Origin of the sequence: Silvania sp. (assembly GCF_051656365.1) — a bacterium.
In the GTDB taxonomy this organism is placed as follows: Bacteria; Pseudomonadota; Gammaproteobacteria; order Enterobacterales; family Enterobacteriaceae; genus Enterobacter; species Enterobacter hatchlandensis.
This window is the reverse complement of record NZ_JBOGBT010000066.1, coordinates 56645-112169: the sequence shown is the minus strand read 5'-3', so window position 1 is coordinate 112169 and position 55525 is coordinate 56645. Positions and strand designations below refer to the sequence as shown.

Annotated in this window: 59 protein-coding genes, 1 tRNA gene and 1 pseudogene (2 of these 61 cut by a window edge); 30 read left to right on the top strand and 31 right to left on the bottom strand. The window is 55.3% G+C overall.

Features of this window, described 5'->3' with window-relative positions; translation table 11 throughout:
* The 3 genes from fbaA to epd form a co-directional block, all read right to left on the bottom strand.
* On the bottom strand, positions 1 to 996 hold the 5' portion of the coding sequence (fbaA, locus tag ACRDD5_RS13405) for a class II fructose-bisphosphate aldolase (protein ID WP_064327302.1). It extends 84 nt beyond the left edge of the window; the window shows 996 of its 1080 coding nt (coding positions 1-996); the start codon lies at positions 994 to 996; its stop codon lies off the left edge, out of view.
* Between the two features lie 89 nt (positions 997 to 1085).
* Positions 1086 to 2249 carry a phosphoglycerate kinase gene (pgk, locus tag ACRDD5_RS13400; protein WP_438677038.1) on the bottom strand — a complete coding sequence of 388 codons (1164 nt, stop codon included), beginning with the start codon at positions 2247 to 2249 and terminating at the stop codon, positions 1086 to 1088.
* A gap of 48 nt (positions 2250 to 2297) precedes the next feature.
* A complete protein-coding gene (gene epd / locus ACRDD5_RS13395) occupies positions 2298 to 3317 on the bottom strand; it encodes an erythrose-4-phosphate dehydrogenase (protein WP_271284609.1) in 1020 nt (339 codons plus the stop codon).
* A gap of 376 nt (positions 3318 to 3693) precedes the next feature.
* Between epd and ACRDD5_RS13390 the strand changes: the two genes are divergently transcribed.
* The 5 genes from ACRDD5_RS13390 to ACRDD5_RS13370 are packed head-to-tail and all read left to right on the top strand — an operon-like array spanning position 3694 to position 6774.
* Complete coding sequence (locus ACRDD5_RS13390; RefSeq protein WP_438677037.1) at positions 3694 to 4119, top strand: PPC domain-containing DNA-binding protein; 426 nt, start codon at positions 3694 to 3696, stop codon at positions 4117 to 4119.
* 26 nt (positions 4120 to 4145) lie between these two features.
* Positions 4146 to 4724, top strand: a complete 579-nt coding sequence (locus ACRDD5_RS13385) for an ECF transporter S component (protein ID WP_438677036.1) — start codon at positions 4146 to 4148, stop codon at positions 4722 to 4724.
* Positions 4725 to 5432: an energy-coupling factor transporter transmembrane component T gene (locus tag ACRDD5_RS13380; protein WP_438677035.1), complete on the top strand. Its 708-nt coding sequence runs from the start codon at positions 4725 to 4727 to the stop codon at positions 5430 to 5432. It abuts the gene before it with no gap.
* Positions 5420 to 6097: an ABC transporter ATP-binding protein gene (locus tag ACRDD5_RS13375; protein WP_438677034.1), complete on the top strand. Its 678-nt coding sequence runs from the start codon at positions 5420 to 5422 to the stop codon at positions 6095 to 6097. The genes ACRDD5_RS13380 and ACRDD5_RS13375 overlap by 13 nt, the downstream gene beginning before the upstream one ends.
* Positions 6091 to 6774 (top strand): ABC transporter ATP-binding protein, encoded by a 684-nt coding sequence (locus ACRDD5_RS13370; protein WP_438677033.1) that lies wholly within the window; start codon positions 6091 to 6093, stop codon positions 6772 to 6774. The genes ACRDD5_RS13375 and ACRDD5_RS13370 overlap by 7 nt, the downstream gene beginning before the upstream one ends.
* Here the strand turns inward: ACRDD5_RS13370 and ACRDD5_RS13365 are convergent.
* The 7 genes and pseudogenes from ACRDD5_RS13365 to tkt form a co-directional block, all read right to left on the bottom strand.
* Complete coding sequence (locus ACRDD5_RS13365; protein WP_438677032.1) at positions 6731 to 7441, bottom strand: nucleoside/nucleotide kinase family protein; 711 nt, start codon at positions 7439 to 7441, stop codon at positions 6731 to 6733. The two genes, ACRDD5_RS13370 and ACRDD5_RS13365, sit on opposite strands and share 44 nt — an antisense overlap.
* Entirely contained in the window at positions 7438 to 7947 is a 510-nt protein-coding gene (locus ACRDD5_RS13360; protein WP_438677031.1) for an MltR family transcriptional regulator, read from the bottom strand. The genes ACRDD5_RS13365 and ACRDD5_RS13360 overlap by 4 nt, the downstream gene beginning before the upstream one ends.
* 18 nt (positions 7948 to 7965) lie before the next feature.
* Positions 7966 to 8934: a class II fructose-bisphosphatase gene (glpX, locus tag ACRDD5_RS13355; RefSeq protein ID WP_438677030.1), complete on the bottom strand. Its 969-nt coding sequence runs from the start codon at positions 8932 to 8934 to the stop codon at positions 7966 to 7968.
* Positions 8931 to 10208: a zinc-binding dehydrogenase gene (locus ACRDD5_RS13350; protein ID WP_438677029.1), complete on the bottom strand. Its 1278-nt coding sequence runs from the start codon at positions 10206 to 10208 to the stop codon at positions 8931 to 8933. Before ACRDD5_RS13350 ends, glpX begins: the two co-directional genes overlap by 4 nt.
* Positions 10209 to 10230: 22 nt before the next feature.
* Positions 10231 to 11610: a PTS mannitol transporter subunit IICB gene (locus ACRDD5_RS13345; protein WP_438677028.1), complete on the bottom strand. Its 1380-nt coding sequence runs from the start codon at positions 11608 to 11610 to the stop codon at positions 10231 to 10233.
* A gap of 27 nt (positions 11611 to 11637) precedes the next feature.
* Positions 11638 to 12080: pseudogene (gene cmtB / locus ACRDD5_RS13340) on the bottom strand (PTS mannitol transporter subunit IIA).
* Positions 12081 to 12395: 315 nt separating this feature from the next.
* Positions 12396 to 14387 carry a transketolase gene (gene tkt / locus ACRDD5_RS13335; protein WP_438677027.1) on the bottom strand — a complete coding sequence of 664 codons (1992 nt, stop codon included), beginning with the start codon at positions 14385 to 14387 and terminating at the stop codon, positions 12396 to 12398.
* A 279-nt stretch (positions 14388 to 14666) separates the two neighbouring features.
* Here tkt and ACRDD5_RS13330 point away from each other — a divergent pair, with 279 nt between their 5' ends.
* On the top strand, positions 14667 to 15425 hold the full coding sequence (locus tag ACRDD5_RS13330) for a M48 family metallopeptidase (RefSeq protein WP_438677026.1): 759 nt from the start codon (positions 14667 to 14669) through the stop codon (positions 15423 to 15425).
* 50 nt (positions 15426 to 15475) lie between these two features.
* Here ACRDD5_RS13330 and speB read toward each other — a convergent pair whose 3' ends face one another.
* The 4 genes from speB to ACRDD5_RS13310 all read right to left on the bottom strand — a co-directional run bounded on the left by speB (position 15476) and on the right by ACRDD5_RS13310 (position 18944).
* Positions 15476 to 16396, bottom strand: coding sequence for an agmatinase (speB, locus tag ACRDD5_RS13325; RefSeq protein ID WP_025757725.1), 921 nt, complete (start codon positions 16394 to 16396; stop codon positions 15476 to 15478).
* 191 nt (positions 16397 to 16587) lie between these two features.
* Positions 16588 to 18564, bottom strand: coding sequence for a biosynthetic arginine decarboxylase (gene speA, locus ACRDD5_RS13320; RefSeq protein WP_271284601.1), 1977 nt, complete (start codon positions 18562 to 18564; stop codon positions 16588 to 16590).
* A gap of 8 nt (positions 18565 to 18572) precedes the next feature.
* The gene (gene yqgB / locus ACRDD5_RS13315; RefSeq protein ID WP_336264866.1) at positions 18573 to 18704 is read right to left on the bottom strand and encodes an acid stress response protein YqgB; all 132 of its coding nucleotides are present in this window, start codon (positions 18702 to 18704) and stop codon (positions 18573 to 18575) included.
* A gap of 87 nt (positions 18705 to 18791) precedes the next feature.
* Positions 18792 to 18944: a hypothetical protein gene (locus ACRDD5_RS13310; RefSeq protein ID WP_418939626.1), complete on the bottom strand. Its 153-nt coding sequence runs from the start codon at positions 18942 to 18944 to the stop codon at positions 18792 to 18794.
* A 419-nt stretch (positions 18945 to 19363) separates the two neighbouring features.
* Between ACRDD5_RS13310 and metK the strand changes: the two genes are divergently transcribed.
* From metK to ruvX, 8 genes are all read left to right on the top strand, one after another.
* Complete coding sequence (gene metK, locus ACRDD5_RS13305; protein WP_271284600.1) at positions 19364 to 20518, top strand: methionine adenosyltransferase; 1155 nt, start codon at positions 19364 to 19366, stop codon at positions 20516 to 20518.
* A 210-nt stretch (positions 20519 to 20728) separates the two neighbouring features.
* Positions 20729 to 22126: a galactose/proton symporter gene (gene galP, locus ACRDD5_RS13300; protein WP_271284599.1), complete on the top strand. Its 1398-nt coding sequence runs from the start codon at positions 20729 to 20731 to the stop codon at positions 22124 to 22126.
* Between the two features lie 72 nt (positions 22127 to 22198).
* Positions 22199 to 22696 carry a SprT family zinc-dependent metalloprotease gene (locus tag ACRDD5_RS13295; protein ID WP_438677025.1) on the top strand — a complete coding sequence of 166 codons (498 nt, stop codon included), beginning with the start codon at positions 22199 to 22201 and terminating at the stop codon, positions 22694 to 22696.
* 94 nt (positions 22697 to 22790) lie between these two features.
* Entirely contained in the window at positions 22791 to 23498 is a 708-nt protein-coding gene (gene endA, locus ACRDD5_RS13290) for a deoxyribonuclease I (protein ID WP_438677024.1), read from the top strand.
* An 88-nt stretch (positions 23499 to 23586) separates the two neighbouring features.
* Complete coding sequence (gene rsmE / locus ACRDD5_RS13285) at positions 23587 to 24318, top strand: 16S rRNA (uracil(1498)-N(3))-methyltransferase (protein WP_271284596.1); 732 nt, start codon at positions 23587 to 23589, stop codon at positions 24316 to 24318.
* 19 nt (positions 24319 to 24337) lie between these two features.
* Positions 24338 to 25285 carry a glutathione synthase gene (gene gshB, locus ACRDD5_RS13280; protein ID WP_271284595.1) on the top strand — a complete coding sequence of 316 codons (948 nt, stop codon included), beginning with the start codon at positions 24338 to 24340 and terminating at the stop codon, positions 25283 to 25285.
* Positions 25286 to 25372: 87 nt separating this feature from the next.
* Complete coding sequence (locus ACRDD5_RS13275; RefSeq protein ID WP_271284594.1) at positions 25373 to 25933, top strand: YqgE/AlgH family protein; 561 nt, start codon at positions 25373 to 25375, stop codon at positions 25931 to 25933.
* Entirely contained in the window at positions 25933 to 26349 is a 417-nt protein-coding gene (gene ruvX / locus ACRDD5_RS13270) for a Holliday junction resolvase RuvX (protein WP_438677023.1), read from the top strand. Before ACRDD5_RS13275 ends, ruvX begins: the two co-directional genes overlap by 1 nt.
* A gap of 25 nt (positions 26350 to 26374) precedes the next feature.
* On the opposite strand, the gene ACRDD5_RS13265 is transcribed toward ruvX, so the two are convergent.
* Both ACRDD5_RS13265 and ACRDD5_RS13260 read right to left on the bottom strand, forming a co-directional pair.
* Positions 26375 to 27067, bottom strand: coding sequence for an IclR family transcriptional regulator domain-containing protein (locus ACRDD5_RS13265; RefSeq protein WP_271284592.1), 693 nt, complete (start codon positions 27065 to 27067; stop codon positions 26375 to 26377).
* 73 nt (positions 27068 to 27140) lie between these two features.
* A complete protein-coding gene (locus ACRDD5_RS13260) occupies positions 27141 to 28124 on the bottom strand; it encodes a type IV pilus twitching motility protein PilT (RefSeq protein WP_438677022.1) in 984 nt (327 codons plus the stop codon).
* A gap of 17 nt (positions 28125 to 28141) precedes the next feature.
* On the opposite strand from ACRDD5_RS13260, the gene ACRDD5_RS13255 reads away from it, so the two are divergent.
* The 6 genes from ACRDD5_RS13255 (at position 28142) to ACRDD5_RS13230 (ending at position 31894) form a co-directional block, all read left to right on the top strand.
* Positions 28142 to 28843 carry a YggS family pyridoxal phosphate-dependent enzyme gene (locus ACRDD5_RS13255; RefSeq protein WP_438677021.1) on the top strand — a complete coding sequence of 234 codons (702 nt, stop codon included), beginning with the start codon at positions 28142 to 28144 and terminating at the stop codon, positions 28841 to 28843.
* A 30-nt stretch (positions 28844 to 28873) separates the two neighbouring features.
* A complete protein-coding gene (locus tag ACRDD5_RS13250) occupies positions 28874 to 29440 on the top strand; it encodes a YggT family protein (RefSeq protein ID WP_271284589.1) in 567 nt (188 codons plus the stop codon).
* Positions 29437 to 29733, top strand: a complete 297-nt coding sequence (gene yggU, locus ACRDD5_RS13245; RefSeq protein WP_438677020.1) for a DUF167 family protein YggU — start codon at positions 29437 to 29439, stop codon at positions 29731 to 29733. Before ACRDD5_RS13250 ends, yggU begins: the two co-directional genes overlap by 4 nt.
* Positions 29734 to 29736: 3 nt before the next feature.
* Complete coding sequence (locus tag ACRDD5_RS13240; RefSeq protein WP_271284587.1) at positions 29737 to 30330, top strand: XTP/dITP diphosphatase; 594 nt, start codon at positions 29737 to 29739, stop codon at positions 30328 to 30330.
* A complete protein-coding gene (gene hemW, locus ACRDD5_RS13235) occupies positions 30323 to 31465 on the top strand; it encodes a radical SAM family heme chaperone HemW (protein WP_438677019.1) in 1143 nt (380 codons plus the stop codon). The genes ACRDD5_RS13240 and hemW overlap by 8 nt, the downstream gene beginning before the upstream one ends.
* A 63-nt stretch (positions 31466 to 31528) precedes the next feature.
* Positions 31529 to 31894 carry an endonuclease domain-containing protein gene (locus tag ACRDD5_RS13230; protein ID WP_438677018.1) on the top strand — a complete coding sequence of 122 codons (366 nt, stop codon included), beginning with the start codon at positions 31529 to 31531 and terminating at the stop codon, positions 31892 to 31894.
* A gap of 61 nt (positions 31895 to 31955) precedes the next feature.
* Here the strand turns inward: ACRDD5_RS13230 and ACRDD5_RS13225 are convergent, their stop codons facing one another.
* Genes ACRDD5_RS13225 through trmB form a run of 3 tightly spaced genes read right to left on the bottom strand, consistent with a single transcriptional unit; the run spans position 31956 to position 33773 of the window.
* Positions 31956 to 32675, bottom strand: coding sequence for a DUF2884 domain-containing protein (locus ACRDD5_RS13225; RefSeq protein WP_438677017.1), 720 nt, complete (start codon positions 32673 to 32675; stop codon positions 31956 to 31958).
* 52 nt (positions 32676 to 32727) lie between these two features.
* Positions 32728 to 33054, bottom strand: a complete 327-nt coding sequence (locus tag ACRDD5_RS13220; RefSeq protein WP_438677016.1) for a YggL family protein — start codon at positions 33052 to 33054, stop codon at positions 32728 to 32730.
* Complete coding sequence (gene trmB / locus ACRDD5_RS13215) at positions 33054 to 33773, bottom strand: tRNA (guanosine(46)-N7)-methyltransferase TrmB (RefSeq protein ID WP_271284582.1); 720 nt, start codon at positions 33771 to 33773, stop codon at positions 33054 to 33056. Before trmB ends, ACRDD5_RS13220 begins: the two co-directional genes overlap by 1 nt.
* 144 nt (positions 33774 to 33917) lie before the next feature.
* Between trmB and mutY the strand changes: the two genes are divergently transcribed.
* The 4 genes from mutY (at position 33918) to ACRDD5_RS13195 (ending at position 37932) form a co-directional block, all read left to right on the top strand.
* Entirely contained in the window at positions 33918 to 34970 is a 1053-nt protein-coding gene (mutY, locus tag ACRDD5_RS13210; protein ID WP_438677015.1) for an A/G-specific adenine glycosylase, read from the top strand.
* Between the two features lie 26 nt (positions 34971 to 34996).
* Positions 34997 to 35269 (top strand): oxidative damage protection protein, encoded by a 273-nt coding sequence (locus tag ACRDD5_RS13205; RefSeq protein ID WP_271284580.1) that lies wholly within the window; start codon positions 34997 to 34999, stop codon positions 35267 to 35269.
* Positions 35270 to 35370: 101 nt separating this feature from the next.
* Positions 35371 to 36450 carry a membrane-bound lytic murein transglycosylase MltC gene (mltC, locus tag ACRDD5_RS13200; protein ID WP_271284634.1) on the top strand — a complete coding sequence of 360 codons (1080 nt, stop codon included), beginning with the start codon at positions 35371 to 35373 and terminating at the stop codon, positions 36448 to 36450.
* Positions 36451 to 36675: 225 nt separating this feature from the next.
* Positions 36676 to 37932 carry a nucleoside permease gene (locus tag ACRDD5_RS13195; RefSeq protein WP_271284579.1) on the top strand — a complete coding sequence of 419 codons (1257 nt, stop codon included), beginning with the start codon at positions 36676 to 36678 and terminating at the stop codon, positions 37930 to 37932.
* A 39-nt stretch (positions 37933 to 37971) separates the two neighbouring features.
* Here the strand turns inward: ACRDD5_RS13195 and ACRDD5_RS13190 are convergent, their stop codons facing one another.
* Positions 37972 to 40107: an ornithine decarboxylase gene (locus ACRDD5_RS13190; RefSeq protein ID WP_438677014.1), complete on the bottom strand. Its 2136-nt coding sequence runs from the start codon at positions 40105 to 40107 to the stop codon at positions 37972 to 37974.
* Positions 40108 to 40505: 398 nt separating this feature from the next.
* On the opposite strand from ACRDD5_RS13190, the gene ACRDD5_RS13185 reads away from it, so the two are divergent.
* Positions 40506 to 41216, top strand: coding sequence for a DUF554 domain-containing protein (locus tag ACRDD5_RS13185; protein WP_438677013.1), 711 nt, complete (start codon positions 40506 to 40508; stop codon positions 41214 to 41216).
* A 95-nt stretch (positions 41217 to 41311) separates the two neighbouring features.
* A tRNA-Phe gene (locus ACRDD5_RS13180) sits at positions 41312 to 41387 on the top strand.
* A 62-nt stretch (positions 41388 to 41449) separates the two neighbouring features.
* Here the strand turns inward: ACRDD5_RS13180 and ACRDD5_RS13175 are convergent.
* The 5 genes from ACRDD5_RS13175 to ACRDD5_RS13155 all read right to left on the bottom strand — a co-directional run bounded on the left by ACRDD5_RS13175 (position 41450) and on the right by ACRDD5_RS13155 (position 44771).
* Positions 41450 to 42790, bottom strand: coding sequence for a type II toxin-antitoxin system HipA family toxin (locus tag ACRDD5_RS13175; protein WP_438677012.1), 1341 nt, complete (start codon positions 42788 to 42790; stop codon positions 41450 to 41452).
* A complete protein-coding gene (locus tag ACRDD5_RS13170) occupies positions 42780 to 43196 on the bottom strand; it encodes a helix-turn-helix domain-containing protein (RefSeq protein ID WP_271284575.1) in 417 nt (138 codons plus the stop codon). The genes ACRDD5_RS13175 and ACRDD5_RS13170 overlap by 11 nt, the downstream gene beginning before the upstream one ends.
* Positions 43197 to 43240: 44 nt before the next feature.
* Positions 43241 to 43429 carry a hypothetical protein gene (locus ACRDD5_RS13165; protein WP_271284574.1) on the bottom strand — a complete coding sequence of 63 codons (189 nt, stop codon included), beginning with the start codon at positions 43427 to 43429 and terminating at the stop codon, positions 43241 to 43243.
* Positions 43430 to 43485: 56 nt separating this feature from the next.
* Positions 43486 to 43827, bottom strand: coding sequence for a DUF1971 domain-containing protein (locus tag ACRDD5_RS13160; protein ID WP_438677011.1), 342 nt, complete (start codon positions 43825 to 43827; stop codon positions 43486 to 43488).
* Positions 43828 to 43931: 104 nt separating this feature from the next.
* Positions 43932 to 44771, bottom strand: coding sequence for an alpha/beta hydrolase (locus ACRDD5_RS13155; RefSeq protein WP_438677010.1), 840 nt, complete (start codon positions 44769 to 44771; stop codon positions 43932 to 43934).
* A 190-nt stretch (positions 44772 to 44961) separates the two neighbouring features.
* Here ACRDD5_RS13155 and ACRDD5_RS13150 point away from each other — a divergent pair, with 190 nt between their 5' ends.
* The 4 genes from ACRDD5_RS13150 (at position 44962) to wzz(fepE) (ending at position 50742) form a co-directional block, all read left to right on the top strand.
* A complete protein-coding gene (locus ACRDD5_RS13150; RefSeq protein WP_438677009.1) occupies positions 44962 to 47580 on the top strand; it encodes an autotransporter domain-containing protein in 2619 nt (872 codons plus the stop codon).
* A gap of 118 nt (positions 47581 to 47698) precedes the next feature.
* The gene (locus ACRDD5_RS13145) at positions 47699 to 48313 is read left to right on the top strand and encodes a DUF2238 domain-containing protein (protein WP_438677008.1); all 615 of its coding nucleotides are present in this window, start codon (positions 47699 to 47701) and stop codon (positions 48311 to 48313) included.
* Positions 48314 to 48559: 246 nt separating this feature from the next.
* The gene (locus ACRDD5_RS13140; RefSeq protein WP_438677007.1) at positions 48560 to 49234 is read left to right on the top strand and encodes a LuxR C-terminal-related transcriptional regulator; all 675 of its coding nucleotides are present in this window, start codon (positions 48560 to 48562) and stop codon (positions 49232 to 49234) included.
* A gap of 392 nt (positions 49235 to 49626) precedes the next feature.
* On the top strand, positions 49627 to 50742 hold the full coding sequence (gene wzz(fepE) / locus ACRDD5_RS13135) for an LPS O-antigen length regulator Wzz(fepE) (protein ID WP_438677006.1): 1116 nt from the start codon (positions 49627 to 49629) through the stop codon (positions 50740 to 50742).
* Positions 50743 to 50847: 105 nt separating this feature from the next.
* On the opposite strand, the gene cobT is transcribed toward wzz(fepE), so the two are convergent.
* From cobT to ACRDD5_RS13105, 6 genes are all read right to left on the bottom strand, one after another.
* Positions 50848 to 51897 (bottom strand): nicotinate-nucleotide--dimethylbenzimidazole phosphoribosyltransferase, encoded by a 1050-nt coding sequence (cobT, locus tag ACRDD5_RS13130; protein WP_438677005.1) that lies wholly within the window; start codon positions 51895 to 51897, stop codon positions 50848 to 50850.
* Positions 51898 to 51908: 11 nt separating this feature from the next.
* Complete coding sequence (locus ACRDD5_RS13125) at positions 51909 to 52508, bottom strand: adenosylcobalamin/alpha-ribazole phosphatase (RefSeq protein ID WP_438677004.1); 600 nt, start codon at positions 52506 to 52508, stop codon at positions 51909 to 51911.
* A gap of 3 nt (positions 52509 to 52511) precedes the next feature.
* A complete protein-coding gene (gene cobS / locus ACRDD5_RS13120; protein WP_438677003.1) occupies positions 52512 to 53270 on the bottom strand; it encodes an adenosylcobinamide-GDP ribazoletransferase in 759 nt (252 codons plus the stop codon).
* Entirely contained in the window at positions 53267 to 53812 is a 546-nt protein-coding gene (cobU, locus tag ACRDD5_RS13115) for a bifunctional adenosylcobinamide kinase/adenosylcobinamide-phosphate guanylyltransferase (RefSeq protein ID WP_438677002.1), read from the bottom strand. The genes cobS and cobU overlap by 4 nt, the downstream gene beginning before the upstream one ends.
* Positions 53809 to 55332: a cobyric acid synthase gene (locus ACRDD5_RS13110; RefSeq protein ID WP_438677001.1), complete on the bottom strand. Its 1524-nt coding sequence runs from the start codon at positions 55330 to 55332 to the stop codon at positions 53809 to 53811. The genes cobU and ACRDD5_RS13110 overlap by 4 nt, the downstream gene beginning before the upstream one ends.
* Before the next feature lie 66 nt (positions 55333 to 55398).
* On the bottom strand, positions 55399 to 55525 hold the final stretch of the coding sequence (locus tag ACRDD5_RS13105; RefSeq protein WP_438677000.1) for an ABC transporter ATP-binding protein. Its footprint extends 851 nt past the window's final position; only the last 127 of its 978 coding nucleotides appear in the window; its start codon lies off the right edge, out of view; its stop codon occupies positions 55399 to 55401.

Genomic DNA, 55525 nt, shown 5'->3' with positions numbered 1-55525 from the left:
GCGCGGATCGTAGTATTTCTTGTTCGGCTGGTCTTCGCCTTTCGGGTTGCCCAGCTGGCCCTGCAGGTAAGCTTCGTTGGCTTTGTAGTAGCCCAGAATACCGTCCCATGTTGCCCACTGGGTATCGGTATCGATGTTCATTTTGATAACACCGTAGCTTACAGAGTCTTTGATTTCCTGAGCAGAAGAACCGGAACCGCCGTGGAAGACGAAGTTCAGGCTGTTGTGCGGCAGGTTATGTTTCTTGGAAACATAGTCCTGAGAGTCGCGCAGGATAGTTGGGGTCAGTACCACGTTGCCTGGCTTGTACACACCGTGTACGTTACCGAAGGAAGCTGCGATAGTGAAACGTGGGCTGATTTTGCTCAGCTCGGTGTAAGCGTAATCAACGTCTTCTGGCTGAGTGTACAGGGCAGAAGCGTCCATGTGGCTGTTGTCCACGCCGTCTTCTTCACCACCGGTGCAACCCAGTTCGATTTCCAGAGTCATGTCCATTTTGGACATGCGCGCCAGATATTTAGAGCAGATCTCGATGTTCTCTTCCAGAGACTCTTCAGACAGGTCGATCATGTGAGAAGAGAACAGTGGCTTACCGGTAGCCGCGAAGTGTTTTTCACCCGCGTCCAGCAGACCGTCGATCCACGGCAGCAGTTTCTTCGCGCAGTGGTCAGTGTGCAGGATAACCGGAACACCGTAGTGCTCAGCCATCTGGTGAACGTGATGTGCGCCAGAGATTGCGCCCAGGATTGCTGCACCCTGAGGAACGTCAGTTTTCACGCCTTTACCCGCGATGAACGCCGCGCCGCCGTTAGAGAACTGTACGATAACGGGTGCTTTAACTTTGGCTGCGGTTTCCAGAACGGCGTTGATGGAGTCGGTACCCACGCAGTTAACGGCTGGCAGAGCAAAGTTGTTTTCTTTAGCTACCTGGAACACTTTCTGAACGTCATCACCGGTGATCACGCCAGGTTTTACGAAATCAAAAATTTTAGACATGTTACGAGTCCTGTATCTTCGGCCTTGGAAAGGGGCGTGCTCTTAAAAGCGCGCTGAAAATTGGGCAGGTTTCCCTGCCCTGAAATGGCTTACTTCTTAGCGCGCTCTTCGAGCATCGCTACTGCCGGCAGAACTTTGCCTTCCACGAATTCGAGGAATGCGCCGCCGCCAGTGGAGATGTAGGAGATCTTGTCGGAAATACCGAACAGATCGATAGCTGCCAGGGTGTCACCGCCGCCAGCGATAGAGAAGGCTTCGCTGTCTGCAATCGCGTTAGCCACGATTTCAGTACCTTTGCGGAAGTTAGGGAATTCGAACACGCCAACCGGACCGTTCCACAGAATGGTTTTTGCGTCTTTCAGGATGGCAGCCAGTTTCTCTGCAGAAACGTCGCCCAGGTCAAGAATCTGCTCTTCATCTTTGATGTCAGCAACAGATTTCAGCTCTGCGGTTGCGGTTTCAGAAAACTCTGTTGCCACGCGAACGTCAGTCGGAACCGGGATATCGCAAGTGGTCAGCAGGCGTTTTGCTTCGTCAACCAGGTCAGCTTCGTACAGGGATTTGCCCACGTTGTGGCCCTGAGCGGCAACGAAGGTGTTGGCAATACCACCACCGACGATCAGCTGGTCAGCAATTTTAGACAGGGAATCCAGAACGGTCAGTTTGGTAGAAACTTTAGAACCACCAACGATAGCCACCATTGGACGAGCAGGCTCTTTCAGCGCTTTACCCAGTGCTTCCAGTTCGTCAGCCAGCAGTGGACCTGCGCAAGCAACGTCTGCGAATTTACCGATACCGTGAGTAGAAGCCTGTGCACGGTGAGCCGTACCGAAGGCGTCCATGACAAACACGTCGCACAGTGCAGCGTATTTTTTGGACAGGGCTTCGTCGTCTTTCTTCTCGCCTTTGTTAAAGCGAACGTTTTCCAGAACAACCAGTTCACCCGCAGCGACTTCAACGCCGTCCAGGTAGTCTTTAACCAGACGTACCGGGCTGGACAGTTTGTCTTTCAGGTAATTAACAACCGGCAACAGAGAGAATTCTTCGTTGTACTCGCCTTCGGTCGGACGACCCAGGTGGGAGGTGACCATCACTTTTGCACCCTGCTTGAGCGCCAGTTCGATGGTTGGCAGAGAGGCACGGATACGCGCATCGCTGGTGACTTTCCCATCTTTAACCGGTACGTTCAGATCTGCACGGATGAAAACGCGTTTACCTGCCAGATCCAGATCGGTCATCTTAATTACAGACATGGTGAATCCTCTCATTGATTCTAAAGTTTTGCAGACGCACGACGCGTCTTACCTGAAACCTTGTGCAGCCATTGCTAACGTGGTGTCGAGCATCCGGTTAGCAAAGCCCCATTCGTTGTCGCACCAGACCAGCGTTTTGATCAGGTGCGCCCCACTCACGCGCGTTTGCGTGCCATCAACAATGGCGCTGTGCGGATCGTGGTTAAAATCTATTGAGACCAACGGTAATTCCGTATAGTCAACTATACCATGAAATGCTTGCTGCGCCGCTTTTTGCAGCAACAGGTTGACCTCGCAGGCTTTTACCGGTTTCTTCACGGTAACGCTGAGGTCGATTGCCGTGACGTTGATGGTCGGGACACGCACGGCAATGGCTTCAAAACGGTCATGAAACTGGGGGAAAATTCGGGTAATGCCGGCCGCCAGTTTGGTATCCACCGGGATGATCGACTGACTCGCTGCACGCGTGCGTCGCAGGTCCGGATGGTATGCGTCAATGACCTGCTGATCGTGCATCGCGGAATGGATCGTAGTAACCGTACCCGACTCAATGCCATAGGCATCGTCCAGCAGTTTGATGACCGGAATAATACAGTTGGTCGTGCAAGAGGCGTTGGAGACAATGCGGTGTTCCGCGTGCAGCTCATGGTGATTGACGCCGTAAACCACAGTGGCGTCGAGATCGTGGCTGCCAGGATGTGAAAAGAGCACTTTCCTCGCGCCAGCCGCCAGATGGGCCTCGCCGTGTTCGCGATTGCCGTAGACGCCGGTGCAGTCGAGAACCACATCCACACCCAGTTCACGCCAGGGTAGTGCCTCGATCGTCGGTTCATGCAGGATGCGAATCACGTCGTCGCCAACGAGCAGTTGCTCTCTTTCCTGACGAACATCCCAGGCAAAGCGTCCATGGCTGGTGTCATATTTCAATAAATGCGCCATGCCCGTAGCATCCGCCAGTTCATTGATTGCCACCACGGTGATTTCCGCACGACGCCCGGATTCATACAAAGCACGAACCACGTTGCGTCCGATGCGACCGAAGCCATTTATCGCTACGCGTACGGTCATAAGTCTCCTGCAAGGCTTTCCCTGATTTTAGGTGGCTGACAGAGTAATCCAGCAGCGCGCCGAGGGGAATCCTCGCCTGTCACAAACTCCAACTGATTGGTCAATTGTCGAACATTTAATCGACTGAAACGCTTCAGCTAGAATAGGCGAAACCAGGAATAAAGGGAATGACTGTCCAGACCAATAAGCCAGCTATATGACGCACGTCACATTTCACAGCTGATTATCACGGATTTTATTCCATATTCCAGAATCGCGCATAAGCGTAGCAATATCTTTTCGTTGCCGCGGCGTAAATCCTGATTTATATCAGAAAGCCGATCAGCCCGCGTGGATATCATCTGCGCCACGTCCGAGTCTCGGAGTCCTGCAACGTATGACTATGCTTCATTTTTCTTCCTCCGCAGCGCGGTTTTATGCGCTTCGTCTGCTTCCCGGCCAGGAAGTCTTTACCGGATTACACACCTTTGTGCAGCAGCACCAGCTCCGCGCCGCCTGGATTGCCGGATGTACCGGGAGCCTGACAGACGTTGCCCTGCGCTACGCCGGACAGGACGCCACCACGCAGTTGACGGGCACGTTCGAGGTGATCTCACTCAATGGCACACTTGAGCTGACCGGCGAACATCTGCACCTCAGCGTCTCTGACCCGCAAGGGGCAATGCTGGGTGGGCACATGATGCCAGGCTGCACCGTGCGCACCACCCTTGAGCTGGTGATTGGCGAGCTGGATGCGCTGGCGTTTAGCCGCCAGCCCTGCGCCCTTTCCGGCTATGACGAACTGCATATCTCATCCCGTTAATCGACAACACAATAAGAGGTGCTCTAATGGCGCGTCGCCCGTTTTCCAGTCAGTCTTTAGTTCTGATCGTGATCGCTATTGCCATCAATATGGTGGGGGGACAGCTGATTAGCATGCTCAAACTCCCTATTTTTCTCGACTCCATCGGCACCTTAATCAGCGCGGTGCTGCTCGGCCCGGTGATTGGCATGCTAACCGGGCTGCTGACCAATTTGCTCTGGGGACTGTTAACCGATCCGATTGCCGCCGCCTTTGCGCCAGTGGCGATGGTGATCGGCCTGGTTGCCGGTTGGCTGGCGCGCGCGGGCTGGTTCCGTACCCTGCCAAAAGTGGTCGTCAGCGGGGTCATTATTACTCTGGCGGTCACGGTGGTTGCGGTGCCGTTACGCACCGCGCTCTTTGGTGGCGTAACCGGCAGCGGTGCCGATCTGTTTGTCGCCTGGATGCATTCCGTCGGCCAGGGCCTGGTGGAGTCTGTCGCCATTACCGTGCTGGGCGCCAATCTGGTCGATAAGATCCTGACGGCGGTACTGGTCTGGATGTTGCTGCGCCAGCTGCCATTGCGCACTACTCGCCAGTTCCCGACGATGTCAGCAGTGCGCTAAATGCACCCGTTTACGTCGTTAACGCTATGGGCGCTGGCCGCAAGCAGCACATTATTGCTGCCTGCCCAGACCCTGTTGCCGGTTTACAGTGCGGCCACTTTCCTTTGCCTGCTGGTGCAGAAACCGACGCGTCAACGGGCAAAATACGTTGCCTGGCTGATGCTCTCTCTGGGCACGGGGCTGTGGCTGGTGCATGGCGGCTGGCTGACGGAGTGGATCAGCGGCCAGCCTCGCGATCCGCAGCGTTGGGCGCATGCCATCACCCTGTGGCTACGCATTCTGGCGATTGTGTCGACGTCGCAGCTGTGGATGGCGTATGTGCCGGTGCAGCGATTTATCCGGGCGCTCTTCGCCTCGCGCCTGCCGCCGGGGATGGCTTACCTGTTTGCCGGCCCGCTGCTGGTGGTCGAACAGCTTAAGCGCCAGCTGGCCATTATTTATGAAGCCCAACGCGCCCGCGGCGTGCCGCTGGATGAAGCCTGGCATCAGCGCCTGCGCGCAATGCCTGCGCTGATTGTGCCGCTCACCCATAATGCACTGAACGATTTAGCCGTTCGCGGCGCGGCGCTGGATATGCGCGGCTTTCGCCTGCATCGCAGACGCACCACGCTGTGGGCACCACAGGACAGCGTCTTACAACGTATGGCGCGCTACGGCATGCTCCTGCTGATAGTCGCGGAGACAGGGGTCTGGATATGGTTACGCTAGAACAGTTTCGCTATCTTCCTACTCACGCCACGCGCACGCCTTCCTGCTTTGATTTCAACTATTCCGAACCGGGGATGGTGGCGATTTTTGGCGATAACGGCAGCGGGAAAAGTACCCTCGCCCAACTGATGGCCGGCTGGTATCCGGATTTTCTTCCCGGTGATATTGAGGGCAAAGGCATCCTGCTGGGTAACCCTGTCGGCCAGTTGACGCTGGTGGAGCAATCCCCCGCCATCCAGCTGGTGCAGCAATCGCCCTATCTGCAGCTTTCCGGCTGTACGTTCAGCGTGGAGGAGGAAGTGGCTTTTGGCCCGGAAAACCTGTGCCTGGACGAGGCAGAAATCCTGCGCCGTATTGATGCCGTGCTCACGCTGACAGACTGTCTGCCGCTGCGCCATCGCCATCCCGGCACGCTGTCCGGCGGCGAAACCCAGCGCGTGGTGATCGCCAGCGCGCTCGCCATGATACCTGAGCTGTTAATCCTCGATGAAGCGTTCAGTCGACTGACGGCGCAGGCCACCGACCAGCTGCTGGAACGGCTGGCACACTGGGCGCAAGAGCACCGTTCGCTGATTGTGCTTTTCGAGCGCAATCCCTCTCCCTTTATCAACCACTGCCAGCAGGCGTGGCAGCTGCGCGACGGAGCGCTATTTCCCCTATGTTAACTCTGGACCAGGTCACCTATCGCTGGCCGAACGCGGCTGATGACTGCCTGCGCGAGATCTCGCTTGAACTGAGAGCGGGCGAATGGCTGGCGTTAACGGGCGATAACGGCGCGGGGAAATCCACGCTGCTGCGCATTATGGCGGGACTGCTCTCCCCTTCTTCCGGCGCGGTGGCCTTCAAAGGTGAACCGATCGCACGGCTTAAAAACCGTCAGCGCGCTCGTCACTTTGGTGTGCTGTTTCAGGAGGCGGAAAACCAGATCTTCCACAGCAACGTCACCGAAGAAATAGCATTCGGTTTGAAGCTGCAAAAGTTACCTGCAGAAGACATTGCACGCCGTACCCAGGCCGCACTGCAGCTCTGCCAGTTAGAGGACGTTGCCGACGCGCATCCGCTGGATCTGCACACCGCGCAGCGGCGGATGGTGGCGGTCGCCAGTCTGGAAGCGATGGCGCCGGAGGTTATGCTGCTGGACGAACCCAGCCGGGATTTTGATACGCACTGGCTGGCGGTATTTGAACACTGGCTGGCGGTCTGTCGTGGGCGAGGAACCAGCGTGGTTGCGATCAGTCATGACGCTGCCTTTACACAGCGTCATTTCGCGCGCGTGGTGCACTTACACAACCGAACGCTCACACAAGCCGATACTCACCTTCCGGTGTCATCTCCAGCATAAGGTCGGCAGGCAGGCTGTTCTCTAAAACCTGCTGCACATTCGGGCCGTCGGTGCGTGCATAAGACGCTTCCGCATCGGCTTGCGATAAGCCTCCCGCCCGTTTCCGATCGATCAGTCGCGTCCGCAGCGCACTGGCCGGGGCGCAGATGAATAACGAATAATCGCAGAACGGTGTTAACGCGCTCCACCTTTCGTCATCCCGCAGTAACCAGTTTCCTTCCACAATCACGACTGGCGCCGTTATCGTAACGGCATCTTCAACCGGATCGTGCTTTTGCCGATCATACTGTGGCCAGCTCCCCTTCCCCTCTTTCACCTGTTGCAGATTTTGCGCAAGTTTTTCAACATCAAAGGTTTCCGGCGCACCTTTATAAGGGCGCAGGTTGTGCGCATCCAGCCAGCTGTTGTAGTGATGAAAACCATCCATTGGCAGGGTCTGAATCTCCGGCAGGTCAGGATCCTGGCGGGAGAGAAATTCCCAGAAGGTCGTCAGGGTGGACTTTCCTGTGCCTGGCGGGGCGCTGAGAAAAACAATTGTGCGTCGTTCAGGATGAGCAGAATGAATGTCAGCCAGCTTTTGCAATATGGGCTTGTGAACCTTCTCTATTTCATCATCCGGATAATACGCTTCAACGTGCAGTCCATTGACCATCAGTCCAATATTCACGGCGTTAATTCCTTATAAATTGTCGCTACCGCCAGCGTCATTGCCGTCTTCACCATTCCGGCAAAGCGCACCTCCGACCACGCGGCAAAGTCAGCAAATTTCATCGACTCTAGCGCGCCATATAAGGTGGCATTCCGGGTAATGCTGTTCACGTTGCTGATAAAATCCCAGGTAATCTCATCGGCAAAACCGGGGATCTGATCCTGTTCTTTTAGATACTGATAAAACTGGGAAAAATGGGTGATATCCGCGTAGAGCCATTTATCCATTTTCCCCAGCGCATAAATCAGGCGTAAAGCAACGTCGATATCGTCAAGCGGCCCGCTCTGTGCCAGTAACGGCTTCACTGCATATTCCAAAATCTCTTCATCGTTATCGACAAACAACGACGGCAGAAAACGCTTAATGCCCAACGACAAAATGTCATGTGCCGTGGTCATAAATGAGAGTAAGTTGCTTTGAGCGTCCAGTTGCTCAAGCACATCATCTTCTGTCAGCTTCGTCATTCGTTTCTCGAGAAATCATCAGGAATGCAGGGAGTCTATTATATTACACGTTCGATCTGCGCCGCCGATCAGTAAAGTTTGCGTACGCACACCCTTCGCTGCCTGTTGGATCCCATTGACGAGATCGCCCCCCGTTACGCCGGTCGCACTGAAGAGGATGTCCTCCCCTCTCACCAGTTCAACAAGTGAGTAGACGCGATTAACCTCCACGCCCATCTCCACACAGCGTTGATGCTCTTGCATAGCGATCAGCCGGTTTTCTGCGCTATCCCCTTTCGCTTCGCAAAAATCGATGAGTGCCGCCTGCATATCGCCGCCCAGCGCTTTTACCGCACACGCCGAGATCACCCCTTCCGGCGCGCCGCCAATGGTGTACATCAGGTCGTAAGGATTCTCCTGCAAACAGGTCAGCACACTGGCGGCTACATCGCCATCGGGAAGGGCAAAAACCTTAACACCAAGCTGGGTCGCCTCGGCAATGGCCTTCTGCAATCGCGGTTTATCCAGCGTTACCATACGAAGCCGATCAAGAGGCTTACCCAGCGCCTGCGCCACATTGCGCAGGTTATCTGCCAGAGGTAATGCCAGGTCAATAGCGCCCACTGCCGAGCGATTAACAACCAGTTTTTTCATATACATATCAGGCGCGTGCAGCAGGCTTCCCCGTGGAGCAAATGCCATCACCGCCAGGGCATTGCTTTGCCCCATCGCCACCATCCGGGTGCCTTCAATAGGATCGACCGCGATGTCCACCTCTGGCCCAGCGCCGTTTCCGACCTCCTCCCCAATCCATAACATCGGTGCATGATCGATCTCCCCTTCACCGATGACGATCCGCCCACGGATAGCAATCTCATTTAACGCAGTGCGCATCGCGCTGACAGCCAGTCCGTCGATTTTGTTCTTATCACCGCACCCGGTCTGCGGCCAGGCAGCCAGCGCTGCCTGCTCCGTTACGCTAAATAGCGGCCATGCCAGAGACTTCATGCCGCCGCCTCCCCGATGTCTACCCCGAATTGTGCCAGCAGATAGCGTTCCGCCTTCTCGTTCCAGATGCCCTGCGTCTGCGCAACCAGATGCGCCAGCTCTCTGAATAACGGATCGGTTTTTCCTTTTTCGGCGAAATCACTAATTGCCGTCAGGGGCATCGTCACGCCGTTATAGATCAGCTTTTTGCCACCGGGAATGTCCGGCAAATTAAGAACGGTATCCGGTACTGCATCAAGCCCACCAATATGGGTCACCATAAATGACGGCTGAAGTTGCCCGGTTGCGCTCAGCGCAATCGCCTCTTTCATATCATCCGTTGAGCCGCCGGATGTTCCCACCACATGGGTGCTGTTGTAATGCACGTTGTAAAAATTAAACGGCACCTTAAATTGGTTATCCGTTGGCCCGGCAAAGAAGTTCAGACAGCCATCTTCCGCCAGAAGCTCGTCAGCCATCTCAATCACTGCCGGAACGGCGGCATAGACAAAGACATCATCAAATCCGGCATCGTTGGTTAATGCCCGCAGCTCAGCGGCAGGACTGCTTATCCCCGATGTGTTTACATAGATAAGCTCAATGCCTTTCTGTGCCGCCAGCTCAACGGGCAACAATGTCCTGGCCTGCGCCAGGCGTGTTTCATCAATATCCACCACCACCACGCGTGCAGGCTGGAGTCCACCATTAATGGCATAATCAATCGCGCCTATCCCCATCGGTCCTGCGCAGGCTAAAAGCGCAATATTGCCGCCGGGTTTAACCCCCATCCGGTGTTCATAAACATAGGGGGTCGTATGGTAATTGGCATTATAAGCGCCAATGATGCAGCACATCGGTTCCGCCAGCGATGCCGCCGCAAAATAGGAGCCGTGATAGGGTAAAACACACCCGAGATTGATGGCGATCTCCGGGATAATCATATATGTTGCGTTACCACCGAAACATTCGTAGCTATATCCAGCCGAATAACCACTTGGTAATCCCATCGCGGGTTGTAAAACAAAGCGCTGCCCTTTTTTATATTTCCCGGTCAAATTTTTGCCAACCTCGACGATAATCCCGGCACATTCGTGGCCAGTAATTACGGGATGGTTTTCTAAATCGTCGGGGACACGTTTATGCTCACTGCCTAATGCGGCAGCTTTCCAGGTGGATAAACATACGCTATCGGAAATAACGCTGACCAGCAGTTCATTTTCAGTAATATCAGGCAATTCAAACTCACGGATACGAACATCCCGCTTGCCATATATTGCAGCAACTTTCGTTTTCATTTTCGCTCCAGAAACAAGAATGCTAGTTAACGGTCAGTTGTTTAAACAAATCGTCAAGGAGTGGGTCACCAATATAGTTTTTTATTAATACTAAAGGTTTATCACTGACGCGTTTAACGCGCCCTTCCAGGCTGGCATGGGTGACAATAATATCTGCATCATCAGGAACATTTTCGATAGCATAATGCGTAACATTAATTGTATGCCCTGCTTTTTCCAGGCGTTTACGGAATGTTGTCGCCCCCATTGCACTGGAGCCCATTCCGGCATCACAAACAAAGGCAATGCGTTTTACCCTGCGCAAGGAAAGTTTCCCTTCCTGCTTCATTTCCTTTACGGCTTGTGCTGAATCATTAAAGGTATCTTCAGTTTCGGTTTCGCTATTCTTTTCCATTTTCAGGATGACAGACGTAATAGCAAAGGTCACCAGAGTTCCCGCCGTCACACCTGCAATGGTGGCGAGGAAAGAGCCTTTTGGCGTCAATGCCAGGTAGGCGAAAATAGACCCCGGGCTTGGACCCGCAACCAACCCGCCACCTAACAGATTAAATACCCATGTCCCGCTCATGCCGCCAGCAATCATGGCGATGAGCGTTAACGGTTTCATCAGCACATAGGGGAAGTAGAGCTCATGGATCCCGCCCAGGAAGTGGATAATCATCGCGCCTGGTGCAGACCTTTTTGCCATCCCTTTGCCAAATACCGCAAAACCCAGCAACAGGCCTAAACCAGGACCCGGGTTAGAGGCCACCATAAAGAAAATGGATTTGCCGGTCTCGGAGGCTTGTTGCATCCCCAGCGGATAGTAAACGCCCTGATCGATAGCGTTGTTCAGAAAGAGTATTTTCGCCGGCTCATTGATCAATGACAGCAGCGGCAGATACCCTGCCTGTACCAGCGATTCAATACACTCCTTCACAAAATTGTTGGCAATGAGAACGGCCGGTCCAATCACTTCAAAGCCCAGCAGGCACAGAAGCATACCGGCAATGCCGAGCGAGAAATTATTAATCACCATCTCAAAACCAGCGGGGATGCGCTTGTCCAGCAGGCGATCGATGTGTTTGATGACCAGACCGCCGAGCGGCCCCATGATCATGGAGCCGAGGAACATCGGGATATCTGCGCCAATAATCACGCCGATAGTGCCAATTCCCCCCATCACCGCCCCACGCTTGCCCCCCACCAGATGCCCGCCGGTAGAACCAATCATTACCGGTAATAAATAGGTAATCATCGGCCCGACAATTTTGGCGAAATGCTCATTAGGCATCCAGCCGGTCGGAATAAACAATGCAGTAATTAAACCCCACGCAATAAAAGCACCAATATTGGGTATGACCATTGCAGTCAAAAAGCCCCCAAAAGCCTGGACCTTTGCACGAGCAGACTTGTGTTCCATAAGAATATCCTGTTAAGGAGAGAGTAATTATGTGCGAGCGAGAATATCCGCCAACTGTTTTTCTGATTTGGCATTTAACAATGCAACCAGTGTTTCCTCTTCACATAACAATTCGCTTAATGCCTGGATAGCGCCGATATGCGAATCAGCATCTGCCGCTGACAAACCAATTAATAATTTTACAGGTTCATCATCTTCGACAAACTGGACTTCCTGTTTTAATAGCGTCACGACATGCCTGTTTTTAATGCACCACATTCTGGTCTCGCGTGTGGCATCGCCACACCAGGCGCAAGAATATAGTAAGGACCATTGTTGATAGTTGAATCTTTGATAGCCTGAATATAATTGGCATTGACAAAATGATGCGTCAGCAATGAGGCCATGGAATAATCAACGGCTTCCTGCCAGTCTTTTGCCGACTGTTTTATTGAAATGGATTTCTCAGGAAAATAATCAATCAACCGCATAAGCCATCCTTATTTTATTTTTAGGGTACAACGTATCGGTGAAAATAAAATACTCGTGCGGCAAAATTAAATCAATTGAGAGGAAAAACAGAGACAGCGAAGGAGGGGGTTTTACAAAACGATTAAAAACAATAAGTTGAAAGTTATTATTAAAAATGCAACCAGCATAATGTGATTCCACCCACAAATATACCAAATTACCAAATACAAGATCTGTGATGCACTTATCAATTAAGTGCTTGCCAGAACAAAAATAAATTATCTTTTAATTAAAAACGGGCCGCCGAAGCGACCCGTCTTATGCCGTAAACCGGATTACAGCAGTTCTTTCGCTTTCGCGACCACGTTCTCAACGGTGAAGCCGAACTCTTCGAACAGCTGCTCAGCCGGAGCAGACTCACCGAAGGTGGTCATGCCGACGATAGCGCCGTTCAGGCCCACGTATTTGAACCAGTAGTCAGCGATACCCGCTTCCACTGCCACACGAGCGGAAACCGCTTTCGGCAGTACGGATTCACGGTAAGCCGCGTCCTGCTTGTCGAATGCGTCGGTAGACGGCATGGAGACCACGCGCGCTTTCACGCCTTCGCCTGCCAGCTGATCCCAGGCAGCAACCGCCAGTTCAACTTCAGAACCGGTAGCGATAAAGATCACCTGCGGCTGACCGTCGCAATCTTTCAGCACGTAACCCCCGCGCGCGATGTTCGCCAGTTGCGCGTCGGTACGATCCTGCTGCGCCAGGTTCTGACGGGAGAGGATCAGAGCGGTTGGGCCGTCCTTACGCTCCACACCGTATTTCCACGCGACGGCGGATTCAACCTGGTCACATGGACGCCATGTGGACATGTTCGGGGTCACACGCAGAGAAGCCACCTGCTCAACCGGCTGGTGAGTTGGACCATCTTCACCCAGACCGATGGAGTCGTGGGTATAGACCATCACCTGACGCTGTTTCATCAGCGCAGCCATACGCACCGCGTTACGGGCATATTCCACGAACATCAGGAAGGTAGAGGTGTACGGCAGGAAACCACCGTGCAGGGTGATACCGTTCGCAATCGCGGTCATACCGAATTCACGCACACCGTAATGGATGTAGTTACCGGCAGCATCTTCGTTGATCGCTTTAGAACCAGACCAGATCGTCAGGTTAGACGGGGCCAGGTCAGCGGAGCCGCCCAGGAATTCTGGCAGCCAGGGACCGAAGGCTTCGATCGCATTCTGAGACGCTTTACGGCTGGCAATCTTAGACGGATTAGCCTGCAGCTTAGCAATGAACTCGTTCGCTTTTGCGTCGAAGTCTGATGGCATATCGCCTTTCATACGACGGGTGTATTCAGCCGCTTCCTGTGGGAAGGCTTTCGAGTAGGCGGCGAATTTCTCGTTCCAGGCAGACTCTTTCGCCTGACCGGCTTCTTTCGCATCCCACTGGGCGTAAATCTCAGACGGGATTTCGAATGCAGGGTGTTTCCAGCCCAGAGCTTCGCGGGTCAGTTCGATCTCTGCGTCGCCCAGCGGTGCACCGTGGGAGTCGTGGGTACCGGCTTTGTTCGGGGAACCGAAACCGATGATGGTTTTGCACATCAGCAGGGACGGTTTGTCCGTCACAGCGCGCGCTTCATCTACTGCACGTTTGATGGAATCCGCGTCATGACCGTCAACGCCACGGACCACGTGCCAGCCGTAGGCTTCGAAACGTGCTGCGGTATCGTCAGTGAACCAGCCTTCAACGTGACCGTCGATGGAGATGCCGTTGTCGTCATAGAACGCAACCAGTTTGCCCAGCTTCAGGGTACCTGCCAGGGAGCACACTTCGTGAGAAATGCCTTCCATCATGCAGCCATCGCCCATGAACGCATAGGTGAAGTGGTCAACAATGTCATGACCCGGACGGTTGAACTGCGCCGCCAGCGTCTTCTCAGCAATCGCCATACCCACTGCGTTGGCAATACCCTGACCCAGCGGGCCGGTGGTGGTTTCAACGCCTGCGGTGTAACCCACTTCCGGGTGACCTGGGGTTTTGGAGTGCAGCTGACGGAAGTTTTTCAGCTCTTCAATTGGCAGGGCATAACCTGTGAGGTGCAGCAGGCTGTAAATCAGCATTGAGCCGTGGCCGTTAGACAGCACGAAGCGGTCACGGTCTGCCCAGGCTGGGTTTTGCGGGTTGTGATTCAGGAATTCACGCCACAGGACTTCGGCGATGTCAGCCATGCCCATCGGGGCGCCCGGGTGACCGGATTTGGCTTTTTGTACAGCATCCATGCTCAGCGCACGAATAGCATTGGCAAGCTCTTTACGTGAGGACATTTTGACTCCAGATCGGATGTTGATGGCCATACCCGTTTCGGCTTGACGACAGCGCGTTTTGGGCTACGCCGGAAAAAAGTGCCAACAATGTAACCCAAGCGACAAAGCATGTACATGGACCATTCTTTTGCCGGTTAAGAAATCTCTGGAACAGCCTCGCACGTTGCGCAATCTTCTCGCTCGCGGTGGATTATATTCTTTATACTGAGTGAAACTCCGGCCTGACGGCAGGGAGAACGTTCGCAATTTATCGAGTTTAACGGGTACGGAAGCAACATAATGAAAATGCGTGCAATTGTGCTGGCTCTGGGAACGACACTCCTGCTTAGCGGGTGTCAAAATATGGACTCTGGCGGGCTGATGAGCTCCGGTGCTGAGGCCTTTCAGGCTTACACCTTGAGCGATGCTCAGGTCAAAGCGTTAAGTGATGAAGCCTGTAAGGAGATGGACGGGAAAGCCACTATCGCCCCGGCGAGCAGCACTTACGCTCAACGTCTGAACAAGATTTCATCTGCTTTGGGCGACAACATCAACGGCCAGCCGGTGAACTATAAGGTTTACATGGCGAAAGACGTTAACGCCTTTGCAATGGCGAACGGCTGTATCCGCGTCTACAGCGGGCTGATGGATATGATGACCGACAACGAAGTCGAAGCGGTGATTGGCCATGAAATGGGGCACGTCGCGCTGGGCCACGTGAAGAAAGGCATGCAGGTTGCGCTCGGGACCAACGCCGTTCGCGTCGCGGCCGCTTCTGCCGGGGGGATTGTCGGGAGCCTGTCTCAGTCGCAGCTTGGCGATCTGGGCGAAAAACTGGTCAACTCTCAGTTCTCCCAGCGTCAGGAGGCTGAGGCCGATGACTACTCTTACGATTTGTTGCGCAAACGCGGCATTAACCCGTCGGGCTTAGCCACCAGCTTCGAAAAGCTGGCACAGCAGGAAGCGGGCCGTCAAAGCTCAATGTTTGACGACCACCCTGCCTCTGCAGAGCGTGCGCAGCATATTCGCGATCGTATGTCCGCAGACGGCATCAAGTAACGTCAAAACAGGCCGGGCAACGCTAACTGCTACCCGGCCTGCCTCATCACTTACTCGCCTTTTTTCGCTGCCTGGATGTACAGCATTTCCAGTGCCAGCGTCGCTGCAGCCAGCGCAGTGATCTCAGACTGATCGTAAGCCGGCGCCACTTCCACCACATCCATACCGACGATGTTCAGATCTTTCAGACCGCGTACCAGCTTAATGGCGCGGTCGGAAGTCAGGCCACCGATCACCGGCGTGCCGGTACCCGGAGCAAACGCCGGATCCAGACAGTCGATGTCGAAGGTCAGATAAACCGGCATGTCGCCGACAATCTGCTTCACCTGAGCGATGATGTCGTCCACGCCGCGATCGTTCACCTGGCAGGCGTCCAGCACCGTAAAACCGTTGTCTTTATCAAACTCGGTACGAATGCCGATCTGCACGGAGTGGTTCGGATCGATCAGGCCTTCGTTCGGTGCGGTGAAGAACATGGTGCCGTGGTCGAATTCGCAGCCGTTCGCGTAAGTGTCGGTATGGGCATCGAAGTGCACCAGCGCCATTTTACCGAAGTGCTTCGCATGGGCGCGCAGCAGTGGCAGCGTAACAAAATGGTCACCGCCGAAAGAGAGCATGCGCTTACCGGCAGCCAGCAGTTTCTCTGCGTGGGCCTGCAGCTTTTCACTCATTTCACGCGCATCGCCAAAGGCATACACCAGGTCACCGCAGTCAACCACGTTCAGGCGCTCGCGCATGTCGAAGTTCCACGGGAAGCGGTTATGCTCCCAGGCCAGGTTAGTGGAAACCTGGCGGATAGCTGCCGGGCCGTGGCGGCCACCGGCGCGACCGGAGGTCGCCATATCAAACGGCACGCCGGTGATCACCCAGTCCGCATCACTGTCGTACGGCTGGAAGTTCATTGGAAGGCGTAAAAATCCAAAAGCGTTAGATACCAGAGAGTTATCGTACTGATGACCTAAAGTGCTCATGTCCTGACCTCTTTATAACGTCGGTGCATTAAAAATAGATGAAAAAAAATCCCTTCCGCGTCGTTAAGCCCGACGAGGAAGGGATTGATTCGAATAGTGCTGTTGCGGCGAATTATCGCCGCTAATTCATACGGGTTCAAGTGAGTATAACTCGCAGGCCCGGTCAGCGCAGCGCCACCGGGCATCAAAGCTTACTCGTCTTCCAGATACGTGTATCCGTACAGCCCGGCTTCGAACTCTTCCAGGAACTGCTGCTGCAACGCGGCGTCCAGATCGGTCTTTTTCACCTGATCGCGGAACTGGGTCAGCAGTTTTTTCGGATCGAGCTGAACGTACTGCAGCATATCCGCCACGGTGTCACCCTCGTCAGAGAGTTCAACTTCCACGTTGCCGTCAGGGAAGACAAACACGTCAACCGCCTCGGTATCACCGAACAGGTTGTGCATATTGCCCAGAATTTCCTGATACGCACCAACCATAAAGAAGCCCAGCATTGGCGGGTTCTCCGGGTCGTACTCCGGCATTGGCATGGTGGTCGCGATACCGTCCCCATCAATGTAGTGATCGATAGCCCCGTCAGAATCGCAGGTGATATCCAGCAGCACCGCACGGCGCTCAGGGATCTGATTCAGCCCTTCCAGCGGCATCACCGGGAACAGCTGATCGATACCCCAGGCATCCGGCATCGACTGGAACAGCGAGAAGTTGACGTACATTTTGTCCGCCATACGTTCCTGCAGCTCGTCGATAATCGGACGGTGCGCACGGTTGCTCGGGTCGAGCTGCTTCTGCACTTCATGGCACATGTTCAGGTACAGCTGCTCTGCCCATGCGCGTTCCTGCAGACTGAACGTACCGGAAGAGTAGCCGATGTGAATGTCGTGCAGATCCATCTGGCTGTCGTGCAGCCATTCGCGCAGCGAACGACGGGTGCCCGGCTCATGCATCTCCTGCCAGGTTTCCCACATGCTTTGCAGCGCACGCGGCGCATCGTCAGCAGGCGGTGTCGCTTCGGTATATTCGTTGCGCTCAACGCCGATGATGTTCGACACCAGCACGGTATGGTGTGCGGTAACGGCGCGACCGGACTCGGTGATCACCGTTGGGTGCGGCAGACCGTTCTCTTCACAGGCATCGCCAATCGCCCAGATGATGTTGTTGGCGTATTCGTTCAGGCCATAGTTCACCGAGCAGTCAGACTGCGAACGGGTCCCTTCATAGTCTACGCCCAGACCGCCGCCGACGTCGAAGCACTGAATGTTGACGCCGAGCTTGTGCAGCTCAACGTAGAAGCGTGCTGATTCGCGCACGCCGGTGGCGATGTCGCGGATGTTAGCCATCTGTGAGCCGAGGTGGAAATGCAGCAGCTGAATGCTGTCCAGACGCCCCTTCTCGCGCATGATTTCGACCAGCTGCAGAACCTGATTCGCCGCAAGGCCGAATTTGGATTTTTCACCGCCAGAGGACTGCCATTTACCGGAGCCCTGGGAGGCCAGACGCGCACGCACACCAAGGCGCGGCACCACGTTCAGGCGCTCGGCCTCGTCCAGTACGATAGCGATTTCAGACATCTTCTCGATGACCAGATAGACCTTGTGGCCCATCTTCTCGCCAATCAGCGCCAGACGAATGTATTCACGGTCTTTATAGCCGTTACAGACGATCACCGACCGGGTCATGCCCGCATGGGCCAGAACCGCCATCAGTTCCGCTTTGGAACCGGCTTCCAGTCCCAGCGGTTCACCGGAGTGAATCAGGGATTCAATGACGCGACGGTGCTGATTAACCTTGATCGGATAGACCAGGAAATAGTCGCCGTTATAGCCGTAGGATTCACGCGCGCGCTTGAAGGCAGCGTTAATCGAACGCAGGCGATGTTGCAGGATCTGCGGGAAGCAGAACAGTGCAGGCAAACGCTGGCCCTGCGCTTCACGGGCTTTCACCAGTTTGGCGAGATCGACGCGCGCTTCCGGTACGTCAGGATCAGGGCAAACGCTGATGTGGCCCAGTTCGTTGACGTCGTAATAATTATTGCCCCACCAGGCAATATTGTAAGTGCGCAGCATCTTGCTGGCTTCCTGGGAGCTCATCGCAACCTCCTGCATAGAACGTAGTACACCCTGTTCGCCTGCTGACGAAGGCGAAACCGAAGACATGTCGTCAGACATAGCGAACCTCAAAACTGACTATTCAGTGTAAAACAGTTGACTACTATCGCAGCGTTAATCTGCGATAACAACCCATTAACCGACCACTTATCCAGCACAGAATGCTGAAAGTCGGGTCGTGCGACCGGTTTCTTATTCATATCATTGTAAAACACGTATCCGAACTCTGTATGACAAGGTCCGGCGAAACCACGAGAAAACTCTTGTATTAACAAGAGCGCCCTTGTTCATTCTTCACAAGGCGTAATACCGGCCCTGGAATCCTGAGAAGCGCCGAGATGGGTATAACATCGGCAGGTTTGCAGATTAGACATGCGAATGGCGGGGAACAGGTTCCGACCTGAAGGGCAGAACGAATTAAGCAGAAAACGACGGTTCATTATCTCGACTCACCTCCACGCAAGCTTACGTAAACTCGCGACAAGTTAAAGCTAAAAATTCACTGCTTTACCCGGCTGGAAGTGGCGACACGCAGTAACGTCGTGTGCTTTTTGTATGAGCCGCGCGCCGCGTTTTATACCGACATGACCGGGAAAATGCAAAATATAAATGTGAGCATTGCCAGCACCGTCAGGAAAAATTTCCAGCCGGGTTTTCAATGCCGTGAGAGCGGATTCAAAAAAAGCTGGAAATCGGGCGAAGAAGTGACCTAAAATAGCCGTCCAGATGTTAATCCATCTATACTGATTAACACTCAGACTGCCAGTGTCATCGTCTGTAAGTCCTGGTAGAAAACGCTGCTATGGCTATCCCACACAACAGTTTGAGCTAACCAAATTCTCCTTAGGTAAATTAAAACATGGCAAAACACCTGTTTACGTCCGAGTCCGTATCAGAAGGACATCCTGATAAAATTGCTGACCAAATCTCCGATGCGGTGCTGGATGCGATCCTCGAGCAGGATCCGAAAGCGCGCGTAGCCTGTGAAACCTATGTCAAAACCGGCATGGTAATGGTTGGCGGTGAAATCACCACCAGTGCCTGGGTTGATATCGAAGAGATCACCCGTAACACCGTGCGTGAAATCGGCTATGTGCATTCTGATATGGGCTTTGATGCCAACTCGTGCGCCGTACTGAGCGCCATTGGCAAACAGTCCCCGGACATCAACCAGGGCGTTGACCGTGCCGATCCGCTGGAACAGGGTGCGGGCGACCAGGGCCTGATGTTTGGCTATGCAACCAACGAAACTGACGTGCTGATGCCAGCGCCAATCACCTATGCTCACCGTCTGGTGCAGCGTCAGGCTGAAGTGCGTAAAAACGGCTCTCTGCCGTGGCTGCGCCCGGATGCAAAAAGCCAGGTCACCTTCCAGTACGATGACGGCAAAATTGTCGGTATCGATGCGGTCGTTCTGTCGACTCAGCATTCTGAAGACATCGATCAGAAATCCCTGCAGGAAGCAGTGATGGAAGAGATCATCAAGCCGGTTCTGCCGACCGAGTGGCTGAATACGTCGACTAAATTCTTCATCAACCCAACCGGCCGCTTTGTTATCGGTGGACCAATGGGCGACTGCGGCCTGACCGGTCGTAAAATCATTGTTGATACCTACGGCGGCATGGCGCGTCACGGTGGCGGCGCATTCTCTGGTAAGGATCCGTCTAAAGTTGACCGTTCTGCAGCCTACGCAGCACGCTATGTGGCGAAAAACATCGTTGCTGCAGGCCTGGCTGACCGCTGTGAAATCCAGGTGTCCTACGCCATCGGCGTGGCAGAGCCAACCTCCATCATGGTTGAAACCTTCGGTACTGAAAAAGTGCCTACGGAGCAACTGACCCTGCTGGTGCGCGAGTTCTTCGATCTGCGTCCATACGGTCTGATCCAGATGCTTGACCTGCTGCACCCAATCTACAAAGAAACCGCTGCCTACGGTCACTTTGGTCGTGAACATTTCCCATGGGAAAAAACCGACAAAGCGGCTCAGCTGCGTGAAGCAGCCGGTCTGAAGTAATCGACTGACCGCTCGTGTGAAAAAGCCAGCCTCGTGCTGGCTTTTTGCTTTTCTGCCGCTCGTTCCCCCGTCTGAAATCGCTTACATCAAGACAAACTCCGCGCCCTTTCGGATTACTCTCTTTGTCACCCCCGCCTCTCTGACATATTTTTACTGTTTCCTAATCAAATCTTTACAATGACAAAACAACTAACCCACAGGGAGGGCTGAATGCCTGACAATAATAAACACGGGCGGACGTCCAACAGGACAATGACGTTTTTTGTCTGCTTCCTCGCCGCACTGGCAGGATTACTTTTCGGTCTGGATATTGGCGTTATTGCCGGTGCGCTGCCCTTTATTACCGATGAATTCCAGATAACCGCCCATACCCAGGAGTGGGTGGTCAGCTCGATGATGTTCGGTGCCGCGGTCGGCGCGGTCGGCAGCGGCTGGCTCTCCTTCAAACTCGGGCGTAAGAAAAGCCTGATGATTGGTGCGATCCTGTTCGTGGCGGGCTCGCTCTTTTCCGCCGCTGCCCCTAACGTTGAAGTGCTGATTGCCTCCCGCGTATTGCTGGGTCTGGCGGTCGGGGTCGCCTCTTACACTGCCCCGCTGTACTTGTCCGAGATCGCGCCGGAGAAAATTCGCGGCAGCATGATCTCCATGTACCAGCTGATGATCACCATCGGTATTCTCGGGGCCTATCTTTCCGATACCGCGTTCAGCTACAGCGGAGCATGGCGCTGGATGCTGGGGGTGATCATAATCCCGGCGATCCTGCTGCTGATTGGCGTCTTCTTCCTGCCGGACAGCCCCCGCTGGTTCGCCGCCAAACGTCGCTTTAACGATGCAGAACGTGTGTTACTGCGCCTGCGTGACACCCGTGCCGAAGCGAAAAACGAGCTGGATGAGATTCGCGAAAGCCTGAAGGTTAAGCAGAGCGGCTGGGCACTGTTTAAAGAGAACAGTAACTTCCGTCGGGCGGTATTCCTCGGTGTGCTGCTGCAGGTGATGCAGCAGTTCACCGGGATGAACGTCATCATGTATTACGCGCCCAAAATCTTTGAGCTGGCGGGATACACCAACACCACCGAGCAGATGTGGGGCACGGTGATCGTCGGCCTGACCAACGTGCTGGCGACCTTCATCGCTATCGGCCTGGTGGATCGCTGGGGCCGTAAACCAACGCTGACGCTGGGCTTCCTGGTGATGGCGGTAGGAATGGGCGTGCTGGGAACGATGATGCATATGGGCATCCACTCAACCACCGCTCAGTACTTTGCGGTAGGCATGCTGCTGATGTTTATCACCGGCTTTGCGATGAGCGCAGGTCCGCTGATTTGGGTGCTGTGTTCTGAGATCCAGCCTCTGAAAGGCCGCGACTTTGGCATCACCTGCTCCACCGCCACCAACTGGATAGCCAACATGATCGTCGGCGCCACCTTCCTGACCATGCTCGACACGCTGGGCAATGCCAACACCTTCTGGGTGTATGGGGGTCTGAACCTGCTGTTTATCGTCCTGACTCTGTGGCTGGTTCCTGAAACCAAACATGTGTCGCTGGAACATATCGAACGCAACCTGATGAAAGGCCGTCCGCTGCGCGAAATCGGCGCCCACGACTGATGGACCAGGCTTCCTCCCGCCCGGGAGGAAGCCCCTTGCACCGCCCCGCCGCACGCTCTATGCTCTGCCCCTATGAAAACAACCCGTCTTCCCATTGCGCTCCAGCACGCTCTCAAGCGCTGCCTGCGCGACAAACTGGCGCAGGCTAACCTGAAGCTCGCCCGGAACTACCCGGAACCGAAACTGGTCTGGCAGCAGCGCGGCACCGCAGCGGGAACCGCCTGGCTGGAAGCGTACGAGATCCGCCTGAACCCCGTACTGCTGCTGGAAAACCAGCAGGCCTTTATCGACGAAGTGGTCCCGCACGAGCTGGCGCATCTGCTGGTGTGGAAGCACTTTGGTCGCGTCGCCCCCCACGGCAAAGAGTGGAAGTGGATGATGGAAGCGGTGCTCGGCGTCCCGGCGCGCCGCACGCATCAGTTCGAGCTGGATTCCGTTCAACGCAATACCTTCCCCTACCGCTGCGGGTGTCAGCTGCACCAGCTTACCGTGCGCCGTCATAACCGGGTGGTGCGTAAAGAAGCCACCTACCGCTGCGTAAAGTGCGGTGAACCGCTTATTGCCGAGTAACCGACGGAATCATCAGGAACTTTCATGATCTGACTGATTGCATACCAGAACAACATTCGCTACGTTGCGGGCTCGTTTTGACACGGAGTTCACGATGTCCCGTAATTTCTCTCTCGCGGTCGCCTTTCTGGCGACGGCATTGTCAGGTCATGCGCTGGCCGACGGTATCAACAGTTTCTCTCAAGCCAAAGCTGCTGGCGTTAAGGTCAACGCCGACGTTGCGGGCGATTTTTACTGCGGCTGCAAAATTAACTGGCAGGGTAAAAAAGGGGTCGTGGATCTTGCGTCCTGCGGCTACAAAGTGCGTAAAAATGAGAACCGCGCCAGCCGAATTGAATGGGAACATGTGGTTCCGGCATGGCAGTTCGGCCACCAGCGTCAGTGCTGGCAGGACGGCGGGCGTAAAAACTGCAACAACGATCCGGGCTACCGCAAGATGGAGATCGACATGCATAACCTGCAGCCTGCGGTGGGCGAGGTGAATGGCGATCGCGGCAACTTTATGTACAGCCAGTGGAACGGCGGCGAAGGCCAGTATGGCCAGTGCGCGATGAAGGTAGATTTTAAAGAGAAGCTCGCCGAGCCGCCGGTCCGCGCGCGCGGCAGCATCGCCCGGACCTATTTCTATATGCGCGATCGCTATGAACTCACCCTCTCGCGCCAGCAAACCCAGCTGTTTAACGCCTGGGACAAACTGTATCCGGTGACGGACTGGGAGTGTCAGCGCGATGAGCGTATCGCCAAAGTGCAGGGGAATCATAACCCATACGTGCAGCGCGCTTGCCAGGCGCAAAAGAGCTAACCTACACTAGCGGGAATTGTTTATTCGCCCCTCGCCCTTACCTTCTCCCCACAGGGCTGAGGGGGCAGATCGATGGAATTCTTTGACTATGCGCATTCCCCGTATTTATCACCCGGAACTGATTACCGCAGGCAGTGAAATTGCCCTGTCCGAAGAGGCCGCCAACCACGTTGGCCGCGTGCTGCGGATGGGCGCAGGCCAGGCGATTCAGCTGTTTGATGGTTCAAACCAGGTCTTTGACGCCGAAATTACCCGCGCCGATAAAAAAAGCGTGCAGGTCAGCATCCTGCGTGGCGAAATCGACGATCGTGAATCGCCGCTGCATATTCACCTGGGTCAGGTGATGTCCCGTGGCGAAAAAATGGAATTCACTATCCAGAAATCGATCGAACTGGGTGTAAGCCTCATTACGCCACTTTTTTCTGAGCGCTGTGGCGTTAAACTGGATGCCGAACGTCTGAATAAGAAGCTCCAGCAGTGGCAAAAAATCGCCGTTGCCGCCTGCGAACAGTCCGGCCGCAACCGCGTTCCGGAGATCCGCCCGGCGATGGATCTCGAAGCCTGGTGTGCCGAAGAGGAGCAGGGCCTGAAGCTCAACCTGCATCCCCGCGCCAGCGCCAGCATCAATACGCTGCCGCTGCCGGTTGAGCGCGTGCGGCTGCTGATTGGCCCAGAAGGCGGTCTGTCGGCGGATGAAATCGCCATGACCGCACGCTACCAGTTTACTGATATTCTGTTGGGACCCCGCGTTCTGCGTACTGAAACCACCGCGCTGACCGCCATCACTGCCCTGCAGGTGCGTTTTGGCGATTTAGGTTGAAGCATTAACGGAGAAGACAATGATTAAGCTCGGCATCGTGATGGACCCCATCGCAAGCATCAATATCAAGAAAGATTCCAGCTTCGCTATGCTGCTGGAAGCGCAACGTCGCGGCTATCAGCTCCACTATATGGAGATGAGCGACCTTTACCTGATTAACGGCGAAGCCCGGGCGCGCACCCGCATCGTCAACGTCGAGCAGAATTACGATAAATGGTATGAATTTGGCTCCGAGCAGGATCTGCCCCTGGCTGAACTCGATGTCATCCTGATGCGTAAAGATCCGCCGTTTGACACCGAATTTATCTACTGCACCTATATTCTCGAGCGTGCAGAAGAGAAAGGCACCCTGATCGTTAACAAACCGCAGAGCCTGCGTGACTGCAACGAGAAGCTCTACACCGCCTGGTTCTCTGATCTGACGCCTGACACGCTGGTCACGCGCAACAAGGCCCAGCTGAAAGCCTTCTGGCAGAAGCACGGCGATATCATCCTGAAACCGCTGGACGGTATGGGCGGCGCGTCCATTTTCCGCGTCAAAGAGGGTGACCCAAACCTGGGCGTAATCGCCGAAACCCTGACCGAGCATGGCTCACGCTACTGTATGGCGCAGAACTATATTCCAGCCATTGTTGATGGCGACAAGCGCGTGCTGGTGGTGGACGGCGAGCCGGTGCCCTACTGCCTGGCGCGTATTCCGCAGGGTGGCGAAACCCGTGGGAACCTGGCTGCCGGTGGCCGCGGTGAGCCGCGTCCATTGACCGAAAGCGACTGGGAAATTGCCCGCCGCGTCGGCCCAATGCTGAAGGCCAAAGGGCTTATCTTTGTCGGCCTCGACATCATTGGCGATCGCCTGACGGAAGTGAATGTCACCAGCCCAACCTGTATTCGCGAGATCGAAGCGGAATTCCCGGTCTCTATTACCGGCATGCTGATGGACGCGATTGAAAAACGTCTGAAGCAATAACACAGCCAATACTGTTAGTGACAGTATCCGGGTTTCTACGCATACTGGGTGCTGTCGCTTTTTAAACCAGGAAACAGATCTCTGACAATGAATTTACAGCATCACTTTCTTATTGCCATGCCTGCTCTCCAGGATCCGATTTTCCGTCGTTCAGTCGTTTATATCTGCGAATACAGCGATGATGGCGCGATGGGTATCATCATCAATAAACCGCTGGAAAATCTTACCGTTGAAGGCATTCTGGAAAAGTTAAAAATTTCCCAGGACGCGCGCGTGCCTGAAATTCGCCTCGACAAACCGGTTATGCTGGGCGGCCCGCTGGCCGAAGAACGTGGCTTTATTTTGCATACGCCGCCGGGCTTCGCTTCCAGCATCCGTATTTCGGACAACACCGTTATCACCACCTCCCGCGACGTGCTGGAGACGCTGGGTACGGAAAACCACCCTACCGACGTGCTGGTGGCGCTTGGCTATGCCTCATGGGAAAAAGGTCAGCTTGAGCAGGAGATCCTCGACAACGCGTGGCTGACGGCACCTGCGGACTTAAACATTCTGTTTAAAACCCCAATCGCCGATCGCTGGCGTGATGCAGCAAAACTGATTGGCATCGATATCCAGACCATGCCTGGCGTAGCGGGGCATGCCTGATGAGCGGTACTCTCCTCGCATTTGATTTCGGCACCAAAAGTATCGGTGTGGCGATTGGTCAGCGTATTACCGGCACCGCCCGCCCGCTGACGGCCATCAAGGCGCAAAACGGCACCCCGGACTGGAATCTGATTGAGCGTCTGGTAAAAGAGTGGCAGCCAGAGGCCGTGATCGTTGGTCTGCCCTTAAACATGGATGGCACCGAACAGCCGCTGACCGCCAGGGCGCGTAATTTTGCCAATAAGATCCACGGTCGTTTTGGCGTGGCTATAAAGCTGCACGATGAACGCCTGAGCACGGTCGAAGCCCGCGCAGGCCTGTTTGAGCATGGTGGTTTTCGCGCCCTCAACAAAGGCAGCGTTGACTCCGCCTCCGCAGTGATCATCCTCGAAAGCTTCTTCGAACAGGGTTACTGAACCCTGCCCGAAGGAGTGCCCGCACTCACGACATGTCCAGCAGTTTGCCGTTGAGCGCCGTCAGCGCAGCAAGACGGCTCTGGATGCTCTGCTCGTCAATATTCCACATGCCAGCAAACGCCAGCGCGGCATGATGGGCACCCACCGGCTGCGCCATTGAGACCTCGCCGTCGTCATGATGCCAGATAACTCGCCCCTGCTGGCGCTGCTGCGCAACGTGTGGGGCAAGCTGTTGCCACTGTTCCGGGCTAAAGCGCGGTATTAATGCTGCGTCCGTTTCGGCGGCCAGCAGTGACATCCCAATAACCGATTGCCACGCAGGCAACATATGGTAACCGGCCAACGCCTGGCTGGTCTGGCTCCCGGGCACCGAGTGCCAGATATAAATCACCTGATCCTCCCACAGCACGCCCAACGCCACTACGATATCGCGCGGTGCCAGACGTTCCAGCTGCGGCAGCGCGCGGGAAAACAGCTCTGAACCCCGGATCGCCTGCGCCGCCAGGGCATGAATGCCGGGGCCGGGCAGATAGCGCCGCTGTTCATCCTGCATGGTCAGGCCAATGGAGGCCATCGACATCAGCAGGCGGTTCACCCTTGTGGTGTTGATCCCCATCAGCCGCGCAAGTTCACGACAACCGATGGCGCGGCCGCTGGAGACCAGATATTGCAGACAGCGAATGCCGTCAATCAGACTTTGATTCGGTTGGGATGACATAGCCGTTTTCTGTGAGTGCAGGTCAGAGTCTGATTCTACCGCCAGCGCCGCAGGATACAAGGTATGGCGCGGTTTACCCCAGCCGCCCCTGCGCCCTTCTCTCGGCGAGGCTCTGCTCAAAATTTTGCATCCCTGCCTGCAGCCCGGTCTGAATTACCCCGGGCAGCTGATAGCTTTTGCCTTCGCGGATCAAATTTGCCGCCGCAGGGGTATTGATCAGCAGTTCAAACAGGGCAACACGCCCCTGCTGGTTATCCCGCTCCAGCTTTTGCGCCAGCACCGCACACAGGCTTCCCGCCAGCTGTTTACGCACAGGATCTTTTTCCTGAGCGGGAAAGGCATCCACCAGCCGTTCGATGGCCTGTGCCGCGCCACGAGTATGTAGCGTCGCCAGTACCAGATGACCCGTCTCCGCTGCCGTCAGCGCAAGACGGATAGTTTCGCTGTCGCGCAGTTCTCCCAGCAGAATGACGTCGGGATCTTCACGCAGTGCGGCGCGAAGTGCCTCGGCAAACGTCGGGCAGTGCAGGCCAATCTCCCGCTGCTGGACCAGGCTGCGCTTGCTCTGATGTATAAACTCCACCGGATCTTCCAGGGTCAGGATATGCCCGTCACTGGAGCAGTTAAGAAAATCGACCATCGCCGCAAGGGTGGTCGATTTACCGCTGCCTGTGGCGCCCGTCACCAGAATCAGGCCGTTATCGCTGGCCAGCAGCTCGGGTAACGCCCGCGGCGTACCCAACGACCGCAGCTGCGGACAGTGTTCCGGTAGCAGCCGGAGCGCCAGCGAGCAGCCCTGCGTATGAGCAAATGCGCTACCGCGCAGGCGCTGTTGATTCTGCAGCGTTACGGCAAAATCCACCTGCCCGCAGGTGCACCATGCCACCTGCTGTTTATCGCTGAGCCAGCTTTTTATCAGCGCGACGACGTCCGGCCCCGGAAAAGGCGCCAACTCCATTTTGCCCCGCCGTCGCCAGCGAGGCGGCGCATTACTGCACAGGTGTAGATCCGACACGTTATGCTTTACACTAAGGGCCACAATTTCTTCCATATCCATATAACGATCCTCGGAAAATGAACGACATTGCGCACAACCTGGCACAGATCCGGGACAAAATCTCAGCCGCAGCAATGCGTTGCGGCCGTGCTTCAGAAGAAGTGACGCTGCTTGCAGTCAGTAAAACCAAGCCTGCGAGCGCCATCGCAGAAGCAATCGCGGCAGGCCAGCGCGCATTCGGCGAAAACTACGTGCAGGAAGGGGTAGAGAAAATTCGCCTCTTTCGCGAAAACGGCCATACGGACCTTACATGGCACTTTATCGGGCCGCTGCAGTCGAACAAAAGCCGTCTGGTCGCCGAACATTTTGACTGGTGCCACACCGTCGATCGCCTGCGCATTGCCACACGCCTGAGCGAGCAACGCCCTGGCGATATGGCACCGCTTAACGTGCTGATTCAAATCAATATCAGTGACGAAAACAGCAAGTCAGGCATTACGCTGGACGAACTGGATGCGCTGGCGGATCAGGTTGCGGCGCTTCCTGGCCTTCAGCTTCGCGGGTTAATGGCGATCCCGGCCCCGGAACCCGATTACGACAGGCAATTTGCCGTCGCCCAGCAAATGGCTGTAGCATTTGGGGCGCTTAAAGCGCGCTACCCGACGGTCGACACGCTTTCGCTGGGCATGACGGACGATATGGACGCCGCTATCGCGGCTGGCAGCACCATGGTGCGCATCGGAACGGCTATTTTCGGTGCGCGCGATTACACCCAATAATCCCCATACTAAGGAAACCTGAGGAACGCCATGAAGACGTTGACCTTCTTGCTCTCAACGGTCATTGAACTGTATACGATGGTGCTTTTGTTGCGCGTCTGGATGCAGTGGGCCCGTTGTGATTTTTACAATCCCTTCTCGCAGTTTGTCGTCAAAGTGACCCAGCCAATCATCGGGCCATTGCGCCGGGTGATCCCACCGATGGGGCCGATCGACAGCGCATCCATGCTGGTGGCGCTGATTTTGTGCGTGATCAAAGCGATCGTGCTGTTTATGGTGGTCACCTTCCAGCCGATCATCTGGATCGCCGCCGTGCTGATCCTGGTAAAAACAATCGGCCTGCTGGTGTTCTGGGTGCTGATGGTGATGGCGATCATGAGCTGGGTCAGCCGGGGTCGTAGCCCGGTGGAATATTCGTTAATTCAGCTGACCGAGCCGCTGCTGCGCCCGATCCGTAACCTGCTGCCAGCGATGGGTGGAATCGACTTCTCGCCGATGATCCTCGTGCTGCTGCTGTATGTGATCAACATGGGTATCGCGGAACTGCTCCAGTCCACGGGCAACATCCTGCTGCCGGGGCTGTGGATGGCGCTATGAGTGCTGTCAGCACCTGCGCCGACGGGCTGGTTTTACGGCTGTACATTCAGCCGAAAGCCAGCCGTGACGCGATTGTTGGGCTGCATGGCGACGAGTTAAAAGTCGCCATCACCGCCCCACCGGTGGACGGCCAGGCGAATTCACATCTGGTGAAGTATCTGGCGAAACAGTTTCGCGTCGCCAAAGGCCAGGTGATCCTTGAGAAGGGTGAACTGGGTCGCCACAAGCAGGTCAAAATTGTTAATCCGCATTACATCCCGACGGACGTCGCGGCACTGATACCACAGGATTAAACCATGCAAAAAGTTGTTCTCGCTACCGGTAACGCCGGTAAAGTGCGCGAGCTGGCCTCGCTGTTAAATGATTTCGGTCTGGATGTGGTCGCGCAGACCGAGCTGGGCGTGGACTCTGCTGAAGAGACCGGCCTGACGTTTATTGAAAACGCCATTCTGAAAGCGCGTCACGCGGCGCAGATTACGGGTCTGCCTGCCATCGCTGATGATTCTGGTCTGGCGGTTGATGCGCTGGGCGGCGCGCCGGGGATTTACTCCGCCCGCTATTCCGGCGTTGATGCCAGCGACCAGCAAAATCTGGAAAAGCTGCTGGCAACCTTGAAAGATGTCCCGGATGCACAGCGCCAGGCACAGTTCCACTGTGTGCTGGTGTATCTGCGTCATGCCGAGGATCCGACTCCTCTGGTCTGTCACGGCAGCTGGCCTGGCGTCATCGCTCACGAAGCGGCAGGCAGTGGCGGCTTTGGCTACGATCCGATTTTCTTTGTCCCTTCTGAGGGCAAGACCGCGGCCGAACTGAGTCGTGAAGAAAAAAGCGCGATTTCCCATCGTGGACGCGCACTAAAACTGTTACTGGAAGCGTTACGTAATGGCTAATTTGCCACCTCTGAGTCTTTATATTCACATCCCGTGGTGCGTGCAGAAATGCCCGTACTGCGATTTCAATTCGCATGCGCTGAAGGGTGAAGTGCCGCATGACGACTACGTTCAGCACCTGTTGCAGGATCTGGATGCCGATGTTGCTTACGCGCAGGGACGTGAAGTTAAGACCATTTTTATCGGTGGCGGTACGCCGAGCCTGCTCTCGGGCCCGGCGATGCAGACGCTGCTCGACGGCGTGCGCGCACGTCTGAATCTGGCAGCGGATGCAGAAATTACCATGGAGGCCAATCCGGGCACCGTTGAGGCCGATCGTTTTGTCGACTATCAGCGCGCCGGGGTGAACCGCATCTCGATCGGGGTGCAGAGTTTTAGTGCGCCAAAACTGCAGCGTCTGGGGCGTATTCATGGCCCGGATGAGGCAAAGCGCGCCGCACACCTGGCGACCGGACTGGGGTTGCGCAGCTTTAACCTCGACCTGATGCACGGCCTGCCGGATCAATCGCTGGACGAAGCGCTGGACGATTTGCGCCAGGCCATCGATCTGAATCCGCCGCATCTTTCGTGGTATCAGCTGACGATTGAGCCTAACACGCTGTTTGGCTCGCGCCCGCCGGTACTACCTGATGATGACGCGCTGTGGGATATCTTCGAGCAGGGCCACCAGCTGCTGGCTGCCGCCGGGTATCAGCAGTACGAAACCTCGGCCTATGCAAAGCCGGGCTACCAGTGTCAGCACAATCTGAACTATTGGCGGTTTGGCGATTACTTAGGGATTGGCTGCGGCGCCCACGGCAAAGTGAGCTTCCCGGACGGGCGCATCCTGCGTACCACCAAAACGCGCCATCCGCGTGGCTATATGGAAGGGCGTTATCTGGAGCGTCAACATGACGTTGAAGCGCACGACAAGCCATTCGAGTTCTTTATGAACCGCTTCCGTCTGCTGGAACCCGCGCCGCGCGCGGAGTTTGCCCGCTATACCGGTCTTTCCGAAGCGGTCATCCGCCCACAGATTGACGCTGCGCTGGCGCAGGGCTATCTGACCGAGTGCGACGATTTCTGGCAGATAACCGAGCACGGCAAACTGTTCTTAAACTCCCTTCTTGAGCTGTTCCTCGCCGAAGATTCCTGAAGACAGATTCAGGATTTTGCATCCCGCTCTGCTGGCTGAGGAATTAGCTGGCAGAGTGTGGGGATGGATAACGCAAAATACTTACGCACGAATATGACGCCTGAAGAAGGACGCCTCTGGTATTTGTTAAGGGGGCGTCGTTTTTATGGTTTTAAGTTTCGCCGACAAATGCCGATTGGCCCCTGGATCGTGGATTTCGCCTGCTTCAAGGCGAAACTGATCGTTGAGCTGGACGGTGGACAGCATCAGGATAATGAGGGGTACGATTTACGCAGAACGGCTTATCTGAATGCGCATGGCTGGCGTGTGATTAGGTTCTGGAATAACGAATTCAGAGTGAATGAAGAAAGTGTGCTAATGACGATCCTTACCCATCTGAATCGACAGTTGCCCTCACCCCAGCCCTCTCCCACAGGGAGAGGGTGCTAAACATCCCCTCTCCCTGTGGGAGAGGGTTAGGGTGAGGGGCCCAGACGCACTTAAGCAAAACCTACTTCAGCGTCCCCACCAGCCCCTTGCGGCTCTCTTCCAGTGATACAACGCGTTTACACACGTCTTTGCCGAATGCCTGGAAGTCCGCTTCCTGATTTTTCCACTCGTTTTGAATCGAGGTTTGCAGGCCGCCCAGACTACCCAGTACGCCCTGCAGCGGGTTACCGCCGCCTTTCAGCACCGCTTTGGCGCCCATCTCGTTAATACTGTCCTGCAAAATGCCGCCCATCGCCTGGTTCACCAGCTGCTGTCCGTCGGCACGCACCTGATCAATCGCCTGATAGTGGAACGTCAGGCCGTCGGTGCGACGTTCGATAATACGGTTCATCTGCTCTTTGAGCTGCGCGTCCAGTTTGGTCAGGCGCGAGCGCATATTGCTGCTCTCCCCCACCTCTTTGGCGATGATTTTATCCAGCGCGACGCGGCCTTTTTCAACCCGGGTCAGAGCACCTTCGTTGATCCACGGCAGCGCGCTGCGCAGATCGGCCTGATAATCCTTTGCCTGCTCGCGCTGGGCGGCGCTCAGGGTGGGCTGCTTGCCGTTAAACATAACGTTGCCATCCGGGGTGATCACCAGATTGCCGTTCTCGCCTTTCACCTGCACGGTTTGCGGGCTCAGGATCACATCGTCGCGCGGCGTGACTTCACATTTGTACTCTGCGTGAGCAGTCAGTGCGGTGGTCATTAAAGCCGCCGCAAGCAGCGTTTTGCGCATCATAAATACTCCCTCATACAAAACGGGCCAGCAATTGCTGGCCCCTTATGCTTTATTAGTCCCACCAAATGTCGAAAAGTTCGCTCACGCGCACCTCTTCTAATTTGTGGTCTTCCAGCCACTTACGCACGATAGCCTGCTGCTCTTCGGTACATTGACCGATTTCCTGCTTGCAGATCAAACCCTCCCACGCCAGGTAGCCGCTGCCGTCAAAGGCCAGCTTGTTCGGCTCAATGACTTCATCAATGAAGGCATCAACGTCCTTATCGATCTGTTCTACACTGGTGCCTTCCGGGAAACGCCATGCGACGGAAAATCCAATTTCCTGGAATTCCTCGATATGCATTTTCTTACGCAGACGACGGCTACGATTCTTTGCCATTATTTCACCCTCTCGAACATTAAGTCCCATACACCGTGACCAAGACGATGGCCACGCTGTTCAAATTTCGTCACCGGACGTGAGTCAGGACGCGGTACGTAGTCATTGCTTGCCGACTGGTTTTTATACCCGTCGAGCGTCGACATCACTTCCAGCATATGCTCCGCATACTGTTCCCAGTCGGTCGCCATGTGGAAAACGCCACCCAGCTTCAGCTTGCTCTTTACCAGCTCGGCAAAGGGTGCCTGAACGATACGGCGTTTATTATGACGTGCTTTGTGCCATGGGTCAGGGAAAAAGAGCTGAACCATGTTCAGAGAATTGTCAGGAATCATCTTGTGCAGCACTTCTACCGCATCGTGACACATGACGCGCAGGTTCTCTACGCCCTCTTCATGCGCCGTCGCCAGGCAGGCACCCACTCCCGGGGAGTGAACTTCGATACCGATAAAGTTCTGCTCAGGACGTACTTTCGCCATCGCAACCAGCGACGTACCCATGCCAAAACCGATCTCCAGGGTGACAGGTGCATCGCGGCCAAACAGCTCAGCAAAGTCGAGCGGCTGTTCGTTGAACTCAACGCCCATCACCGGCCAGTAGTTATCCAGCGCGTGTTGCTGCCCTTTGGTCAGGCGGCCCTGACGGCGGACAAAGCTGCGAATACGGCGCAGCGGGCGACCGTTTTCATCAAATTCCGGTGATATGACGTCGTTTTTCATAAAAGAGTTGTCTGCTTGTGAGAATGTTCGGGAAACGCGCATTATCCAAAGTTAAAGGTCGGATGCAAGCATGGGAAAGATCCGGTTTACAGCCGAATGCCTCTGTGCTGCAATCTGCGTCCCTGATATCGCGAAGCGAAGACCATGCAAGCCTCTCAATTTTCAGCCCAGGTGCTGGACTGGTACGACAAATACGGGCGTAAAACCCTGCCCTGGCAAATTGAAAAAACGCCGTACAAAGTATGGCTCTCTGAGGTGATGTTGCAACAAACGCAGGTTGCTACCGTTATTCCTTACTTTGAGCGCTTTATGGCGCGTTTCCCAACGGTAAGCGATTTAGCTCACGCCCCGCTCGATGAAGTATTGCACCTGTGGACCGGGCTCGGCTATTACGCCCGCGCGCGCAATCTGCATAAAGCCGCGCAGCAGGTGGTCACCCGACATAACGGCAAATTCCCGGAAACCTTCGAAGAGGTGGCCGATCTGCCGGGCGTCGGGCGCTCTACCGCCGGGGCGATTCTCTCCCTTTCGCTGGGCAAACACTTTCCCATTCTCGACGGCAACGTAAAACGCGTGCTGGCGCGCTGTTCCGCCGTGAGCGGCTGGCCGGGCAAGAAGGATGTTGAAAAACGTTTATGGGACATCAGCGAAGCGGTCACCCCGGCCAAAGGCGTGGAACGCTTTAACCAGGCGATGATGGATTTAGGGGCGATGGTCTGCACCCGATCCAAACCCAAATGCGAGCTGTGCCCGCTGAATAACCTCTGCATGGCCTACGCCAACCACAGCTGGGCGCAGTATCCCGGTAAAAAGCCAAAGCAGACGCTACCGGAACGTACCGGCTATTTCCTGCTGATGCAGCACGACGAGACGGTGTTTCTTGCCCAGCGTCCGCCAAGTGGGCTGTGGGGAGGCTTGTTCTGTTTTCCGCAGTTTGAGGATGAAGCCAGCCTGCGCGACTGGCTGGCGCAGCGCGGCATCAGCGGCGATACTCTCAGGCAGTTAACCGCGTTTCGCCACACCTTTAGCCACTTCCACCTGGATATCGTGCCAATGTGGCTTCCCGTGTCCTCATTCACCGCGTGCATGGATGAAGGCAACGCTCTCTGGTATAACTTAGCGCAACCGCCGTCAGTTGGGCTGGCGGCCCCTGTAGAGCGCCTGTTACAGCAATTACGTGTCGGAGCAATGGTTTAGCTCCGGGGCGACAAAGAGGAATGAGTATGGCCAGAACAATTTTTTGTACCTACCTGCAACGCGACGCGGATGGTCAGGATTTCCAGCTTTATCCGGGCGAACTGGGTAAGCGCATCTATAACGAGATCTCTAAAGAGGCGTGGGCGCAGTGGCAGAAGAAGCAGACCATGCTGATTAACGAGCAGAAGCTCAATATGATGAACGTTGAACACCGCAAGCTGCTCGAACAGCAGATGGTCGATTTCCTGTTTGAAGGGAAAGACGTACACATCGAAGGCTACACGCCACCAGAAAAATAATACCGTGCACGCTTGCCGGGTCTGCAACGTCAGGCCGGGTAAGCGTAGCGCCACCCGGCGAAAGCAGCGCCAGAACCAACACAACACGCACTTTCGGAATGATGAAAAAATTTTTAGCGCTGGCTCTTGTTGCACCGTTACTTGTTTCGTGTTCTTCCAGTAAAAAAGGCGATAGCTATAACGAAGCCTGGGTGAAGGACACTAACGGTTTTGACATTCTGATGGGGCAGTTTGCCCACAACATCGAAAACATCTGGGGATTTAACGAAGTCCTGATCGCAGGTCCGAAGGACTACGTTAAGTATACCGACGCTTATCAGACCCGCAGCCACATCAACTTTGATGATGGCACCATCACGGTCGAAACGATCGCCGGCACCGATCCCGCAGCGCGTTTACGCCAGGCGATCGTCAAAACTCTGCTGATGGGCGACGATCCGGGCTCTATCGACCTCTATTCCGACGTCGACGACATTACCATCTCCAAAGAGCCGTACCTGTACGGTCAGGTGGTGGATCAAACCGGACAGCCCATTCGCTGGGAAGGTCGTGCCACCAACTTTGCCAACTACCTGCTGCAGACGCGCCTGAAAAGCCGCAGCAACGGCCTGCGCATTATCTACAGCGTAACCATCAATCTGGTGCCAAACCACCTCGACAAACGTGCGCATAAATACGTGGGAATGGTCCGTCAGGCGTCGCGTAAATACGGCGTTGATGAGTCACTGATTCTGGCGATTATGCAGACCGAGTCGTCGTTTAACCCGTACGCCGTAAGCCGCTCTGATGCGCTGGGTCTGATGCAGGTTGTCCAGCACAGTGCCGGAAAAGACGTGTTCCGCTCGCAAGGTCGTTCCGGCACGCCGAGCCGTAACTATCTGTTCGATCCCGCCAGCAATATCGATACCGGCACCGCCTATCTCGCGATGCTGAACAACGTTTACCTGAGCGGCATTGATAACCCCACCTCGCGCCGGTATGCGGTGATCACCGCCTATAACGGTGGTGCAGGCAGCGTGCTGCGGGTCTTCTCCAGCGACAAAATTAAAGCGGCCAGCATCATCAACAGCATGACGCCAGGGGATGTTTACCAGACCCTGACCACCCGTCACCCCGCCGCGGAGTCACGTCGCTACCTGTATAAGGTCAACACGGCTCAAAAGAACTATCGTCGTAAGTAATCCTCCACGTTTCACCCTCTCCTGCGGGAGAGGGTTCTTGCCCCCGCGCGCCATCCATACGAAATTGTTATTTGCATCACAATCCAGACTGCAAATTAATAAGGATTGCATTTTTTTGCGGGAGGTAACAAAACATCACGTCACTCGCTGATAGAATTGCATCAAATACCGTACACAAATGTTTTTAATTCAACACACAGCCCGCTCTCTTGTGAGGAAAGTTACATGAACCTTAAGCTGCAGCTTAAAATCTTATCGTTTCTGCAGTTCTGCCTGTGGGGGAGCTGGCTTACCACGCTTGGCTCCTACATGTTTGTCACGCTCAAATTCGATGGTGCATCGATTGGCGCGGTCTATAGCTCTTTGGGTATCGCCGCCGTCCTTATGCCGACGTTACTCGGGATTGTGGCGGACAAATGGATAAGTGCGAAGTGGGTGTACGCCCTTTGTCACCTGGTCGGGGCCGGAACGCTGTTTATGGCGGCCGAAGTTACGACGCCAGGTGCGATGTTTATGGTTATCCTGCTCAACTCGCTGGCATATATGCCAACGCTGGGCCTGATTAACACCATCTCCTACTATCGCCTGAAAGAAGCCGGTATGGATATCGTCACCGATTTCCCACCGATTCGTATCTGGGGCACCATCGGCTTTATCATGGCGATGTGGGCAGTGAGCTTCTCCGGTTTTGAACTGAGCCATATGCAGCTATACATCGGTGCGGTGCTGTCCGTGGTGCTGGCTCTGTTCACCCTGACGCTGCCGCACATTCCGGTCTCTAATCAGCAGAAAGACCAGAGCTGGAGCAGCATGCTCGGTCTGGATGCCTTCGCGCTGTTTAAAAACAAACGCATGGCGATCTTCTTTATCTTCTCCATGCTGCTGGGTGCAGAACTGCAGATCACTAACATGTTCGGCAACACCTTCCTGCACAGCTTCGATAACGACCCGCTGTTCTCCGGCAGCTTTATCGTTGAACACGCCTCGGTGATGATGTCGATTTCGCAGATCTCCGAAACCCTGTTTATCCTGACCATCCCGTTCTTCCTGAGCCGCTACGGCATCAAGAACGTTATGATGATCAGTATCTTCGCGTGGATGCTGCGTTTCGGTCTGTTCGCCTACGGTGACCCATCTGCATTCGGTACCGTGCTGCTGGTTCTGTCGATGATCGTCTACGGCTGTGCCTTCGACTTCTTCAACATCTCAGGTTCGGTGTTTGTGGAAAAAGAAGTGCGTCCGGAAATCCGCGCCAGTGCTCAGGGTATGTTCCTGATGATGACCAACGGTTTCGGCTGTATTCTTGGCGGGATCGTGAGCGGTAAAGTGGTTGAGATGTATACCACTAACGGGATTACTGACTGGCAGCCGGTGTGGTTGATCTTCGCAGGCTACTCGCTGGTTCTGGCCTTCGCGTTCATGGTGCTGTTCAAGTACAAACATGTTCGTACGCCAACAGGTACGCAGTCCATCGCACATTAATCGCCTTAACTTCCCCCTCCTGTCGGAGGGGGAAATCTTTTACTTCAGCACATAGCCGTACAAGCGCTTAATCCCGTCCGCATCCTTCTCGCTGTAAACGCCCTGCAACTCCGGTGAAAATCCGGGCAGCAGATTGACGCCCTCTTCCAGCGCCAGGAAATAACGTTGCACTGCCCCGCCCCATAGCTCACCCGGCACCACGCACAGCACGCCCGGTGGATAGGGCAGCGCGCCCTCGGCGGCAATGCGCCCTTCGGCTTCGCTGATGCGCACCAGCTCGACGTTACCGCGAATAAAGGCCTGGTTGGCATCCTGCGGGTTCATCGCCACGGCAGGCAGGCTCTCCTGGCGGAACATCGCCTTCTGCAGATCTTTAACGTCAAAACTCACGTACAGATCGTGCATCTCCTGGCAGAGCTGACGAAGGGTGTAATCCCGGTAGCGCACCGGGTATTTCTTCCAGATCGTCGGCAGAACGTCCGCAAGCGGGGTGTCGTCTTCGATATGCTGTTCAAACTGACCAAGCATCGCCACCAGCTGGGCCATTTTCTCTGCGCTCTCGGCCGGGGTCAGCAGGAAGAGAATGGAGTTGAGATCGCACTTCTCCGGCACGATGCCTTTCTCACGCAGGTAGTGCGCCAGAATGGTCGCCGGAATACCAAACTCGGTGTATTTCCCGCTCTCCACATCAATCCCCGGCGTGGTCAGCAGCAGCTTGCACGGGTCGACAAAATATTGCTCCCGGGCATAGCCTTCAAACCCGTGCCATTTCGCCCCAGGCTCAAAGCTGAAGAAACGCAGCTCGCGGGCAATCGTCTCGGTAGGATGATCCTGCCACGGACGCCCGGCCACCACTGGCGGAATAAACGGCTGGATCATCTTGCAGTTGGCGATTATCGCCTTGCGCGCCTCAATGCCGAGCGCGACGCACTCTGCCCAGAGTCGACGCCCGCTCTCCCCTTCGTGGATCTTGGCGTTCACGTCCAGGGCAGCAAACAGCGGGTAAAACGGACTGGTTGAGGCGTGCAGCATAAACGCGTTGTTGAGACGCTTATGCGGGCAGAAACGCGCCTGGCCGCGAAGATGATTATCCTTTTTATGGATCTGCGAGGTCTGGGAGAATCCGGCCTGCTGCTTATGCACCGACTGGGTGACAAAGATCCCCGGATCGTTTTCATTAAGTTCCAGCAGCAGCGGCGAGCTGTCTGCCATCATTGGGATAAACTGCTCGTAACCCACCCATGCGGAGTCAAACAGGATGTAGTCGCACAGCTGGCCAATCTTGTCGATCACCTGGCGGGCGTTGTAAATCGTCCCGTCATAAGTGCCAAGCTGGATCACCGCCAGGCGGAACGGACGCGCTTCATCAGCCTTTTCCGGTGCCACGGTACGGATCTGCTGGCGCAGGTATGCTTCGTCAAAGCAGCGGTCATCGATGCCGCCAATAAAGCCAAACGGGTTACGCGCCGCTTCAAGATACACCGGCGTGGCCCCGGCCTGGATCAGCGCCCCGTGATGGTTAGATTTGTGGTTATTGCGGTCGAACAACACCAGATCGCCACGGGTCAGCAGCGCGTTGGTCACCACCTTATTGGCAGCTGAGGTGCCGTTCAGCACAAAATAGGTTTTGTCGGCGTTGAATACCTTCGCCGCAAATTTTTGTGCGTGTTTGGCAGACCCTTCGTGGATCAGCAGATCGCCGAGCTTGACGTCGGCGTTGCACATATCGGCCCGGAAAAGGTTCTCCCCGAAGAAGTCAAAGAACTGGCGGCCTGCGGGGTGCTTCTTGAAGAAAGCGCCGTGCTGATGCCCCGGACAGGCAAAGGTGCTGTTGTCCATCGCCACGTACTGGCTCAGGGTGTCGAAAAACGGCGGCAGCAGGTTCTCTTCATAGCGACAGGCGGCCGTTTCCAGCTCCAGCCACTCCTGTGCCTTGCCGTTGATCACCGCGTCGACGCCAGCAGGCGCGTCTACAGACTCTTCTGAGAACATAAAAACAGGGAGCTGAAAGCCCGTAAGTTTCAGTAACGCGAGGATGCCGCTGTGACTATCAGCGACGGTAATGACGACTGCCGCCACGTCCGTAAAATCTGTGTTATCCAGCGTCACCACTTCCCGGTGCGTAGACAAGGCGGACGCCAGCTCACGGCTGACGGCAATTTTCATTGTTTTCATAAGCGCAAATACCCGTGCAAGGCGAGAAAAGCCCCGGACAGGGAATCTTCCCTGCCCAACGAATGTGTCTGACCGGAGTTCAGCTCCGACCGCCAGACATCAGTAAAAGCAGAACGCGTCTGGTTTTACTGTTGTCCTGCAGTGAGCCTGCGTTACCCTCACCGCACGGTGAGCGTAGAATACGAAGCGTCGATACGGCGAGGTCTGTACGCAGCAATTAATAATATATTCATTGGCGGCCCCGTATCTGAGAGGAGAAAATTCGCGCAATAATGTCACCTTTCACCAGGCCGTGCAAGACGCAATCATTATGCAAAAACAGTATTAAAACAGCGTTATTACCCGCTGAAAACAGCAATAATAATGCAATATCAATGAGTAATTAACGGGAGTTTACTTTGGTTATTGGACCCTTTATCAACGCCAGTGCCGTGTTGCTGGGCGGCATACTTGGCGCCGTACTGAGCCAGCGATTACCGGAGCGTATTCGCTCTTCCATGCCCTCGATTTTTGGCCTGGCTTCGCTGGGGATCGGTATTCTGCTGGTGATCAAATGCGCCAACCTGCCGGTGATGGTACTGGCTACGCTTGTCGGGGCGCTGGTTGGCGAATTATGTTTTCTGGAAAAAGGCATCAACAGTGCCGTCGGCAAAGCCAAAAACCTGCTCTCACGGGGTCAGTCGAAAGGTGGCTCGCACGAGACATTTATCCAGAGCTATGTGGCGATCATTATTCTGTTCTGCGCCAGCGGCACCGGGATTTTTGGATCGATGCAGGAAGGGATGACCGGCGACTCCAGCATCCTGATCGCCAAATCATTTCTCGATTTCTTTACCGCCACTATCTTCGCCACCACGTTAGGGATCGCGGTGGCGGCGATCTGCGTGCCGATGCTGGTTATCCAGCTGGCGCTTGCCACCTGCGCCACGCTGATCTTACCGCTTACGACCCCGGCGATGATGGCAGACTTCACCGCCGTTGGTGGCCTGCTGCTGCTGGCTACCGGGCTTAGGATCTGCGGTATTAAGATGTTTGCAGTGGTCAATATGCTGCCCGCGCTGGTTATCGCGATGCCGCTCTCGGCCCTGTGGACCGCCTTTTTTGCCTGAGAAAGCAGCAAGCTGGTGACAGAGTGTGCGGTCAGTAGCGAATTCAGCAATTTTCGTTGACGACACGGAGCGAATCGGTTTTAATGCGCCCCGTTGCCCGGATAGCTCAGTCGGTAGAGCAGGGGATTGAAAATCCCCGTGTCCTTGGTTCGATTCCGAGTCCGGGCACCACTATTTAGAAAAACCAGCCTTAGGGCTGGTTTTTTGCTTTCTGGCATTTATGAATTCAATGATTAGCCGATCCCTGCCTCATCTCCGCCCAGATAACGCGCATGCAAAAATGCGGAACTGACCGCATCAATATCGTACCCAGCTACACCATATTCCTCAAAATGATTACGCCATTCCCTCACTACCCGCCAGATACGGTCAATTTCCGCAATGGCATCAACCCGGTTCAAACCAAACCGCTCACACCACGAAAGTGCATTAACCAGCGTGGCTTCTTTGCCGAACGCGCCCACACCAAGATGCAGGCGACGGTGGTGAGAATGAACGGGGCGAGGCACGACGTCGTATAAGGGGCTAATACGCCATGCGAGATTGACGGCACGTTGAGCCTCTTGCGCCCCTCGGACTGGCATTTGCTCTGGTGATTCCATCAGGATAAAGCCATGGTTGCGTAAATGGTCATCGTCATTGTTGACCAAAATATTGAAGACCATCCGGCGGTACAGTTCTTTCAAATCATCAGTAAGGCTGGCCGCATAAAGATGACGGCGCATAGTATCTGCCAGCTCAGCATAACTGCTTTCTATCGATGCCATCTCATGGATATTCATCAGCGTCAGAGCAGACACAAAATGACGTCGTCCGGTGCTATCTCCTGCCCCCACACGGTCAAAACGCTTAATCAACATCGCAAATCGTTCAGAACCAATCTCTTCGAGACGAGTCTCAGGAACATGGAGCCCTGCCGCCTGTGCAAGTCTTAAGGTTGCATGTTCGATTGCAGGATAGCAAAAACCACGGTCGGTACGGGAAGAGAACTTCGCCAGCCAGTGACTGCCATCTTCCACCACTACAGTTGCTTTGGGACGCATTCCGCCCATGCTGGACCCGGCATCAAATATCCCGTGAAGATTTGCTGGCAACGGCAAGCCATTCTCAATCCTCTCGGCTGCATCTAAGAGATAACCCAGTGATTTGATATCCGTTGACGCACCTAACGCTCTCGCCGGTTCACCATCAGGAGTGATATCTAACGCCCCGGTCCGGTTTGGCCCTGCCTCAAGAAGATACACCGACTCCGGCAATGCATTCGCCGGAACCCGCTTTTTAGCTTCAATGACGCGACGGCCCCATGCATCAGGTGCGGCGTCGCGAATTCCGCCAAAAAGCGCAGACTCTTGTGCAAACAATACCTGCCCCGCCACGTGCTGTCCTTGCAACATACCCAACCCGACAGGATCGATTTCAATTGCGCCATTTCGTTTTAGGTACTTAAGACCATAAACAAAACGCGATGCGCGGAGATCAATGCCTTCCTCCTGCAAATGTAACTTACCAGCAGGAACTGACAGGGGTGATCCCGGCAAAAACGCATGCACCATTAACGTCTTATCAGAAGTCATATTCTTCCAGTTCCGTATCGCTTAGCGGCCTTGCACGGCGGGGACGGTTCGCGAATTCCTGAGCAGCAACCACGTTATCTTTCTTAGTCAATACATCCGCCAGCGTTGCGCCAGGGCGAACTACGCTGAGGTAACGTAGGATCTGGCCTATGGCAACGCCTGCATCACCGTTTTCAATCCGGCTTACCGTATTACGACTGAGATTTGCGCGTACGGCGACTTCTGCCTGCAGCATTTTGCGGGCAATTCGACTGTGCGCCAGAGTTCTCCCCAGCGTAACGAGTTGGAGAAGTTGTTCTGAAGAGAGGAGTTCCTGCTGTGATCGCTTCACCATGCACCTTAAAACACGCAATAAAATCTTTAAGCTATATTTTAGGTGCAATTGAACAAATTTCAACCTGTTCATGATGACTGTCAGAATGTCATATGATTACGATCAGAAAACCAGCCTTAGGGCTGGTTTTTTGCTTTCTGCGAACCGAAAACCGTCAACCGCTCGGGATTTCCCCCTGGCAAAAACGGCGCATCGCACGACAAGTACTCCTGATATTCAGCGCCGTGCTGCAGAAGCTGCTCTGTGCAAAACTCCCGCTCACCGTAGTCGACCTTCGTTGAAAACTGCGTAAAGAAATTCATCATAAGGCGTTCCCACCGTCTGAACAGGCTCCCCTATTGAAGGATAAGGGAACCCTGGTTTAGGCTTTTTTCGCGCTGTACACTTCATCGCCGGAGAACGCCGGTTCGGCCCAGAAATTGATATTAAACTGTGCGTCGTCGGTCATTTCGATACGGTGCCAGTACTGCGGCGGACTGGTGGCGAAATTACCCGCATTAATCACCACTTTCACTTCAGGTTCGACTGCGTCTTGATTGGCGAAACCGTAGTAGGTCACGGTCCCTTCCATCACGCACAGCTGACCAAAAATACCGGCGGCGGTGTTGTGATGGCTCAGCAGCGCGGCAGGTACGCTGTCTTTAGTAAAAAAAGGGGTTGAACGTTTGATGGTCCAGTTTTTAGGGATTCTGTGATGGCTCATAATTGACTCCGGCTCTAAAGATGCATTTAAAATACATCTTTAGTTTTAGCCCGTAAAGTAATTTTGATAATAAATCTCATTATCAATTTTAGGCTCTCTTTTTCTCAGCAGTCAGGCAACCCCTTCGCCAGCAATTGCGGCCACACTGCCGCCCAGTCCGAGCCGTGCGTCATGCCGTCTATCGTCTCTATCTGAACGCATCGCCCGCCAACGGCCTGCTGAAAACGCCGGGCAACCGCGGGAGGCACAGTGTCATCCGCCCCACCGCTGTAGTGAACCTGCGGCAATCTGCGAAATGCCGAAGCACTGTTAATAGCGCTAAGCGCTGTAGGCATGGGGGTAACACGATGGATCTCATTCACATACGCAACGTCAAGATTGCCCGCCACAGTACGCAGCGAGCGCACATCGTCGCGGGTGGCCGCCAGCAGCGCGGCAATATTTCCCCCGCCCGAATAGCCTACCAGATCGAGTTTCACCCCCGGATAACGCTGTACAACGTGATTGAGCGCCTCGTTCATCGCCTCAACGACCGCTGGCGAGAAACGGTCACTCGTCCAGAGATTAACGCTGCACGTAGCCGGTAACGGTGGTCCGATAAACTGGCAGGGCCGGGCGAGATACAGCACATTTTCGCGATTATCCGCAGCGGCCAGCAACAGGCCGACAGGATTATGCGGTGTGGGGTTATCGGAAGGCTGGGTGCGGCTTTTCCAGGCAAAACCATCGCCCTCAAGGTAGACGCGCAGTGAATGCACCGGAGGGGTGATTCGCTGCCAGGCGGCGATCGGGAACGACGGCGTGTTAATTTTTTCACTGATCAGACCAGCTCGTGCAGCGATCTCCTCTCCCTCGCGATAAAGGTCGTGCGAAACACAGCGGGTTAATAATATAGATAAACTAATCAATAGCGTTCCCTGCAAAATATGAGGATATATCTTCATAACCGCTACCAGCCTTAAATCAAATTATAAATACTACAAAAATTAAGGGTTTATTTCAGCAAGAAATAATTAAGCAAGGCTTATTGTTTTTGACAACCAGTTGTATATTCTGCGCCCGACGATATCGGATTAATCCGAAGAAAAACGCACCTGCTATTGCACAACTCTCGCAACGTTATGACGGAACACCATGGAAAAGAAACGACTTAGCCAGCTTATTTCCCTGCTGCTGGCCACTACGGCAGCGCAGTCTTACGCCACCTCAGACATCATCATCGACTCCCCGGTCAGCAATGTTCAGATTGCCAACTCAACGGACCTGGTGCATATCACCGGGCAGGGCACGATTACCGGCAGACCTGCACCGGCGTTATCGGTCAATCAAGGCGTCACCGTTAACACCCTGACCAACGAGGGTGTCATCAGTAATACTGATTCATTCCTGCTGTTTACCAGTAACAATACGGTGCAGATTGATGGCACGGTCGGCACCTTTAATAACAACGGAACCATTACCAATAATAATCAATATCGATCTGGCAATGTCGTGGCGGTGAGCGCCTCAGGCATGGTGAATAATTTGACCAACAGCGGTACCATCCAGGCGGGTTTAACCAATTTATACGGTGCCTCGGGGATCTATAATCAGGGCACCATAAATACCCTCCTCAATGAGGGTGAGATTAATGGCAGCTCGTACGGTGTGTATAACGCGGGTGCCATCGACAGCCTTAAAAATAATGGCCAGATCACTGCTAACAACACCGCCATCTACAGTAACAATACCGTTGGAACCATCATTAACAACGGGCTGATTACCGGTAAGAGCTTCGCCCTGCTTGTCGACAGCGGTACCCGCAATGCAGTGACGCTGACCAATACCGGCACGATCAGCGGTGATATTTATTCCGTCAGCGATATTCCGCTGGTCATTAACGGCGGTACTACCACCCAGGGCACGCTGAACGGGCTCGAGGGCGCAACGGGTAACATTACCAGCTCCCACGTGGTATTCGGCACCGGCTCGCTGCTGTTAAACGATAATGTGAATACCGCCGCCGCGATGATCATGAATATGGCTTCGCTGGATATAGATGAGCCCGTAAATGTGCCAAACGGCACGGTGGTGAACGAAGCGGCTTCATTGCAGGTCAACAGCAGCATCACCATTACCGGTGATTACCATCAGAAAGCGGCCGCCACGCTGATTTCCGGTGTATCCGATCTGACCACCGCCAACGGCGATCTGCTGGCCGATACGGGCTATGGCCGCCTGAACGTTAGCGGCAATGCCACGGTCGACGCGGGATCCAGCATCAACCTGCTGCGCACCGGCAGCACCTACAAGTTTGCCGAAGGCCAGCGCTATGTGGTGATCGCTGCCGCAGGCAGCGACACTCACTACAATGCCGGGAGCCTGAATTACAAAGCCATGGGTTATAGCGGTGAAGTGAAAGGTTCCGTCTACGAAGAAGCAGAGAGCAAGGCGCTAGTGTTAACCCTGACCACCGCGCCGGTTATCCCGGAACCTCAGCCAGAACCACAACCTGAGCCACAGCCCGAAGTGACCCCGCCGGTAGTGACACCACCCGATGTCACCACACCCGTGGTGACGGAGCCAAACCAGCCTGCGCCTGCGAATCCAACGCCTGCGCAGCCTGGCAAACGTGACTGGGCAACCATCCCGAGCGCCACTGCTGCACTGGGTGGCCTGGCGAGCTATACCGGTATTTCTTCTCCACAGCTGCTGGATCTGTACAACGCCTCCCTGGCCGTTGAAGGCAAATCCGAAGCGAACCGCGCAGGCGAACAGCTATCCACCAGCCAGAACCTCAACGCCAGCTCGGCGGCAACCGTTGCCACCTCTACCGCGCAGGCCGTCGTGGGTGCACACATTGATGCCGTGCGTAATCCGCAAGCTTCAGGCACCAGCGGTGTGGCAACCGGCGACGACTACGCCAGCAACTGGATCGTCTGGGGCCAGCCGTTTGGCGGTTATGCCCGTCAGGACAGCAGCGATCGGGTCAGTGGCTACACCGCTAAGTTTGGCGGCCTGATCATCGGTGCCGACCGTGCGCTGGGCGACGACTGGCGTCTGGGTGCTGCGGTGAACTACAGCAATACCTCGGTTCACGGCAAAGACAACCTGAGCGGCAACACCTCCACCGCCGATAACTACGGCGTGATTGGTTACGCAGGCTACACCGGCGATCCGTGGTACCTGAACCTCTCTGCTGGCCTCAACCGTCAGAACTACAGCTCCGTGCGTCGCGCTGATTTCACCGGCTTCTCCGGGGCAGCACACGGCAAGTTCAACGGTCAGTCGGTCACCCTGCAAACCGAGTTCGGCTATCCGTTCACGCTGCCAGCCGACGTGGTTCTGACGCCGCTGGCAGCGCTGACTTACGGTTATCAGCACGTTGATGGCTACAACGAAACCGGCGGCAACGGTATGGCGCTGGATGTTGGCAGCACGCACGCTCAGTCGGTGGTCAGCGATATCGGTGCCCGCATCGAGAAAACCTTCGCCACCGATCTGGGTAACCTGACGCCGTTCGCACAGGTGTCCTGGATCCACCAGTACGACAACCGTCAGGTCAGCAGCCATGCGACCTACGCCGCTGACGCCATCGGCGAAACCCGCTTTATCACCAAAGGCGCCTCACCGGTAGAAGATATGGCTGGCCTGGCCATCGGCAGCACGCTGTACGATGCGAATGAACTCAGCTTCGATGCGCGCTACGATCTGCAGGCAGGCGACCGCTATCAGGCGCACACCTTCAGCCTGCGCTTACGCAAGTCTTTCTAATCGTTAATGAAGCTAAACGGGGCCGCACAGGGCCCCGTTTTTTTATCCTGCGGCATCAATCATTGTGTTTTTCTTCGGCCGAGGAGATAGTGAGTCTTTTCCGGCGACGTAAAATAACATGACTCACTCTCTGGCATTAAAAGGCGGCGCGCTGCTCCTGCTGCTGGTTCTGATGTATACCGGTATCTACACCGGGGACCGTATCACCTGGCTGATGGAAGTCACGCCGGTGGTGATTATCGTGCCGCTGCTGCTCGCCACCCAACAGCGCTACCCGCTGACCCCCCTGCTCTACACCCTGATTTTCTGGCATGCGATCGTCCTGATGGTCGGCGGCATGTACACCTACGCGAAAGTGCCGATTGGTTTTGAGGTGCAGGAGATGTTTAATCTGAGCCGCAACCCGTACGACAAGCTGGGTCACTTCTTCCAGGGGCTGGTGCCTGCCCTGGCGGCCCGGGAGATCCTGGTGCGCGGCGGCTACGTTAACGGCCGCAAGATGACCGCTTTTCTGGTGTGCTGTATTGCGCTGGCGATCAGCGCCACCTATGAGCTTATCGAGTGGTGGGCTGCACTGGCGATGGGGCAAGGTGCGGACGATTTTCTCGGCACCCAGGGCGATCCGTGGGATACCCAGTCCGACATGTTCTGCGCCCTGCTCGGCGCGCTCACCACGGTGCTGATCCTCGGACCATGGCATCAGCGCCAGCTTGCGCGCCTCAGTCATAGGTAACATGAAAGACCATATGCCGGCCGAGGCCTGGGGCAGGTACGCCGCAGCCCGGCAGGCCCTGACAACAGCTTTCGTGCCAGGCGGCAACTTTTAATCATGCGCTTTGACAGCGAAGCGGGAGCTGTCTACCTTCATCATTAGCAGACAAACAGTTCCCATCTCTCTGCTACCCAAGCTACGTCACGCTCCATTAAAAACACTTACAGGCATTAATAGCGCATTGAATGTGAAAGAGGGTTCACGAAAATGTCTGATGACCTACTCAACTGTGCCCAGTCCGTTGCTGTCCTTTTTTTAACCGAACCGTCATTGCAAGCTCAGGCTTTTATTTCGCTACTGCAAAAAGAAATCGTGGCCCCCATACAAATACACAATATTCGCACCCCTTTACCGGCCATGCTCCCGGCAGGGACGCTGGTGTTGTTTGATATTGTTTCTGCCAACAAGCGCCTGAACCAGTTCTGGCAAAATACGCTGCGCAAACAACAACACCCTATCAACGTATTATTAATAAATATGGACGATTGGGAGCGAGGAAAAACACTCAGCGACTGGCCCGCCTTATCCGACATTTTTTATCACTCTGATACACAGCACGATGTCCACACCCGAATTAAAGAGCTGATCAATATTAGCTATAACACTGTGCAGGACCTGACGTTGAGATTATTTCACTACCAGAAAAGGAAAAACGTAGCGGAAACCGCTAAAGACGCCCTGACAGATAGAGAAAAACAAATTCTGGCCAGGCTGTGTCAGGGAGCAACCAATCACGACATCGCCTGTGCGCTGTTTATTAGCGAACATACTGTCAGAACCCATGTCTATAATTTATTTAAGAAAATCAAAGTAAAGAGTCGAATCCAGGCCGTATCCTGGGCGACGGGGAATTTCAGGAAGATAGAGGCCCCTCTCGCATAATATTAAAAGCACGCGCACTGTTCCTGCTTGCTGGGAAAGGGGCATTTGCGTGTAAAAGCCCCCCCTTTGATTAATTTTCTTTATGAAAAGATTGTATCCCGATCGGGTATTACATTCTCTTTTCCTGACGTCCTTTCACACAAAGCTGGCTGGTATTCATCTCTTTATTCATAACCATTCCGTAACGACTTTCATATAATATTTTACACAATTGAGTACATGTGAATTATTTGAAGATAATGTCATATGGCGATTGTTTTTCAGAAATTTCTTGGGAATAATAATAACACACTCACGATAAATATATTTTGTTACAGAGTTAGCGCTTTGTTACTACTATTTTACTCGACGTTACTCGGAATTTTTTCATCCTCATTTAAAACTGGCGCCTTATGTCTTCCATAGAACTGAAAACTCATCCATTAGAGAGCGTATCCTCATACCCGGTAATGGCACCACGCCATGAAGAGATCGATTTAATCGGCCTCCTTTCGACTCTGTATGCGGCGAAAAAACAGATCATTACTATTACGCTAATCTTTGTTCTGTGTGGGCTGGCGGCTGGCTTTCTGCTGCCGAAAAAATGGACCAGTCAGGCAATCATTACCCCTCCCGAAACCGCGGATGTCATGGAGTTGCGTCGCGCGCTGGTTAACCTGACGATACTTGAAGTGGATACGGGTTTTGATGCGGGTACACTTTTCAACCTGTTTTTAAAGAAATTTGAATCACAGGAGCTTCGCGAACAATTCCTGGCACGATCGCCGTATGTGCAAGAACTGCTGGAAAAGGGAAATGTGGATAAGAACGAATTGTATCGCGCCATTGTTAACGTCGCGCAACAATTCAATGCGATGGATAACAGCGATCCTAAAAAGAGTGACAAAGCGCCTTTCTCATCCTGGACACTGAGCTTTACGGCACCTGATGCACAAGATGCCCAACAGGTGCTACACGGTTACGTTGCGTTTATTACCGCTGACGTTAAAAAAGAAGTTATCGCCAGTCTTAAAAATGCCGTCGAATTAAAGATCGCCTCTGAAAAAGAGCACCTGGCCCTCGATACCATCAATCTTGAAAGCCAGCACAAAGTGAAACTTGAGCGCCTGGGGTACTCCTTGCAGGTCGCAAATGCTGCAGGCCTTAAAGCACCGGTATACAGCAACGGTCAGGCGGTTAAAGACGATCCTGACTATTCCATTTCTCTCGGTGCCAGGGGCCTGACTGAAAAGTTAAAGATTGAGCAGTCACTGAAAGACGTAGCTCAAATGGATGCCTCCATACTAAAACGCAAGCAGGTTATCAGTGCGTTGCAGGCTGTTAATCTCGGCGAGATCGATTTCAAACCTTACGAGTTCCAGATGCAGCCTTCACTGCCTCTGAAAAAAGAGGGTCCAGGCAAGGCTCTGATTATTGTTCTGGCGGCACTGGTGGGTTTACTTGTGGCGGCGGGTACGGTCCTGCTACGCGAGATGATAACATCTCGTACCCACACGGAAAGCATCTAAACTCGCCTGTCGGGACAGCAGGCCGATCAAACAGCCAGTCAGTTTTACGCCTGACTGGCTTTTTATTTTGTCGTGCTTTCGCCCACAGCGCCGGGCACTGACAGCTTACGCCTGCAAACTGATCCCGCTTTCTGCCAGCAGGCCCATCTCGCAGTACATGGCGCAGGCCGCGCTGATAATCGACATCGCCAGCGCCGCGCCGCTCCCCTCACCAAGACGCAAATCGAGATCCAGATACGGGGTTAGGTTGAGATGTTCCAGCGCCCGGCGGGAGCCTTTTTCAGCCGATAAGTGCGAGGGAATGCAGTACGGCTTCACCTCGGGCGCTATCTGACAGGCGGCGATCGCTGCGGCGTAGGAGAGAAACCCGTCCAGCACCACCGGCAGTCCACACGCGCTTGCGCCGAGGATCACCCCGGTCATCCCCACCAGATCGTAACCGCCCACTTTCGCCAGCACGTCGATGGCATCCGTAGGATCGGGCTGGTTAACGGCAATCGCCTGACGGACCACCGCCTCTTTATGCTGGAGGCGTTCCGCAGGCAGGTTCGCGCCGATCCCCACCACCTCATGCGGATCGCAGCCGGTCAGCACGCTAATGATCGCCGAGGCGGGGGTAGTATTCGCTATCCCCAGCTCGCCGGTGCCAAACACCGCAATGCCCTGTGCCGCCCGCTGCTGCACCAGCCGGGCGCTGCGTAGCAGCAACAGCTCGGCATCAGCGCGCGACATCGCCGGGCCCTGGGCGATATTACCGCTTCCGCGCCCCACCTTCAGGGTCAGCATTGCTTCAATCGGTTCGCAGTCGATGCCAATATCCACCGGCAGCACCGAGGTGTGGTTACTCTTCGCCAGCACGCATACCCCGGTAGTGCCTTTCAGCATATTCAGCGCCTGCAGATGCGTCACCTGCTGCGGGCTGAAGGCCACGCCCTCCTGGTACACGCCGTGATCGGCGCACATCACGATAATCTCTTTTTGAAAATCGTCGAGCGTTGTCAGCCCCGGCATCCCCGCCAGCTGCACGGCCAGCGCCTCCAGCCGTCCCAGGCTGTTAAGCGGTTTCACTAAGCCATCAATGTGTCGGGCGGCCTGATTTTTTTTAGTCTCATCCAGTGGTCGGATAGCCGCCACCAGTTCCTGTATTGTTTGCATGCTTGCTCGTCTCACTCATCTGACCGAAAAGGGCTGCGGTCGTTAAATACGCGTAACACCATAAATCCGCCACGATTTTCGACCATCGTGTACGCATCCTGTCTAAACGGGAAATGCCACAGCGACTCCGTCGGCATCTGCAGCCAGTGGGCCAGCAGCAGGCTTAACACCCCCTGATGCGCCACAATTAACATGTCGCCTGGCTCCTGTCGCAGGGTCAGTTCATCGGCCACCGCTTTCACCCGTCCGGCAAACTCCGGGAACGGCTCGCCGCCGCCGGGGGTGGCGTTTTGCCAGTCGTCCAGCCAGCACTGCCAGGCGTCTGGCTCCTCTTCAGCGATACTGCTGAAGTGGCGCATCTCCCAGCGGCCAAAATGCATCTCGTTCAGACGCGGGTCGGTCTCTGAGGCGGTGATAATCAGCTGCGCGGTCTGCTGCGCGCGCTGAAGCTGGCTGCAAAGCGCCTGGCTAAATGAAACGTCCGCCAGCAAACCCGCCACACGCGAGCTTTGCTCGACCCCGTGCGCAGTCAGGGGGAGATCGGTACTGCCATAGAACAGACCGCTTTCGTTAGCGGCGGTCTGCCCGTGACGAACCAGAAAAAATCGCATGTATCAGACCCACAGTAATGCCAGCAAAAACACCATCTCCGCGCTCTCTGCCAGCGCCCCAAGCGTGTCGCCGGTTTGCCCGCCGAGACGGCGGCGAAGATAGCGCACCAGACCCGCAATCGCCACGTAGCTGACCAGCAGCGCCGCCAGGGCGTGCAGACCGCCGATCAGGCCGACGGCGATGGCTCCGCCCAGCAGGGTGATCGCCGTTTCGCGCACGCTGACCTGACCGATATACAGACTGCCCATCCCTTCGCCCTCGCGGGCGTAGCGTTGGCCGTACATCCCCAGCACCAGCGCCGCGCGCCCGGCAACCGGGGCGCAGATCAGCAGCGTAAACCACTGGCTCGCCGGAAGGTGCGCGAGGCCAATCACGGCGGAAACCTTGATCAGGATAGAGAACACCAGCGCCAGGCCGCCAAAGGTGCCCAACCGGCTGTCCTTCATGATCTCCAGCATCCGCTCCCGACTGCGGGCGGAGAAAATCCCGTCGCAGGTGTCGGCCAGCCCATCGAGGTGGAACCCGCCGGTGAGCAGCACCAGCGCCAGTACGTAAGCCACTGCGCCGACATACATTCCGCCGCCGGTCTGGCTGACCACCAGCGCCACAAGGGCGGCAAGCCCACCGATAAGGGCCCCGATCGGCACAAACCAGGGTACGCCCCGCGCCAGCTGGCGAAACTCCACGCCGTCGGCCCATTTTTCCGGCACCGGAATGCGGCTCATCAGGCGCAGCGTTGCCCACAACATGCTTAATCTCATTTAATTTTGACTCCAATCCCTGATACCACCAGCCAGACCTCCTCTGCCGCCTGAGCCAGACGCTGATTCACCCGGCCCGCAATATCAACAAAATGGCGCGCCAGCCGGTTTTCCGGGGTGATGCTCATCCCCAGCTCGTTAGTGACGATGTACACCGGCATCCCGCTCTGCTGGCAGGCGTCGATCAGCCCGTCGATCTGCTGATGCAAAAACGCCTCCAGCGGCGCAAAATCCAGCGTGTCCGGGTCAGCCCCGCCCGATTCGTCATACAGCAGATTTGCCAGCAAAGTGGTAATGCACTCGACGATCACCGCCTCCCCCGGCTGCGCCTGCTCGCGGATAAGCGCCCCGAGATTGCGATAGCCCTCCAGCGTGCGCCAGTGCGCAGGCCGCTGGGCGCGATGGCGGGCAATACGCGCCGCCATCTCATCGTCGGTAAGGGTTGAGGTGGCAATGTACAGCACCTGCGAATACTGCCTGGCGACCAACCCCTCGACGTGGGCGCTTTTACCGCTGCGCGCCCCACCGGTCACTAAAATCATTCCGTTAACTCCTGATGCTCACGCATTACCTGATAAATTTTTGGTATATCGATGTGCTGGCGCATCGCCTGCGCCAGGGTATCAAACTGCTGCGCTTTGTAAGCGGCGTAATCGGATGTCGTCTCCAGCGCAGCAAGCCCTTTACGCGCCCGCAGGCCATCCACCAGCACGCGGGTAAAGGCGTCGCTGTCAAACAGCCCGTGCAGATAGGTTCCCCACACCTGCCCGTCGTCGCTCACCGTCCCGTCGGCAATTTGTACATGCTCTTTATGCAGCCACAGGGCCGGTTGCGCCCCCTCGCCCAGCACGGTTTGTCCCATGTGGATTTCGTAACCGCAGACAGGGATCCCGGCGAGCGCCCCCAGCCAGCCGGGCAACGACGCGGCCATGCGAGCCTTCACTTGAGTGGTGGTTTTGTGGGGGGCAAAGCGGGTGGTGGTATTTAGCAGCCCGAGGCCCGGCATGCGCCCGAGGCCGGATTCGACCTCATCAATCAGGGTCTCACCCAGCATCTGATACCCGCCGCAGATCCCGAGCAGCGGCACGCCGTCACGCTGACGGGTCAGCACCGCGTGCGCCATCGCGCTCTCGCGCAGCCAGTTCAGATCGCTGAGGGTATTTTTACTCCCGGGCAGGATCACCAGGTCGGCGCCGTCCAGCTCCTGCGGCTGACTGACGTAGCGCACCCGGACATCCGGCTGCGCCGACAGGGCGTTAAAATCGGTGAAGTTGGCAATGTGTGGCAGATGGACCACTGCGATGTCGATATCCCGCGCAGGCTGACGCAGCTTGTTCCCGCGCTGCAAGGCAACGCCGTCCTCTTCGTCCAGATCGAGTTCCAGCCACGGCATGACGCCGAGCACCGGTACGCCGGTTAGCGCCTCAATCTGTTCCAGACCGGAGGCAAGCAGCGCCACGTCGCCGCGAAATTTATTGATGATCACCCCTTTGACCCGCCAGCGCTCGTGCGCCTGCAGCAGGGCCAGGGTGCCGTAGATTGCCGCAAATACCCCGCCACGATCGATATCCGCCACCAGAACAACCGGGCATTCGGCGAGTTCCGCCATCCCCATGTTGGCGATATCCCGATCGCGCAGGTTGATCTCGGCCGGGCTCCCGGCCCCTTCCAGCACCAGGATCTCATATTCCTGCGCCAGGCTGCGGTAGACTCCGGCGATCTGCTCGCGCAGGCGCGGTTTGAAGTCGTGGTAGCGGGCCGCATCCATCGAGCTTACGACCTCGCCCATCAGCACCACCTGCGCCTGACTAACGTTGGTGGGCTTGAGTAACACCGGGTTCATCCGCACGTCCGGGGCGATCCCGGCGGCTTCGGCCTGCATGATCTGCGCCCGTCCCATCTCCTTGCCGTCCGGGGTGATCCCAGAGTTGAGGGCCATGTTTTGCGCCTTAAACGGGGCGGTACGCCAGCCATCCTGATAAAAAATGCGGCACAAGCCCGCCACCAGCACGCTTTTGCCCACATCGGAGGCGGTGCCCTGCAGCATAATTGCCTGCGTCATGGCTACTCCTGTAATCATTCACTGTACGAATTGAATGTTAAGGCTTTCTCGCCGTCAGGAACATCCTCACACCTTAAATAACCAGCACGCTGCGAAATGACCGGGAGCAATCTCCTGCATCGCCGGCTCTTCACGCCGACACACCGGCATCACGTGCGGACAGCGGCTGCAAAACTTACAGCCCGGCAGCACG

Excerpts from the sequence above, each read along its gene's own strand:
- ACRDD5_RS13175 (WP_438677012.1), bottom strand. The coding sequence starts at position 42,790 with ATGACTTCTGATAAGACGTTAATGGTGCATGCGTTTTTGCCGGGATCA.
- ACRDD5_RS13155 (WP_438677010.1), bottom strand. The coding sequence starts at position 44,771 with ATGAAGATATATCCTCATATTTTGCAGGGAACGCTATTGATTAGTTTA.
- glpX (WP_438677030.1), bottom strand. The coding sequence starts at position 8,934 with ATGAAGTCTCTGGCATGGCCGCTATTTAGCGTAACGGAGCAGGCAGCG.
- ACRDD5_RS13225 (WP_438677017.1), bottom strand. The coding sequence starts at position 32,675 with ATGATGCGCAAAACGCTGCTTGCGGCGGCTTTAATGACCACCGCACTG.
- ACRDD5_RS13260 (WP_438677022.1), bottom strand. The coding sequence starts at position 28,124 with ATGGATATGGAAGAAATTGTGGCCCTTAGTGTAAAGCATAACGTGTCG.
- ACRDD5_RS13380 (WP_438677035.1), top strand. The coding sequence starts at position 4,725 with ATGCACCCGTTTACGTCGTTAACGCTATGGGCGCTGGCCGCAAGCAGC.
- ACRDD5_RS13145 (WP_438677008.1), top strand. The coding sequence starts at position 47,699 with ATGACTCACTCTCTGGCATTAAAAGGCGGCGCGCTGCTCCTGCTGCTG.
- galP (WP_271284599.1), top strand. The coding sequence starts at position 20,729 with ATGCCTGACAATAATAAACACGGGCGGACGTCCAACAGGACAATGACG.
- speB (WP_025757725.1), bottom strand. The coding sequence starts at position 16,396 with ATGAGCACTTTAGGTCATCAGTACGATAACTCTCTGGTATCTAACGCT.
- ruvX (WP_438677023.1), top strand. The coding sequence starts at position 25,933 with ATGAGCGGTACTCTCCTCGCATTTGATTTCGGCACCAAAAGTATCGGT.
- ACRDD5_RS13390 (WP_438677037.1), top strand. The coding sequence starts at position 3,694 with ATGACTATGCTTCATTTTTCTTCCTCCGCAGCGCGGTTTTATGCGCTT.
- endA (WP_438677024.1), top strand. The coding sequence starts at position 22,791 with ATGTCCCGTAATTTCTCTCTCGCGGTCGCCTTTCTGGCGACGGCATTG.
- ACRDD5_RS13350 (WP_438677029.1), bottom strand. The coding sequence starts at position 10,208 with ATGAAAACGAAAGTTGCTGCAATATATGGCAAGCGGGATGTTCGTATC.
- gshB (WP_271284595.1), top strand. The coding sequence starts at position 24,338 with ATGATTAAGCTCGGCATCGTGATGGACCCCATCGCAAGCATCAATATC.
- ACRDD5_RS13275 (WP_271284594.1), top strand. The coding sequence starts at position 25,373 with ATGAATTTACAGCATCACTTTCTTATTGCCATGCCTGCTCTCCAGGAT.
- ACRDD5_RS13205 (WP_271284580.1), top strand. The coding sequence starts at position 34,997 with ATGGCCAGAACAATTTTTTGTACCTACCTGCAACGCGACGCGGATGGT.
- rsmE (WP_271284596.1), top strand. The coding sequence starts at position 23,587 with ATGCGCATTCCCCGTATTTATCACCCGGAACTGATTACCGCAGGCAGT.
- yqgB (WP_336264866.1), bottom strand. The coding sequence starts at position 18,704 with ATGAATAAGAAACCGGTCGCACGACCCGACTTTCAGCATTCTGTGCTG.
- ACRDD5_RS13230 (WP_438677018.1), top strand. The coding sequence starts at position 31,529 with ATGGATAACGCAAAATACTTACGCACGAATATGACGCCTGAAGAAGGA.
- ACRDD5_RS13240 (WP_271284587.1), top strand. The coding sequence starts at position 29,737 with ATGCAAAAAGTTGTTCTCGCTACCGGTAACGCCGGTAAAGTGCGCGAG.
- epd (WP_271284609.1), bottom strand. The coding sequence starts at position 3,317 with ATGACCGTACGCGTAGCGATAAATGGCTTCGGTCGCATCGGACGCAAC.
- ACRDD5_RS13345 (WP_438677028.1), bottom strand. The coding sequence starts at position 11,610 with ATGGAACACAAGTCTGCTCGTGCAAAGGTCCAGGCTTTTGGGGGCTTT.
- mutY (WP_438677015.1), top strand. The coding sequence starts at position 33,918 with ATGCAAGCCTCTCAATTTTCAGCCCAGGTGCTGGACTGGTACGACAAA.
- yggU (WP_438677020.1), top strand. The coding sequence starts at position 29,437 with ATGAGTGCTGTCAGCACCTGCGCCGACGGGCTGGTTTTACGGCTGTAC.
- speA (WP_271284601.1), bottom strand. The coding sequence starts at position 18,564 with ATGTCTGACGACATGTCTTCGGTTTCGCCTTCGTCAGCAGGCGAACAG.
- tkt (WP_438677027.1), bottom strand. The coding sequence starts at position 14,387 with ATGTCCTCACGTAAAGAGCTTGCCAATGCTATTCGTGCGCTGAGCATG.
- pgk (WP_438677038.1), bottom strand. The coding sequence starts at position 2,249 with ATGTCTGTAATTAAGATGACCGATCTGGATCTGGCAGGTAAACGCGTT.
- ACRDD5_RS13160 (WP_438677011.1), bottom strand. The coding sequence starts at position 43,827 with ATGAGCCATCACAGAATCCCTAAAAACTGGACCATCAAACGTTCAACC.
- ACRDD5_RS13360 (WP_438677031.1), bottom strand. The coding sequence starts at position 7,947 with ATGACGAAGCTGACAGAAGATGATGTGCTTGAGCAACTGGACGCTCAA.
- cobS (WP_438677003.1), bottom strand. The coding sequence starts at position 53,270 with ATGAGATTAAGCATGTTGTGGGCAACGCTGCGCCTGATGAGCCGCATT.
- ACRDD5_RS13140 (WP_438677007.1), top strand. The coding sequence starts at position 48,560 with ATGTCTGATGACCTACTCAACTGTGCCCAGTCCGTTGCTGTCCTTTTT.
- ACRDD5_RS13265 (WP_271284592.1), bottom strand. The coding sequence starts at position 27,067 with ATGTCATCCCAACCGAATCAAAGTCTGATTGACGGCATTCGCTGTCTG.
- ACRDD5_RS13190 (WP_438677014.1), bottom strand. The coding sequence starts at position 40,107 with ATGAAAACAATGAAAATTGCCGTCAGCCGTGAGCTGGCGTCCGCCTTG.
- ACRDD5_RS13370 (WP_438677033.1), top strand. The coding sequence starts at position 6,091 with ATGTTAACTCTGGACCAGGTCACCTATCGCTGGCCGAACGCGGCTGAT.
- trmB (WP_271284582.1), bottom strand. The coding sequence starts at position 33,773 with ATGAAAAACGACGTCATATCACCGGAATTTGATGAAAACGGTCGCCCG.
- cobU (WP_438677002.1), bottom strand. The coding sequence starts at position 53,812 with ATGATTTTAGTGACCGGTGGGGCGCGCAGCGGTAAAAGCGCCCACGTC.
- ACRDD5_RS13255 (WP_438677021.1), top strand. The coding sequence starts at position 28,142 with ATGAACGACATTGCGCACAACCTGGCACAGATCCGGGACAAAATCTCA.
- ACRDD5_RS13385 (WP_438677036.1), top strand. The coding sequence starts at position 4,146 with ATGGCGCGTCGCCCGTTTTCCAGTCAGTCTTTAGTTCTGATCGTGATC.
- mltC (WP_271284634.1), top strand. The coding sequence starts at position 35,371 with ATGAAAAAATTTTTAGCGCTGGCTCTTGTTGCACCGTTACTTGTTTCG.
- metK (WP_271284600.1), top strand. The coding sequence starts at position 19,364 with ATGGCAAAACACCTGTTTACGTCCGAGTCCGTATCAGAAGGACATCCT.
- ACRDD5_RS13125 (WP_438677004.1), bottom strand. The coding sequence starts at position 52,508 with ATGCGATTTTTTCTGGTTCGTCACGGGCAGACCGCCGCTAACGAAAGC.
- ACRDD5_RS13170 (WP_271284575.1), bottom strand. The coding sequence starts at position 43,196 with ATGAACAGGTTGAAATTTGTTCAATTGCACCTAAAATATAGCTTAAAG.
- cobT (WP_438677005.1), bottom strand. The coding sequence starts at position 51,897 with ATGCAAACAATACAGGAACTGGTGGCGGCTATCCGACCACTGGATGAG.
- ACRDD5_RS13220 (WP_438677016.1), bottom strand. The coding sequence starts at position 33,054 with ATGGCAAAGAATCGTAGCCGTCGTCTGCGTAAGAAAATGCATATCGAG.
- ACRDD5_RS13250 (WP_271284589.1), top strand. The coding sequence starts at position 28,874 with ATGAAGACGTTGACCTTCTTGCTCTCAACGGTCATTGAACTGTATACG.
- ACRDD5_RS13295 (WP_438677025.1), top strand. The coding sequence starts at position 22,199 with ATGAAAACAACCCGTCTTCCCATTGCGCTCCAGCACGCTCTCAAGCGC.
- hemW (WP_438677019.1), top strand. The coding sequence starts at position 30,323 with ATGGCTAATTTGCCACCTCTGAGTCTTTATATTCACATCCCGTGGTGC.
- ACRDD5_RS13330 (WP_438677026.1), top strand. The coding sequence starts at position 14,667 with ATGAAAATGCGTGCAATTGTGCTGGCTCTGGGAACGACACTCCTGCTT.
- ACRDD5_RS13375 (WP_438677034.1), top strand. The coding sequence starts at position 5,420 with ATGGTTACGCTAGAACAGTTTCGCTATCTTCCTACTCACGCCACGCGC.
- ACRDD5_RS13110 (WP_438677001.1), bottom strand. The coding sequence starts at position 55,332 with ATGACGCAGGCAATTATGCTGCAGGGCACCGCCTCCGATGTGGGCAAA.
- ACRDD5_RS13195 (WP_271284579.1), top strand. The coding sequence starts at position 36,676 with ATGAACCTTAAGCTGCAGCTTAAAATCTTATCGTTTCTGCAGTTCTGC.
- ACRDD5_RS13150 (WP_438677009.1), top strand. The coding sequence starts at position 44,962 with ATGGAAAAGAAACGACTTAGCCAGCTTATTTCCCTGCTGCTGGCCACT.
- ACRDD5_RS13165 (WP_271284574.1), bottom strand. The coding sequence starts at position 43,429 with ATGATGAATTTCTTTACGCAGTTTTCAACGAAGGTCGACTACGGTGAG.
- ACRDD5_RS13310 (WP_418939626.1), bottom strand. The coding sequence starts at position 18,944 with ATGAACCGTCGTTTTCTGCTTAATTCGTTCTGCCCTTCAGGTCGGAAC.